The organism is Undibacterium sp. Di26W (genome assembly GCF_049340265.1).
Taxonomy (GTDB): domain Bacteria; phylum Pseudomonadota; class Gammaproteobacteria; order Burkholderiales; family Burkholderiaceae_D; genus Undibacterium.
The window spans coordinates 1-57671 of sequence record NZ_JBMPOR010000010.1; the positions used below are offsets into that span (position 1 = coordinate 1).

At 51.4% G+C, this 57671-nt stretch carries 53 protein-coding genes (1 of these 53 running past the window's edge); 20 read left to right on the forward strand and 33 right to left on the reverse strand.

Annotated features, from left to right (window positions below; translation table 11 throughout):
* Nucleotides 1–532: 532 nt before the first annotated feature.
* The 12 genes from ACO0LM_RS13530 to ACO0LM_RS13585 all read right to left on the reverse strand — a co-directional run bounded on the left by ACO0LM_RS13530 (nucleotide 533) and on the right by ACO0LM_RS13585 (nucleotide 9991).
* Nucleotides 533–778: a hypothetical protein gene (locus ACO0LM_RS13530; RefSeq protein WP_423037815.1), complete on the reverse strand. Its 246-nt coding sequence runs from the start codon at nucleotides 776–778 to the stop codon at nucleotides 533–535.
* Nucleotides 768–1388 (reverse strand): hypothetical protein, encoded by a 621-nt coding sequence (locus ACO0LM_RS13535; protein WP_423037816.1) that lies wholly within the window; start codon nucleotides 1386–1388, stop codon nucleotides 768–770. The genes ACO0LM_RS13530 and ACO0LM_RS13535 overlap by 11 nt, the downstream gene beginning before the upstream one ends.
* A gap of 179 nt (nucleotides 1389–1567) precedes the next feature.
* A complete protein-coding gene (locus ACO0LM_RS13540) occupies nucleotides 1568–2242 on the reverse strand; it encodes a YoaK family protein (protein ID WP_423037817.1) in 675 nt (224 codons plus the stop codon).
* Nucleotides 2243–2264: 22 nt separating this feature from the next.
* Nucleotides 2265–2678 (reverse strand): DoxX family protein, encoded by a 414-nt coding sequence (locus tag ACO0LM_RS13545; RefSeq protein ID WP_423037818.1) that lies wholly within the window; start codon nucleotides 2676–2678, stop codon nucleotides 2265–2267.
* A gap of 38 nt (nucleotides 2679–2716) precedes the next feature.
* Nucleotides 2717–2866, reverse strand: a complete 150-nt coding sequence (locus ACO0LM_RS13550; protein WP_423037819.1) for a DUF1427 family protein — start codon at nucleotides 2864–2866, stop codon at nucleotides 2717–2719.
* 1 nt (nucleotide 2867) lies between these two features.
* Nucleotides 2868–3086 carry a DUF1427 family protein gene (locus tag ACO0LM_RS13555; protein ID WP_423037820.1) on the reverse strand — a complete coding sequence of 73 codons (219 nt, stop codon included), beginning with the start codon at nucleotides 3084–3086 and terminating at the stop codon, nucleotides 2868–2870.
* Nucleotides 3087–3105: 19 nt separating this feature from the next.
* Nucleotides 3106–4971 carry an amidohydrolase gene (locus ACO0LM_RS13560; protein WP_423037821.1) on the reverse strand — a complete coding sequence of 622 codons (1866 nt, stop codon included), beginning with the start codon at nucleotides 4969–4971 and terminating at the stop codon, nucleotides 3106–3108.
* Between the two features lie 212 nt (nucleotides 4972–5183).
* Nucleotides 5184–5837 carry a hydrolase gene (locus ACO0LM_RS13565; RefSeq protein WP_423037822.1) on the reverse strand — a complete coding sequence of 218 codons (654 nt, stop codon included), beginning with the start codon at nucleotides 5835–5837 and terminating at the stop codon, nucleotides 5184–5186.
* A 186-nt stretch (nucleotides 5838–6023) separates the two neighbouring features.
* Nucleotides 6024–7460 (reverse strand): catalase, encoded by a 1437-nt coding sequence (locus ACO0LM_RS13570; protein ID WP_423037823.1) that lies wholly within the window; start codon nucleotides 7458–7460, stop codon nucleotides 6024–6026.
* A gap of 37 nt (nucleotides 7461–7497) precedes the next feature.
* Nucleotides 7498–7875, reverse strand: a complete 378-nt coding sequence (locus ACO0LM_RS13575; protein ID WP_423037824.1) for a hypothetical protein — start codon at nucleotides 7873–7875, stop codon at nucleotides 7498–7500.
* Nucleotides 7876–7977: 102 nt separating this feature from the next.
* Nucleotides 7978–8970 carry an alpha/beta fold hydrolase gene (locus tag ACO0LM_RS13580; protein ID WP_423037825.1) on the reverse strand — a complete coding sequence of 331 codons (993 nt, stop codon included), beginning with the start codon at nucleotides 8968–8970 and terminating at the stop codon, nucleotides 7978–7980.
* 208 nt (nucleotides 8971–9178) lie between these two features.
* A complete protein-coding gene (locus ACO0LM_RS13585; protein ID WP_423037826.1) occupies nucleotides 9179–9991 on the reverse strand; it encodes a sensor histidine kinase in 813 nt (270 codons plus the stop codon).
* 642 nt (nucleotides 9992–10633) lie between these two features.
* On the opposite strand from ACO0LM_RS13585, the gene ACO0LM_RS13590 reads away from it, so the two are divergent.
* Nucleotides 10634–11284: a response regulator gene (locus ACO0LM_RS13590; RefSeq protein WP_423037827.1), complete on the forward strand. Its 651-nt coding sequence runs from the start codon at nucleotides 10634–10636 to the stop codon at nucleotides 11282–11284.
* Between the two features lie 151 nt (nucleotides 11285–11435).
* On the forward strand, nucleotides 11436–14417 hold the full coding sequence (locus ACO0LM_RS13595) for a two-component regulator propeller domain-containing protein (protein WP_423037828.1): 2982 nt from the start codon (nucleotides 11436–11438) through the stop codon (nucleotides 14415–14417).
* A 20-nt stretch (nucleotides 14418–14437) separates the two neighbouring features.
* Here ACO0LM_RS13595 and ACO0LM_RS13600 read toward each other — a convergent pair whose 3' ends face one another.
* Nucleotides 14438–15346, reverse strand: coding sequence for a LysR family transcriptional regulator (locus ACO0LM_RS13600; protein WP_423037829.1), 909 nt, complete (start codon nucleotides 15344–15346; stop codon nucleotides 14438–14440).
* 137 nt (nucleotides 15347–15483) lie between these two features.
* Between ACO0LM_RS13600 and ACO0LM_RS13605 the strand changes: the two genes are divergently transcribed.
* The gene (locus tag ACO0LM_RS13605) at nucleotides 15484–16926 is read left to right on the forward strand and encodes an MFS transporter (protein WP_423037830.1); all 1443 of its coding nucleotides are present in this window, start codon (nucleotides 15484–15486) and stop codon (nucleotides 16924–16926) included.
* A 74-nt stretch (nucleotides 16927–17000) separates the two neighbouring features.
* Here ACO0LM_RS13605 and ACO0LM_RS13610 read toward each other — a convergent pair whose 3' ends face one another.
* The 11 genes from ACO0LM_RS13610 to ACO0LM_RS13660 all read right to left on the reverse strand — a co-directional run bounded on the left by ACO0LM_RS13610 (nucleotide 17001) and on the right by ACO0LM_RS13660 (nucleotide 28535).
* Nucleotides 17001–17492: a rod shape-determining protein MreB gene (locus ACO0LM_RS13610; protein WP_423037831.1), complete on the reverse strand. Its 492-nt coding sequence runs from the start codon at nucleotides 17490–17492 to the stop codon at nucleotides 17001–17003.
* 89 nt (nucleotides 17493–17581) lie between these two features.
* Nucleotides 17582–18106, reverse strand: coding sequence for a hypothetical protein (locus tag ACO0LM_RS13615; protein ID WP_423037832.1), 525 nt, complete (start codon nucleotides 18104–18106; stop codon nucleotides 17582–17584).
* Nucleotides 18099–19139 carry an L-threonylcarbamoyladenylate synthase gene (locus ACO0LM_RS13620; RefSeq protein ID WP_423037833.1) on the reverse strand — a complete coding sequence of 347 codons (1041 nt, stop codon included), beginning with the start codon at nucleotides 19137–19139 and terminating at the stop codon, nucleotides 18099–18101. Before ACO0LM_RS13620 ends, ACO0LM_RS13615 begins: the two co-directional genes overlap by 8 nt.
* A complete protein-coding gene (locus ACO0LM_RS13625; RefSeq protein ID WP_423037834.1) occupies nucleotides 19136–20356 on the reverse strand; it encodes a 5-(carboxyamino)imidazole ribonucleotide synthase in 1221 nt (406 codons plus the stop codon). The genes ACO0LM_RS13620 and ACO0LM_RS13625 overlap by 4 nt, the downstream gene beginning before the upstream one ends.
* A 259-nt stretch (nucleotides 20357–20615) precedes the next feature.
* Nucleotides 20616–21128 (reverse strand): 5-(carboxyamino)imidazole ribonucleotide mutase, encoded by a 513-nt coding sequence (purE, locus tag ACO0LM_RS13630; protein ID WP_423037835.1) that lies wholly within the window; start codon nucleotides 21126–21128, stop codon nucleotides 20616–20618.
* Nucleotides 21128–22024 carry a phosphoribosylaminoimidazolesuccinocarboxamide synthase gene (locus ACO0LM_RS13635; RefSeq protein ID WP_423037836.1) on the reverse strand — a complete coding sequence of 299 codons (897 nt, stop codon included), beginning with the start codon at nucleotides 22022–22024 and terminating at the stop codon, nucleotides 21128–21130. Before ACO0LM_RS13635 ends, purE begins: the two co-directional genes overlap by 1 nt.
* A 288-nt stretch (nucleotides 22025–22312) precedes the next feature.
* A complete protein-coding gene (fba, locus tag ACO0LM_RS13640; protein WP_423037837.1) occupies nucleotides 22313–23377 on the reverse strand; it encodes a class II fructose-bisphosphate aldolase in 1065 nt (354 codons plus the stop codon).
* Between the two features lie 58 nt (nucleotides 23378–23435).
* Nucleotides 23436–24869, reverse strand: coding sequence for a pyruvate kinase (gene pyk / locus ACO0LM_RS13645; RefSeq protein WP_423037838.1), 1434 nt, complete (start codon nucleotides 24867–24869; stop codon nucleotides 23436–23438).
* A 203-nt stretch (nucleotides 24870–25072) separates the two neighbouring features.
* Complete coding sequence (locus ACO0LM_RS13650; RefSeq protein WP_423037839.1) at nucleotides 25073–26266, reverse strand: phosphoglycerate kinase; 1194 nt, start codon at nucleotides 26264–26266, stop codon at nucleotides 25073–25075.
* A gap of 1202 nt (nucleotides 26267–27468) precedes the next feature.
* Nucleotides 27469–27792 (reverse strand): AzlD domain-containing protein, encoded by a 324-nt coding sequence (locus ACO0LM_RS13655; RefSeq protein WP_423037840.1) that lies wholly within the window; start codon nucleotides 27790–27792, stop codon nucleotides 27469–27471.
* Nucleotides 27789–28535, reverse strand: a complete 747-nt coding sequence (locus ACO0LM_RS13660) for an AzlC family ABC transporter permease (RefSeq protein WP_423037841.1) — start codon at nucleotides 28533–28535, stop codon at nucleotides 27789–27791. Before ACO0LM_RS13660 ends, ACO0LM_RS13655 begins: the two co-directional genes overlap by 4 nt.
* A gap of 261 nt (nucleotides 28536–28796) precedes the next feature.
* Here ACO0LM_RS13660 and ACO0LM_RS13665 point away from each other — a divergent pair, with 261 nt between their 5' ends.
* The 4 genes from ACO0LM_RS13665 to ACO0LM_RS13680 are packed head-to-tail and all read left to right on the forward strand — an operon-like array spanning nucleotide 28797 to nucleotide 31069.
* The gene (locus tag ACO0LM_RS13665) at nucleotides 28797–29000 is read left to right on the forward strand and encodes a zinc-finger domain-containing protein (RefSeq protein WP_422986660.1); all 204 of its coding nucleotides are present in this window, start codon (nucleotides 28797–28799) and stop codon (nucleotides 28998–29000) included.
* Nucleotides 29001–29012: 12 nt separating this feature from the next.
* The gene (locus ACO0LM_RS13670; RefSeq protein WP_423037842.1) at nucleotides 29013–29444 is read left to right on the forward strand and encodes a YybH family protein; all 432 of its coding nucleotides are present in this window, start codon (nucleotides 29013–29015) and stop codon (nucleotides 29442–29444) included.
* A gap of 51 nt (nucleotides 29445–29495) precedes the next feature.
* Nucleotides 29496–30452: a YheT family hydrolase gene (locus tag ACO0LM_RS13675; RefSeq protein WP_423037843.1), complete on the forward strand. Its 957-nt coding sequence runs from the start codon at nucleotides 29496–29498 to the stop codon at nucleotides 30450–30452.
* Nucleotides 30452–31069 carry a DUF2946 family protein gene (locus ACO0LM_RS13680; protein WP_423037844.1) on the forward strand — a complete coding sequence of 206 codons (618 nt, stop codon included), beginning with the start codon at nucleotides 30452–30454 and terminating at the stop codon, nucleotides 31067–31069. Before ACO0LM_RS13675 ends, ACO0LM_RS13680 begins: the two co-directional genes overlap by 1 nt.
* A 46-nt stretch (nucleotides 31070–31115) precedes the next feature.
* Here ACO0LM_RS13680 and ACO0LM_RS13685 read toward each other — a convergent pair whose 3' ends face one another.
* The 3 genes from ACO0LM_RS13685 to ACO0LM_RS13695 all read right to left on the reverse strand — a co-directional run bounded on the left by ACO0LM_RS13685 (nucleotide 31116) and on the right by ACO0LM_RS13695 (nucleotide 36065).
* Entirely contained in the window at nucleotides 31116–31442 is a 327-nt protein-coding gene (locus tag ACO0LM_RS13685) for a DUF6794 domain-containing protein (RefSeq protein ID WP_423037845.1), read from the reverse strand.
* Nucleotides 31443–31533: 91 nt separating this feature from the next.
* A complete protein-coding gene (locus tag ACO0LM_RS13690) occupies nucleotides 31534–34185 on the reverse strand; it encodes a hypothetical protein (RefSeq protein WP_423037846.1) in 2652 nt (883 codons plus the stop codon).
* 317 nt (nucleotides 34186–34502) lie between these two features.
* Nucleotides 34503–36065, reverse strand: a complete 1563-nt coding sequence (locus ACO0LM_RS13695; RefSeq protein WP_423037847.1) for a M48 family metalloprotease — start codon at nucleotides 36063–36065, stop codon at nucleotides 34503–34505.
* Between the two features lie 45 nt (nucleotides 36066–36110).
* Between ACO0LM_RS13695 and moaC the strand changes: the two genes are divergently transcribed.
* The gene (moaC, locus tag ACO0LM_RS13700) at nucleotides 36111–36614 is read left to right on the forward strand and encodes a cyclic pyranopterin monophosphate synthase MoaC (RefSeq protein ID WP_423037848.1); all 504 of its coding nucleotides are present in this window, start codon (nucleotides 36111–36113) and stop codon (nucleotides 36612–36614) included.
* A gap of 57 nt (nucleotides 36615–36671) precedes the next feature.
* On the opposite strand, the gene ACO0LM_RS13705 is transcribed toward moaC, so the two are convergent.
* Nucleotides 36672–38378 carry a Wzy polymerase domain-containing protein gene (locus ACO0LM_RS13705; protein WP_423037849.1) on the reverse strand — a complete coding sequence of 569 codons (1707 nt, stop codon included), beginning with the start codon at nucleotides 38376–38378 and terminating at the stop codon, nucleotides 36672–36674.
* Nucleotides 38379–38794: 416 nt separating this feature from the next.
* Between ACO0LM_RS13705 and ACO0LM_RS13710 the strand changes: the two genes are divergently transcribed.
* The 7 genes from ACO0LM_RS13710 (at nucleotide 38795) to ACO0LM_RS13740 (ending at nucleotide 46817) form a co-directional block, all read left to right on the forward strand.
* Nucleotides 38795–39226 carry a pilin gene (locus tag ACO0LM_RS13710; RefSeq protein WP_423037968.1) on the forward strand — a complete coding sequence of 144 codons (432 nt, stop codon included), beginning with the start codon at nucleotides 38795–38797 and terminating at the stop codon, nucleotides 39224–39226.
* Between the two features lie 328 nt (nucleotides 39227–39554).
* Entirely contained in the window at nucleotides 39555–40013 is a 459-nt protein-coding gene (locus ACO0LM_RS13715; protein ID WP_423037850.1) for a pilin, read from the forward strand.
* Nucleotides 40014–41008: 995 nt separating this feature from the next.
* Nucleotides 41009–42841, forward strand: coding sequence for a hypothetical protein (locus ACO0LM_RS13720; RefSeq protein ID WP_423037851.1), 1833 nt, complete (start codon nucleotides 41009–41011; stop codon nucleotides 42839–42841).
* Nucleotides 42831–43736 carry a glycosyltransferase family 2 protein gene (locus ACO0LM_RS13725; protein WP_423037852.1) on the forward strand — a complete coding sequence of 302 codons (906 nt, stop codon included), beginning with the start codon at nucleotides 42831–42833 and terminating at the stop codon, nucleotides 43734–43736. Before ACO0LM_RS13720 ends, ACO0LM_RS13725 begins: the two co-directional genes overlap by 11 nt.
* Nucleotides 43717–44853 carry a glycosyltransferase family 4 protein gene (locus ACO0LM_RS13730; protein ID WP_423037853.1) on the forward strand — a complete coding sequence of 379 codons (1137 nt, stop codon included), beginning with the start codon at nucleotides 43717–43719 and terminating at the stop codon, nucleotides 44851–44853. Before ACO0LM_RS13725 ends, ACO0LM_RS13730 begins: the two co-directional genes overlap by 20 nt.
* A complete protein-coding gene (locus ACO0LM_RS13735) occupies nucleotides 44850–45776 on the forward strand; it encodes an NAD-dependent epimerase/dehydratase family protein (RefSeq protein WP_423037854.1) in 927 nt (308 codons plus the stop codon). The genes ACO0LM_RS13730 and ACO0LM_RS13735 overlap by 4 nt, the downstream gene beginning before the upstream one ends.
* A 6-nt stretch (nucleotides 45777–45782) precedes the next feature.
* Nucleotides 45783–46817: a glycosyltransferase family 2 protein gene (locus ACO0LM_RS13740; RefSeq protein ID WP_423037855.1), complete on the forward strand. Its 1035-nt coding sequence runs from the start codon at nucleotides 45783–45785 to the stop codon at nucleotides 46815–46817.
* 18 nt (nucleotides 46818–46835) lie between these two features.
* On the opposite strand, the gene ACO0LM_RS13745 is transcribed toward ACO0LM_RS13740, so the two are convergent.
* Complete coding sequence (locus ACO0LM_RS13745; protein ID WP_423037856.1) at nucleotides 46836–48572, reverse strand: DUF4214 domain-containing protein; 1737 nt, start codon at nucleotides 48570–48572, stop codon at nucleotides 46836–46838.
* A 349-nt stretch (nucleotides 48573–48921) separates the two neighbouring features.
* Here ACO0LM_RS13745 and ACO0LM_RS13750 point away from each other — a divergent pair, with 349 nt between their 5' ends.
* From ACO0LM_RS13750 to ACO0LM_RS13770, 5 genes are all read left to right on the forward strand, one after another.
* Nucleotides 48922–49524 (forward strand): hypothetical protein, encoded by a 603-nt coding sequence (locus tag ACO0LM_RS13750; protein WP_423037857.1) that lies wholly within the window; start codon nucleotides 48922–48924, stop codon nucleotides 49522–49524.
* Between the two features lie 141 nt (nucleotides 49525–49665).
* On the forward strand, nucleotides 49666–50469 hold the full coding sequence (locus ACO0LM_RS13755; RefSeq protein ID WP_423037858.1) for a hypothetical protein: 804 nt from the start codon (nucleotides 49666–49668) through the stop codon (nucleotides 50467–50469).
* A gap of 203 nt (nucleotides 50470–50672) precedes the next feature.
* Nucleotides 50673–51002, forward strand: a complete 330-nt coding sequence (locus ACO0LM_RS13760) for a DHCW motif cupin fold protein (RefSeq protein WP_423037859.1) — start codon at nucleotides 50673–50675, stop codon at nucleotides 51000–51002.
* A gap of 94 nt (nucleotides 51003–51096) precedes the next feature.
* Nucleotides 51097–51972 (forward strand): helix-turn-helix domain-containing protein, encoded by an 876-nt coding sequence (locus tag ACO0LM_RS13765; protein ID WP_423037860.1) that lies wholly within the window; start codon nucleotides 51097–51099, stop codon nucleotides 51970–51972.
* Nucleotides 51973–52061: 89 nt separating this feature from the next.
* Entirely contained in the window at nucleotides 52062–52973 is a 912-nt protein-coding gene (locus tag ACO0LM_RS13770) for a metal-dependent hydrolase (RefSeq protein ID WP_423037861.1), read from the forward strand.
* A 112-nt stretch (nucleotides 52974–53085) separates the two neighbouring features.
* Here ACO0LM_RS13770 and ACO0LM_RS13775 read toward each other — a convergent pair whose 3' ends face one another.
* The 4 genes in view from ACO0LM_RS13775 to ACO0LM_RS13790 are tightly spaced (at most 42 nt apart) and all read right to left on the reverse strand, a layout consistent with a single transcriptional unit that may run on beyond the window.
* Nucleotides 53086–54411 (reverse strand): TolC family outer membrane protein, encoded by a 1326-nt coding sequence (locus ACO0LM_RS13775; protein ID WP_423037862.1) that lies wholly within the window; start codon nucleotides 54409–54411, stop codon nucleotides 53086–53088.
* 23 nt (nucleotides 54412–54434) lie between these two features.
* The gene (locus tag ACO0LM_RS13780; protein ID WP_422986610.1) at nucleotides 54435–54758 is read right to left on the reverse strand and encodes a rhodanese-like domain-containing protein; all 324 of its coding nucleotides are present in this window, start codon (nucleotides 54756–54758) and stop codon (nucleotides 54435–54437) included.
* Between the two features lie 38 nt (nucleotides 54759–54796).
* A complete protein-coding gene (locus ACO0LM_RS13785; RefSeq protein ID WP_423037863.1) occupies nucleotides 54797–55447 on the reverse strand; it encodes a protein-L-isoaspartate O-methyltransferase family protein in 651 nt (216 codons plus the stop codon).
* Between the two features lie 42 nt (nucleotides 55448–55489).
* On the reverse strand, nucleotides 55490–57671 hold the 3' portion of the coding sequence (locus ACO0LM_RS13790) for an efflux RND transporter permease subunit (RefSeq protein ID WP_423037864.1). Its footprint extends 1019 nt past the window's final position; 2182 of the gene's 3201 nt are visible here — the last part of the coding sequence; its start codon lies beyond the right edge, outside the window; its stop codon occupies nucleotides 55490–55492.

A 57671-nucleotide genomic window follows, 5' to 3' on the forward strand; every position in this document is an offset into this window, starting at 1 on the left:
TGTCACCATACGGACAACTTGCAACTTAAAGCCAATCTCAAATGTTCTTCTTTTTGCTTTCATCTCTTTTCCTCAATAAGTGAATTATCCCACCTATCTCGGTGTCCGTTATTATTAGACCACTACAATGTTCCCCTAAGCGAACTGTAAAAGCTGACCATCAAAGTGCATTGACAAGAGTACCAAAAAATTCAGCCAGCACAAAGCCGGCACCCCGTCCAGACAGACAAAATGTCAATTTTTACAGCAAAAGGATACACCCATGGATGGGCATGAACTGGCATTCAGAGGGAAGTCGTCCACAGGCATATAGAAATAGGGAGTGAATGCATCAAGCTACGCGAGGATAACGATGGCCTGGCAGTCAAAAATGGCGATACCGAACCTGCCCACTTTGCGAGCAGGTAGCAACTCAGAGTCAAAGGCGATTTTATGGGATGGAAGTGCCAGTGGCCGGGTGCCACTACCCCACGTCAAGGCTCATGCAAGCTTGCGCATGAGGATCAACAGCAACGGACATGGATAGCAAGCCTCAAGGCTTGCGTGTGCTTTTTCCCTGTGGGTCAACTGTGGTTTCGACTCCGCGTTCTCCGTGCAGATCGGTATCCACCATGCCTTGCTGTAAATCAAGCAAGGCTTGCTTCATGACTTTGCGGGGACGTGTTCTGTCATCAGCGGTTTCGTCCCTTTCGTGCGGCAGCATGGCTTTGCCTCCCTGCTTGGTCATGTCGGGGTCGCGTGCACTGCGATGCTTTTCAGCTTTGCCTTTATAGTTCACGACCAGTCACTCCCTGCTCTACTGCCTGCTGTTCAACTGTAGCTTGTTCGGCAGGTACAAGGAATTTTGGTGGCTGCAAGGGGTCAAAATCATGCCAATTACCCGCAGTAATCGTGCCTTCACCCGTTTCTATCTGGTCAGCGCCAAGACCCCGTAATACAGCGACGACCTCATCTGCCCGCTCTGGCCCACTAACGCTGACTGCTACCATCATGCCGGAATGTCGCACAGCAGCGGCATTTTCTGCGTCGTCTTCGACCTCCCCTTTTTCCTTCATCTGCGACAAGCCGCCGATCAGCGAGCCGACATGTGCTCCCACCAAGGCTCCCAAGGCAGCGCTGACGGGCCCGGCAACAGGAATACCTATCGCCCCCACTGCTGCACCAATTGCACCACCAGCGGTTGCGCCGCCGACGGCGCCGGTACCGGCCTCTGTGGACCCGGGTGATTCATCACGATCACCACCCAGCTTATACATATCATGCTGGCCAGGCGGATTGAGATAGAAGGAACTGATTTCGTTCTCTGAAAAACCAATCGCCACCAACTGGTGTATGGCCTGCTGCACCTGATCCTGCAGCTGCAATCGTCCGGCAATAATGTGTGCCATGCTATTTCCCTATCCTGATTGGTCGAATCCCTGCATTGTCACAAAAAATGTGTGCGATGAAGAACTGCCTGCAGTCAGAATAGTGGTGCAAATAGAGGATATCTGTGCGTTAGCGTACGCTGGTGGTTTTACTTGTATGTACTGTCAGCATCCTATTTCTTCGTTGGAAGTACAGGATGTCATTTCATTGATGAAGATGAAACGGGTCCAAGCATAAAACCCGCCAATATAAAGATTGGTACCAGCAAACTCCAGAACTGCCAGTACATGCAAGCAAACGCACCGCCGATTGCGCCGGAACCAAAAGCCAGCACAGGCCACAGGAATTTATTGATACGTTGACCGATTGCGCCAGCACTGTCAGCCCGCATATAGTCGAGCAAGTCGATCACCAGTTGCGTCACATTACCAGTCATGACGGTAGTGGGGGCAATGTCAGTAAACACCAAGCGGCTGGCGGCATTTTGCACACCCATTGCGGCCGCTCCGGCAATACCTGCACTCAATGCCGCCCAGGTATCAGCCGCCTGTATCGGCTGCGCAATCCAGCCCAGAATCATGAAAGCCAGCAAAAATGCAATTTGCATTCCCAGGACAGGATTCAGGGTTTTCTTATTTTTTTCTTGCAAGCGAATAACCAGCAGTCGCGTCAATGCTACCGCAGCCACGAAAGCAGGAAAAGCCAGGAATTTGATCAATACCCCGTGGCTGGGATGGGCCAGCTCGCTACCTATCAGCACAAAGTTGCCGGTAACATGGGCCGTAAACAAACCAAATAGCGACACAAAACCGACCGTGTCCACATAGCCAGCCACAAAGCCCAACCCTACACCCAGATATTTGTTTTGTTCCATTGGCCATGCCTCAATCGAAATTTTAAGTTTGCCGCAAAACCGGCAACGAATACCGTCCAGGGCCAGCCAAAGCAATGCTGGAAAAAATGGTCAGCAGCAACCAGCCAAATTGGCCTTCAGCGATGCTCCAGTCAGCATGCACCAACAGCATAGACACCAGCAACAGGAAAAGAATGGGCAGACAAGCCAGGCGCGTAAAAAACCCTGCAGCAATCAGTAGCGGGCACACTACTTCAGCAAAAATCGCCAGCGACAAGGTCAAACCCGCACCCAAATGAAAAGGGTCTTCGATATGCTGCAATTCATTACTGAAGTGTAAAAGCTTGGGGATACCATGAACGTACAACAGCAGAAAAGCACCTGCCAGTCTGAGCAGCAGCAATCCTGCATCGGGTGAAGCCTGTTGCAGCAGACTGAGCGTCTTATTCTTGTTCATCACATTGAATCCTGGTTATGACTATTACCGCAGCAGTATTAAAATAAACCGACAACGACATAGCCAGCGCTCATGGCGACCACCAGCAATGCACCGATGGGTGTCGGTGGTGCCGGTGAAGGAATATCTTGCCAACGACAAAAGGCACCGATGGCGAGCCCCAACAAGGCACCGATAATCAGTTCCATGCTATTTCCTTTCTATTGCGTGACCAGCACACAAACCCTTATTGCGGGCGGCCTGAGAAACGGAATAACGATCAACCAGCCAATAACCGCAGCTCATCATAAAAACCAGCAGTGCCCCGCTCAGCACAGGCGGCGAAGGCACCGGGATATGGGTCAGGCGACAGGCAATACCAACGACAAACGACAGTATTAAGCCAATGGCGATTTTAAGATAAGGCATGATTTTTCCTTGATGGATATCAGAACGCAAAGCAACTGCAGCCGAGTACGCCCCAGAACGAAGTCAGTTCGGATACCGGTACGGATGACTTGCGCGCCACATCATGCGCATGCCCATGTACCGAACAGGTACCGCGACATTGATGCGGCAAGGTTGCCTGGGCTTGCTTGTTGCGTGTATTTTTCTGTTGGGGTCGGTAATGACCACCCGTCCTGGCCACGGGTGACCAGTCAGGCAACACGGGCAGCGGTGGTGGGCCAAGTGAGGATAATTCTGCGGCAGCATAGACGATCTTGCCACCAACAATGGTCAAAACAGATTCTATGGCTTTGATATCATCCTCTGGCACGGCAAAGAAATCAGCAGACAGTATCGCCAGGTCAGCCAGTTGACCCACCTTGATCTGGCCTTTTTTTCCCTGTTCATTTGAAAACCAGCTGCTACCCCGGGTCCACAGTTCCATTGCAGTCTCGCGCGGCAAACGGCCTGAAGAGTCATATAAGCGCATACCACCGACAGTGCGGCCGGATACCAGCCAGTATAGCGCCGTCCAGGGATTGTAACTGGCAACGCGGGTCGCATCGGTGCCCGCGCCAACCGGTACACCCATCTCCAGCATCTTGGCGATGGGTGGTGTGGCGAGGGCAGCATCAGCACCGTAGCGCTCGACAAAATACTCGCCCTGAAATGCCATTCTGTGCTGGATGGCGATGCCGCCGCCAAGCGCCTTGACGCGCTCTATATTGCGTTCGGTGATGGTCTCGGCATGGTCGAATATCCAGTGCAGGCCATCAAAAGGAATATCGCGATTGACTTTCTCAAACACATCCAGCATCCGCGAGATCGATTCATCATACGTCGCATGCAGCCGGAAAGGCCAGCGCTGGCTGACAAGGTGGCGCACCACTTTTTCCAGCTCGGCCTCCATGTTCTCAGGCAGATCGGGTCGCGGCTCAAGAAAATCTTCAAAATCGGCAGCGGAAAATACCAGCATTTCGCCCGCACCATTATGGCGGTAAAAGTCGCTACCATCACCCGGCTTGACCATCTGCGTCCATTGCTGAAAATCATCCAGCTCCTGCCCCTTGCGCTGGGTGAACAGATTGTAAGCAATACGGATAGTCAGATGATCGTCTTTGGCCAATTGGTCGACGACGGCATAGTCTTCAGGATAATTTTGGAATCCGCCACCGGCGTCAATCGCACTGGTCAGCCCCAGGCGGTTCAGCTCGCGCATGAATTGCCGTGTCGAATTCACCTGCAGTTCCAAAGGCAGCCTTGGGCCTTTGGCCAGGGTGGCATACAAAATCATGGCATTGGGGCGTGCAATCAGCAAGCCTGTGGGATTGCCGGCAGCGTCACGCTGTATCTCGCCACCTGGTGGATTGGGCGTATCTTTGGTGTAGCCAACCGCATTCAGTGCCGCACGATTCAACAAGGCACGGTCATACAGGTGCAGGATAAAAACCGGCGTATCCGGTGCCGCCGCATTGATTTCTTCCAGTGTAGGCATGCGCTTTTCAGCGAACTGGAATTCGGTCCAGCCACCAACCACGCGCACCCATTGAGGATGCGGTGTACGTTCAGCCTGCTGTTTGAGCATGCGCAAGGCGTCTGCCAGCGAGGGCACGCCTTCCCAGCGCAACTCCAGGTTATAGTTCAGGCCGCCACGAATCAGGTGTATATGGGAATCGTTGAGCCCCGGGATACCCGTACGCCGTTCCAGGCTGATGATTTGCGTGTCGGCACCACGGTGCTGCATCACATCTTCTGCTTCACCTACCGCCAGGAACTTGCCATCCTTGATGGCAACGGCACTTGCCAGGGGTTGAGTACGATCTACGGTATGGAAACGGCCGTTGTACAAAATCAGGTCGGCATGCATGCGAACTCCTTGGAATGGTTCTAAAAACAGAATGTACAAACACTGCGATGAAAATTATTCTGACAGACAACTGGCGACCCTTTGCTGTGCGCTTAAGCTATTTTTAAATTAGCAGGTTTACACAACTAAGCAGGCCCGGGCAACTGGATAGCCGGGCCTGCTTATTGTCCGATTGTCCAATGATCTGATGATCTGATGATCAGGTCACCGGACTAATGCGCTTCACTGGCATTAAACATGGTTTTGGCATAAATCAGACCAAGGCCATAACCGCCACCGTGCGCGATAGAGGTGGCAACGGTCTGGTTATACGTTTCGCCACGCGCCCAGTCGCGCTGCAACTCAAGCAGGTATTGCAGTGAAGTCATGGGACGCGCACCACCTTGTATCATACGCTCCATGGCGCGCTGATGTGCTTCATCCGATACATCACCGCAAGCATCGGCGATCACATACACTTCAAAACCCTGGTCCAGAGCGGACATCGCCGGGCCAACAATACACACCGCGGTCCAAAGCCCGGCGAGCACGATCTTGCCTTTGCCGATGGCATTGACGCGTTCAGCGATACGGCTATCTTCCCAGGTGTTCATGGTGGTACGGTCAATCACGTTCATATCTGGAAATACCGATTTTATTTCATCAAAAATCGGACCAGAGAAAGATTTTTCTGCCACCGTCGTCAGGATGGTGGACACATTGAATTCCTTGGCAGCCTTGGCAACCAGCGCCGCATTGTTGCGCAGGGAAACTGGATCGATCGATTTGGTGGCAAACGCCATTTGCGACTGATGATCAATCATGATCAGGGTATGGTTGCTAGGATCCAGCAGGGTTTTACCGGGTACGGCTTTGGCGACAGGCATACAATTCTCCTTGATACAGGTCATTAATTAAGGCCGCTGTCTGGCAACAGCCCGCTTGAAATATACATCTATAGGACTTACGCAAAATTGTCCCAGCAAGGCGCGGCGACGAAGACCGTACTTTAGTACGCGGCTCCTAGGAGAGGAGCTGCAATGCAGCTGGGGTGGTTTTGCGTAACTCCTAATCTAATTTTTTAATGCAAGTAGCGCAGCAGCCACCCCCGCGCCATAAGCGTGATCAGCTTTATTGCAATTGTCGATATGGCGTTGCTGTACGGGGCTTGATACCCCCTGCAAAGACCGTGCTGTATTCTCAAACAGCACTTGCTGCTGGGACGGGTTCATCAAACGAAACAGCGCGCCAGGCTGGCTATAATAGTCTTGGTCAAGCCGGTGGTCCCAGTGTGCGGCTGCCCCTTCCAGTGGCAACGCCGGTTCGGCAAATTCTGGCTGCTGTTGCCATTCACCTTTGGAATTCGGTTCATAACCCAAGGTCTTGCCGTAGTTGCCGTCACTGCGCAAGGCACCATCCCGGTGATAGCTGTGAAAAGGACACTTGGGTGCATTCACGGGCACCTGATGATGATTCACACCCAGACGGTAACGTTGCGCATCACCATAAGAAAACAACCTGGATTGCAGCATTTTGTCTGGTGAAAATCCGATACCCGGAACCACATTGGCGGGTGAAAATGCAGCCTGCTCCACATCGGAAAAATAGTTGTCCGGGTTACGATTCAGTTCCATGATGCCAACAGGTATTAATGGATAATCTTTGTGCGGCCAGACCTTGGTCAGATCAAAGGGATTGATATGGTAGCTATTGGCGTCTTTTTCTGGCATGACCTGTACTTGCAATTGCCAGCGTGGGAAATCGCCTTTTTCTATGCTTTCCAACAGATCACGTTGCGCACTTTCCCTATCCCCGGCAATGATGGCTGCGGCCTCAGCGTCGCTCAGGTTTTGTATACCTTGCAAACAGGTGAAATGAAACTTGACCCAATGTCTTTCATTCCTGGCGTTGATCAAGCTAAACGTATGGCTACCAAAACCATGCATGTGACGGTAGCTGGCCGGGATACCGCGTTCACTCATGACGATGGTCACCTGATGCAGCGCCTCAGGCAAGAGCGTCCAGAAATCCCAATTATTTTCAGCACTACGCAAATTGGTATACGGGTCACGCTTGACAGCATGATTCAAATCCGGGAATTTAAGCGGGTCACGCAAGAAAAAGACCGGCGTATTATTGCCCACCAGATCCCAGTTGCCTTCTTCAGTATAAAACTTGATGGCAAAGCCGCGAATATCGCGTTCGGCATCCGCCGCACCGCGCTCACCAGCTACGGTAGAAAAACGGACGAACAGATCCGTCTTCTTGCCCACAGCAGAGAATATTTTCGCCCTGGTGTACTGGCTGATATCATGTGTTACGGTAAATTGACCGAAAGCCCCCGATCCCTTGGCATGCATGCGGCGTTCTGGTATAACTTCGCGGTTGAAATTGGCCAGTTTTTCCAGATGCCAGATATCCTGAATCAGTGCAGGACCACGCGGCCCCGCGGTCTGGATATTCTGGTTATCGACTACCGGTGCGCCGGCAGCAGTTGTAAGTTTTTTCATGACAGGGCTTTCAATTTTGCGGGTCATCAACAGACCATCATTCACTATACAATCCGTCCGGTAGCACAATCACACGTCGTCCGAACAGACGTGCATCCACCGAATAGGCACCCGGCCCTAACAAAGCCAGTGCCAGAGCGGACAGAATCGACGTAGCTGCCGGTATCAATGCAAGATTCCCCATAAACATCAGGACACACGCAAACAGTATCCATAACACTGCGAGGGCCGGGGTCACTACGGCAAGGCAGATCAGGCCCGTCCATACCAACATAACTGTTGCCAGCCAACCTGGCATGCGACTCGCTTCGCAACAGCCGCTATATACCAGCATTTGCAAGCCCATCGCCAAGCGCAGAAAGAGTAAGCCTGTGCCTGGAGCACCGGCAGGAAACATGGAAAACAGTTTTTGCATTTCTTGTACGGCCTATAGCGCTCTTTTGTGTGAAATGATACGGTGCAGGTAAGGGAAATTTACAATCCTGCCCTTGCCTGCATGGTGATCAAAGTGTCACGATCAGGATTTGATGAAGTCCAGCATGTCTTTGTTCAATTGGTCTTTATGTGTATCCGTCAAACCATGTGGTGCACCTTTGTACACCAGCAACTTGGCGTTTTTAACCAGCTTGGCAGAAGCAATACCCGCCACGTTAATGGGCACGATCTGGTCATCATCACCATGCACGATCAGTGTAGGAACAGTGAATTTTTTCAGGTCTTCACGGAAATCAGTTTCTGAAAATGCCTTGATGGAATCATAGGTATTTTTGTGACCAGCCTGCATGCCTTGCGCCCACCAGGAATAAATCAAACCCTGCGAAACCTTGGCACCTGGGCGATTAAAACCGAAGAAAGGGCCGCTGGCGATATTCATGTACAACTGGGCACGATCCGCCAGAGAACCTGCACGGATATCGTCAAACGCCTGTATAGGAACACCATCAGGATTGTCATCTCTCTTGACCATCAGTGGCGGCACGGCAGAAATCAAACCCGCCTTGGCTACGCGCTTGGTGCCGTGACGGCCGATATAACGCGCCACTTCGCCACCGCCGGTAGAGAAGCCAAACAGTACGGCATTTTTTAAATCCAGCAAGTCCATCAGTTGCGCCAGGTCGTCGGCATAATGGTCCATGTCATTGCCACTCCACGGCTGACTGGAACGCCCGTGGCCACGTCGGTCATGGGCGATGCAACGATAACCTTGCGAAGCCAGGAAAATCATTTGTGATTCCCAGCTATCAGAGTTCAGTGGCCAACCGTGGCAAAAAACGATAGGTTGACCAGTGCCCCAGTCTTTGTAATAAATATCAACGCCATCTTTCGTTTTGAATGTACTCACTTTTTTTACTCCAATATGATGTAAAGTTGAAACAGGTTTACTGGCAGCCAGCGCTTGTGCAAAAACACCGCCGGTGGGCAGGCTAAACATTGCTGCGGCGGTCGCTCCCCCAACCAGCAGATGGCGACGCTGTTGATCCACTTCTTGCACGTTCTCTTCAGACTTCATGAATTTTTCTCCCTTTGCATAGAAACAGGTTTAACCTGTGGCATCAGACACAGCTCAATTCAATACCTGCCTGAATGCGCATCATTCGTCCGATTAAAGTGTAGTGTGCATAGGCATGAAAAACATCACCATAAATCTGGGTAGGCGCACTACCCATTCGGGTAGTTTTTGTTCAATGATGTGTATCTTGAAAAAATTTGCCGAAACTTCAGTGCTGCCATCCCAGATGCCGGCGCGCGCAGGCCAGCATAGTGACGAAATAGTTTTTTGATTGTTGTGCGTGTAGTGGTACCTCAAGGCTGACTTCTGTACCCATGCCCTTTGCACTACAGATATACAAGCGGCCACGCAAACGTAAGGCACAATCCCGCATGGTGTTCAGACCGCTTCTGCCCGACCATCCGGATATCGAATGCTGCCCGTCTGGAAAACCAGCTCCGTCGTCGCGTATCTGCAGGCGCAAACCCGAGCAGGCATAGGTCAGTTCTATTTCCACCTTCTGTGCGCCTGCATGCCGGTGGGTATTCGTCAACACCTCTCTGGCGAAGTGATATAAGTCATCGCGCATGGATAAATAGGGCTGTGAATAATCACCAATGACGATCAGAGCGCATTGACAATTCTTTCCGTCGGATAAGACTTGCGCAAGGTCAGCCAGCAATTGCTCAAGATCACAGTCATACTGTGGCAAGAACTGCTGCCCCATCATCTGGTATCGTCCCGGTTCGACTAGTCTTTCCGCATTCTTCAAGATAAGGTCCAATGCGCTTCTGACCGCTTCTTCATCTCTAAAACGAATCGCCATAGCATGCAGTTGCAGCACCAGGCTGTTGACATTTTGCAGCAGACTGTCGTGTGCAGACCTGGTCGTCTGGTTGTTTTCTGTCAAACGCATGACCAAGCGTGATCTGCCCTTACCGCGCTGACAAAGGATGTAGACGATTGCCAGCGAGAGACTGAGAAGGATTAAGCCTGCATGCAACATGAGTGGCCCCGTCAATCCCATGCTGGTGCCAATCATAGCAATGGAATATCCGGGTTTGAACTCCGGTCCCTGATCTTGCTCCCTCTTTACATCAGGGTCTTTTTTCCCTCCCTGACTGCAAGAAAAGACAGGAGCTTTTTCGGGCAGTACACCTCCATAGTTAAGCGCACGCAGTGTGGGCCGCAAATGTGTTTGTGGTCGCGGTATGTTCCTGAACATGGAAATACCGTTTGAGAATACTTCAGCAGTACACCACATCAGCAAACCGGCAAACCATATTTTCATTAAAATCCTATTTCATGAGTCAGAGTGAAATGTCTTGTTTCATAACATGACCCGGCATGGGTCTGGCCGTAGCTGATACTGCATCCCGAACCAGCGTTTTTGCGCTCACCCCTACTGATGAGAAAGTCAGCATGTCATTCAAAAGTCGCGTGTGAAGCATGACAAAGCAGTGTCGTTTCAAATAAAAACCTGCTTCTGTTCTGGCATTCTGCTCGGTTTTTTCTAAAAGTGACAATACCCTTTAGGGTGATTGATAAAGACAAATTTGTAGCAGGACGTAAGCCTGGCAAACCAAATCTTGGAAATAAGTTACTATTCAATTCTCAAATGCAATTTTTTGCATTTACCTGTAACAATTATCATGAAATTCCGCATTTAGCTGGAGAAGCAAACATGGATTCCAGTGCCGCTACGCCCATCAATATCTTGTCGGTAGATGACCATCCGGTTTTTCTGCAGGGGATAGCCAGTTTGATCGAAACACAGCCCGATATGCGGGTGATCGCCCAAGCCAGCAATGGGCAAGAAGCCATTGATTGCTACCGCAGACTGCGTCCTGCCGTTACGCTGATGGATATTCAAATGCCCGTCAAATGCGGCATAGAAGCCACGCGTGAGATCAAGGCGGAATTTCCACAGGCTCGCATCATCGTTCTTACCACTTACGAAGGTGATGCCCGCACTTTAAAAGCCATCAAAGCGGGGGCCGCAGGTTACCTGCTGAAAAGCATGCTGGGGAAAGACTTGCTGGGCACCATTCGCACTATCAATCAGGGGTATAACTGCATCCCATCCAAAATGGCGGCACTCATGGGTTCATCGTCCTCAAACAATACCTTAAGCAAAAGAGAGACCGAAGTTCTGGAACATATCGCCACTGGTAATTCCAACAAGCGCATTGCGATTACCTTGTCCATTTCTGAAGACACCGTCAAAGCACATGTAAAAAACATCCTGTCGAAATTGATGGCCAATGACAGAGCGCATGCGGCAATGATTGCGGTTGAACGCGGCATCATCGACTTAAAAACAGTTGCGCACTAAGAGCCCTGAAGCAGTGCAAGCGCGCCTCCAGTCAACCGGCATTCCCCGGTATAGCCTAATGCAAGTGTTACAGGTCGCACGGGTATATGATCTGACGGGAAAATTCAACAAAACAAGTTGTGAATTATTCTTGCATTTAAATGCGGGGAAAATGCTGATCGTCATCTTGCTCAATCTGATGATGGCGATCGCTCCCATGTCGGTAAGCGCCAGCAATCCAGCTGCATCACCTGCCGTTGCAGCACGCGCCAGACAAGCCAACCCACTGGATATGCACCACACCCGCTGGACGACGAAAGATGGCGCGCCGCCCAATATTATCGCTATGAGCCAGGGCAAAGACGGATGGTTATGGCTGGCATCAACCGATGGCCTGTTCCGCTTTGATGGCGTCAGGTTTGAGCGTTTTCGTCCGGCAGGAACGCAACAGATTTCCACCAATGTCTGGGGCATGCATCAGCTTAAGTCAGGGGCACTCTGGATAGGTTACCGGACAGGTGGGGCAAGCCTGATCGAAAATGGCACAGTACGTAATTTTGGGAATGAAGACGGATTTCCGGACGCAACGGTTTATGATTTTGCAGAAGACCTCATTGGCAGAATTTGGGTAGCAACAAGCCGCGGGCTACGTGTTTTTGACGGTAAAAAGTGGACCATTCCAGCGGACCATTTTCATGCGCCGACAGTAGATTGCACCTTCCTGACTACGGAAAACTCGAGTGTCTGGGCACAATGCGCAACAGGTAGCTTCAAACTAGATCTGGCCAGGGCATCATTCACTCAGGTGCCTGGCCCGGTGGGCATGGGCCGCCTGGTTCAGGATCTAAAGCAGACTATTTGGAGCGTTGGCGGCCCTCAAGGTGAGATTGTCGCTTTGAACAACGATGGTATGGCGGACAAGAAAAAGAATTGGCCCAAACCACGACTCAGCGGAGGAACTATGTTATTCGACCGCGATAGTGAACATTTATGGATTACCCGTGATGACGGCTTAATCAGAACCGATAGTAAAGGAAAGAATGAAGCTTTTGGTGTAGCACAGGGACTAAGTGGTGCCATGCCGAATTACCTGTTGCAAGATAGAGAAGGCAATATTTGGGTAGGTACTGAAAACGGCTTGGACAGATTCAGGCGTAACGCTATTTCTGGCGTCGCGCTACCCCAGATATTCCTTGATAGACCGGCCATTGCTGCCGGTGAAAATGGTGGATTGTGGTTAAGAAAAACACTGCTACTCAAACCAGATCTTGAATCCTTTGCAAATATTCCGACTGAGACAGAGAAAGAAACGGTCGCTTCAATTTGGCGTGAGCGTCCAGATAGCGTCTGGTATGCCACCAGGACTGGATTAACTCATCAGCGGGGCACAATCAGCGAAAAAATTGATCTGCCGCCAGAAATACAATCGCCCGATATTCGCAGCATTGCTATCGATTCCGAGAGTTCATTATGGATATCTTCACGCGGTGTCGGGACATTTCGGCTGAAAGATGGCAAATGGGAAGTTGGAGGAGGCTTTCCAGACCTGAAAAAAAGCACCTATTGTATCTACCGAGACAAGACAGGAAGGCTTTGGTTTAGTTTTATGGGCAGGCGCATGGCCATGCTCAATAAAGGTAAATTGCAATTATATGGTGCCCAAGACGGTTTGAAGGTAGGGAATGTAACGCAGTTTTACGGACATGGCGACGACATGTGGGCAGGTGGTGAAAATGGCTTGTTTCATTTTGACGGCAATACATTCAACCCTGTGATAGGCGATGGTGATGAAAGCTTCCTCGGTATATCAGGCATGTTTGAGCATCAGGGATCACTCTGGCTAAATGGCATGGCAGGTATCACCACTATCGATATGGCTGAGCTTAAAATGGCGTCAAAATACCCACAATACCACGTGCAATTCAAGCGCCTTGATCATCGGGATGGCTTATTAGGAAGTGCCAATCAAAGCTACCCTGTACCCTCAGCGATTGCAGGCACAGATGGGACTCTATGGTTCACCACCACTGCCGGGGTATTCTGGCTGAATGGGGCTCAGGTTAGCAAGAACACCTTGCCGCCACCAGTATCCATACGCAGCATTACCACACCAAACTCAAGCATGCCTTTCATTGAGAATGCGCTGCTTCGTCTGGCCCCACGCCCTTCCCGTCTGGAAATTGCCTACACCGCCTTGAGCCTGACCATGCCAGAGCGCATGCGTTTTCGCTATCAATTGGAAAACGTCGACAGTGACTGGCAAGACGCAGGTAGCAGCCGGACCGCAACGTATACCGACCTTGGCCCTGGTGAATACCGTTTCAAAGTGATTGCTGCAAACAATGATGGTGTCTGGAATACAGAAGGTGCTGCCGTACGGTTCTATATAGAGCCCGCTTTTTATCAAACCTACTGGTTCAGAACATTGATTACCATCATTATATTGGCGGCACTGTTTGGTTTATACAAATGGCGTCGTGCGCAAATTGCCAGCCAGATCTACTCGCGCATAGAAGAACGATTGATGGAACGCGAAAGAATTTCACGCGAATTGCACGACACCATACTGCAAACGGTGCATGCACTGGTCCTGCAAATGCATGTGGCGACACAAAAACTGCCTGCCGCAGAACCTGGGCGGGAAGCCATGGAACGCGCGCTTGATCTGGCCACCAACACGATCAGCGAAGGGCGGGACCGTATCCGCGGCTTGCGATCACGCACAGAAGATCAGCTTGATCTGCTGGCTGTATTGCGTGAAAAAGTGAATGCAGAACAGCTTGGCACCGCAGAACTGGCCACTCAAAATTCTGGCGAGATACGTCGCCTGCATCCTGTCATCTTTGAGGAAGTACTGGCCATCATTTGCGAAGCAATACGCAACGCCTATCAACATTCAGGCGCAAGCCAGATCGAAGTACAAATGAATTATGGCCCGGACGGGATCACCGTCATTGTGCAGGACAATGGCCGGGGCATCCCGCAAGAAATCGCTAATGCAGGCCATCGCGCTGGCCACTGGGGCATGATAGGCATGCAGGAAAGAGCCAAACGCATAGGTGGCGAACTGAGTCTGAAAAGCTCGGGAACAGCGGGCACACGATGGATCTTTTCATTGTGTCCAGAACTTGCTTACGATGGGTATGTTTCTTGATTTTTTTTGCATTAAGGATATCAATCAGCTACAGCATCTTGTCCAGCACACACCTCAAACACACAGGTACGCAACCAGCGATGCGCCGGGTCGGCATCCATGCGCGGATGCCACAGCATGGACACCGTGATGCCATCAGTGGGAAATGGCAGAGCGAAACTAACCATGCCTGCACGCAGATTGCCGGTATGCCGTTCCGGCACAGTCGCTATCAGATCCGATGCACGTGCCAACGCCAGCGCCGCAGAAAAGCCACCAACAGTGGTGACCACATCCCGTTCCAGTCCATATGGTTTCAAGACTTCTGCCATGGGCCCTTTGCTTTGGGCACGCCGAGAAACCAGGACATGTTTGCCGGAAGCGTACATTTCCGGAGTCATCTCAAGCTGACTCAATGGGTGCCCGCTACGCACGACGCCGATGAAGCGATCACGGAACAAGGCACGTGTGCGCACTTCTGGACTGGTCGCATCACCGATCACACCGGTCTCCAGGTCAACGCTGCCATCGCGCAGCAAATTACTGTCTTTATTTAATTTGGGCATGAAGCACAGGCGTACGCCTGGTGCTTCTACACTGATACGGGCGATCAAAGACGGGCCAAAATTTTCTACAAAACCATCGCTGGTACGCAAGGTAAAAGTGTGATGCAACTGACTGAGATTGAGTTTTTCAGCCGGACGCAGTAGCGCTTGCGCATCCTGCACCAGTTGAGCAACTTGCACGCGCAACTCCAGCGCCCGTGGTGTCGGCACCAGGCCGCGCCCTGCCCTGACCAGCAAAGGGTCGCCCGTTGTTTCTCGCAAGCGTGCCAGCGCCCGGCTCATGGCAGAAGGGCTCAAGCTTAACCTTGTAGCCGCACGCGCCACGCTACCCTCTGCGAGTACTGCATCCAGGGTAATCAGCAAGTTCAGATCGGGGGTAAGCATACCGGGATTCTAGCGTGCTTTGATATGACATGGCGTCAAACGCATGAATAAAGTGCAAACCATGCGCCTTCCGCCCTATAAGACGAAAGCTTATGATCAAACCATCATAATGTACGGCTTGGCCAGGAATGACATTCATGTTGAAATCTACTCATACCGCAGACAGTGACACTGCTACAGGCTCGCCCTCAGCACGCTGGGTGCTGGTCAGTCTGTCCCTGTCGATGTTACTTTCTTCGCTGGGTACCAGCATCGCCAATGTGGGCTTACCCACCTTGACCCAGGTTTTCAACGCCTCTTTCCAACAAGTGCAATGGGTGGTACTTGCCTACCTGCTTGCCATCACTACCCTGATCGTCAGTGTCGGCCGCCTGGGTGACCTGATAGGCCGCAGACGCTTGCTGCTGGCTGGCATTGCCCTATTCACCTGCGCCTCTGCCCTGTGCGGCGCGGCCCCCACACTGAGTCTGTTAATCACTGCCCGTGCAGTGCAGGGCCTGGGTGCAGCCATCATGATGGCGCTGACCATGGCCTTTGTCGGTGAAACCGTCAGCAAAAAAAAAACCGGCAGCGCCATGGGCTTGCTGGGTACCATGTCTGCCGTTGGCACAGCCCTTGGCCCATCACTGGGTGGCGTGTTAATCGCAGGACTCAACTGGCGCGCCATTTTCTTTGTCAATGTGCCACTGGGTATAGTAAGTTTCATGCTCGCCCAGCGTTATCTGCCGCCTGATCGCCAGCAACAAAGCAAAACAGGTGCGCGTTTTGACTATATCGGCACACTATTGCTGGCGCTGACGCTATCGGCCTATGCACTTGCCGTGACGCTGGGGCGTGGTCACTTCGGCGTACTGAACCTGGCGCTGTTATTGGCTGCCGTCCTGGGCATGGCCCTGTTTGTGCTGACCGAAGCAAAAGTCAGCTCACCACTGCTACGCATAAGCATGTTCCGTGATCCTGTATTGAGTAGCAGCCTGGGCATGAATGCACTCGTCTCAACGGTGATGATGGCAACGCTGGTGGTAGGGCCTTTCTACCTGACGAGATCGCTAGGTCTCAGCGATGTCATGGTGGGCTTGCTGATGTCGGTTGGTCCCGTCATCTCTGCTTGCAGCGGCATCGTCGCTGGCCGCATTGTTGACCGCATCGGTGCGCAACGCATGGTCATCGCCGGACTGATCGCCATGACCACCGGCGCATTCGCCCTGGCCCTGCTGCCGTCCCTGTTCGGCATAGCTGGTTACGTCGCAGCCATCACCATCCTGACACCCGGCTACCAACTATTCCAGGCCGCCAACAATACCGCCGTCATGCTGGACATACGCCCGGAACAACGCGGCCTCGTCTCCGGCATGCTGAACCTGTCACGCAATCTTGGCCTGATCACCGGCGCATCGTTCATGGGTGCAGTATTTGCGTTTGCGTCGGCAAGTAGCGATATCAGGATGGCTGCGCCTGATGCGATTGCAGATGGTATGCGGGTTACGTTTATGGTGGCGGGGGTGATGGTTGTGGGTGCGCTGGTGATTGCCGGGATTGGGCGCGTGCTTGCGAGACGAGGTTTGGATTCGGGGAATTGACAGGTAATCAAGGGAGCGATCGGGTCAAACTAACGGGATTGCGCCCGTTAGTTTGACCCGATCGCATGCCAATGTCATTCAATGATCCGCCCATGTGACGGAAATTGATGCGATAGTATTTCTTGATCAGTAAGGATGTCACCGTACCAGAGCGTGACTTTCGCAGCACCTACCCCCATGCCCAGTTCACGAAACGCCCTGCCTTCTACCTGGGTAAAGCCGCCTTCAGGATTGCCCAGTGGGTGGATAATGATAGTTGGCGACATGGCCAGACGTGATCCACCCACAAGGCGAGATACAAATGCTTTGATGAGTTGTTGGCCCGCAGTAAAATCAGATACCAGCGAACGGGGATGGGCGAACGGGTTAACAACAAGGGCACCGATTTGGCTTGTCGCAGCAGAGCGCGCCGCCGCACCAACACCTAAAATTTTCTGATCCGGTGCAGCAGTGATTGCCAACTCTGGCACTTCTGAAATGGATTCGCCCGATTTAACATCCCTGACACTTAACTGCTCAGGGGAAATTTGGACGTAGAGAATAGTTGGTTTGATGAAGTCAAACATAATGATTTATTGATGGAGTGAGCTACAAATACCCAGTACAAACTATAAGTTCATAGGCACGCTTAAGTTTACCTTATTGCATTTTCTTGTTAGACATTTTCTTCAGAAAACATGACATTTAAATTTTTCGTTAATTGCTCAGCCTTTGCCAATGATGGCGCATACTTGATCGCCAATTGTGCCGCATCTTTTGCATCTGCAAACCTGCGCAATGCGTGCAGGATGTGAGCATGTGCTACGCAGTTCAACCAATGAACAGGAGCAGCTTGCAATGAAGGCTGTAGCACATCTAAAGCTTCGCTTGCGAGACTCATTTCCAGCAAATGCATTGCCAGAAAATGTCTACATACGATGACGGTAATACCTCCGTCAGCCTCACCACCCTGTAATTGAAGAAATAGCGCTTTCTCGTAATGGCCTCGGGCCTTATCATTTTCACCCGCTTGTGCATGGATGCCTGCCAGTTGTCCATGATAATCGGCCACCATCCAATGATTTGGTTCCGCAAGGACGATAGCTTCATTTGTTTTTTGCAAAGCCAGTTCCAGTTCGGCTTCTTCCCAATGGGCCAAACCCTCCTGGGCTAACCGGCTTGCTTTTGCCTTATCAGCCATTCTCAAGCAAGCCTTTCAACACATCCCGCGAATCAAACGCCGCCCTGCGCAGACGATCATTCACACCTTGCCAGTCCTTGTCTTGCGGCAGTGCTTCAACCAAAATCAGGTCAGCATGTGCATGATCCAGTTCACGCAGGCCAGCATACAGGTCGTGCGCGTAGCCTGCCGGATCGGCGGGCAGGTGGTGCCAGGCTTCGGCCTGGATGGCGGGGTGGGCCTGGTAGCTCATGAGGGCGAGTTTTTTGTTTTTGGCGTGCAGGCGGTTGACGGTGTCGTCCAGTTCTGCAGCTTCAATCAAAATCACTGGTGTATGTGGTGCATAGTGGGCGTCCAGCGTGCCGGATGCGCGTGGGGCTGCAGCGTCCGGGGCGCTGGGCGTTGTGCCTAACACGGTGGCCATTTGGGCGACGGTGATGTGGCCGGGGCGCAGCAGTACCGGGCCGTGGGTGGCCAGGCGGCTGAGGTCAACAATAGTCGATTCTATGCCGACTTCGCTTTGGCCACCGTCGAGTATGCTGGCGATGAGGCCACCGGGTAAAATTTCTTGCTCGAATTCTTCTTCAACGTGAGCAGCCATGGTAGGGCTGACGTGGCCGAATTTATTGGCTGATGGGGCAGCAACGCCGCCCTTACCCGCTTTGAAAGCGCGCAAGAGTTCTTGTGCTACCGGGTGTGATGGGCAGCGTATGCCGACGGTGTCTTGTCCACCAGAGACGGCATCGGGGATATGGTCGGCACGTTTCAAGATCAAGGTCAGCGGACCGGGCCAGAAGGCGGCGATGAGCTGGTATGCCTCTGCGGGGATGTCTTTGGCCCAGTAGCTGATGTCGGCACCGGGGGCGACGTGGACGATGACGGGGTGATTCGACGGGCGGCCTTTGGCGGCGTAGATGTTGGCTACGGCAGTTGGGTTTTCTGCATCCGCACCGAGACCATACACAGTCTCGGTCGGGAAGGCGACCAGTTGGCCGCCTTCCAGTGCTTGCGCTGCTTGCAGAATTACAGCGGGTGTACAAGCCTGGGATTTCATGCCCACTCCGGTGCTGCTATGCCAAGGATGGCGCAGGCTTTACCCAGATTGTCCTGTGCTTCTGCCATGCTGAGTGCGACAAAGGTGATGTGCCCCATCTTGCGAGCGCGGCGGGCTTCTGCCTTGCCGTACAGGTGCAGGTGGGCGCCAGGCAATGCCAGTACGCGATCCCACGCTGGTTCACGCATATTGTCTGTATCACCTTCATACCAGACATCACCCAGGATATTGAGCATGGCGGCGGGTGAATGCTGACGGGTATCGCCCAGTGGCAATTGGGCCAGCGCCCTGACCTGTTGCTGGAACTGGCTGGTGATGCAGGCATCTATCGTGTAATGGCCGCTATTGTGTGGGCGCGGTGCCATTTCATTGACGACCAGGTCGCCATCCTTGAGCACAAAAAATTCTATGCACAGCACACCGACATAAGCCATCTCGGCAATGATGTGCAGGGCGGCAGCTTGAGCCTTGCTGGCGACATCTGCTGACACATGGGTGCTGGGGGCAACGGTGGTGAACAGGATGCCGTCACGGTGGACGTTTTCTGCAATTGGATACACCACTGCTTCGCCATCGACACCACGGGCGACGAGGACGGAAACTTCATATGCCAGCGGCAGCATTTTTTCCAACACGCAGGCCTGGCCGTTCATGCCGGCGAAGGCAGCAGCCAGTTCGGCACGGTCACGCACACGTACCTGGCCTTTGCCGTCGTAACCCATGCGTACCGTCTTCAGGATACCGGGCAAGAGTTCGTCCTTGACACTGGCAACATCATTTTGATTCGCAATGCCCCAGTGCGGTGCCGGATAAACATGCGTAGTCGCGCCACAACGGGTGAAGAAATGTTTTTCTGCGAGACGATCTTGTGCGATGGAAACGCAGGCTGCGGCGGGTGCAACAAAGCTGCTTTGCGCCAGCAGGCTAAGGCTGTCTGCCGGGACGTTTTCAAATTCGGTGGTGACGGCTTTGCTTAACTTGGCCAGTGCCGTCAGACCGGGATGGTTTTCATAGCCAGCCTGGATATGCTGGTCTGCCACTTGCGCAGCTGGGCAGCCTGCTTCGGGTTCCAGCACGACCACCTGGTAACCCATGGCTTGCGCCGCCTGGGCAAACATGCGACCCAATTGACCACCACCCATGATGCCGAGGCAACTGTTTGGGGTATTGGGTAACAAGGGTTGGCGTGGTTGTACGGACTGTGGATGATTGGTCATGGTCGTGAATGTTTTCAAACTTGGCTTGTTTTTGCTGGATGGGACAAAGCAAGGTGGTGCGGGTGTTATGCAAATCGAAGCTTGTTTGTTGCGTTCGTTGGCTGGTCGTGCGCGTAGGTTGGGCTAGACCGTAGGTTGGGCCGGGCCTCAACGAACGTATAGTGTTGGGCTGATAAGGCGTAGCCCAACCTACGAAGTTAATCCAACCTACGAGGGCAGCCCAATATGCGAAATTACCCCAACCGACAACAACTTACACTCAAACAGGCAACACCATATCGCGTGCGACTTGCGTTTGCTTTTCTCGGAACTCGATCAACCTGGAAGCCAGGGCATCATCGGTCGTTGCCAAGATCGCAATCGCGGCCAGTGCGGCATTGGCTGCACCTGCCTCACCTATCGCGAATGTCGCTACCGGTATACCCTTGGGCATTTGCACGATAGACAGCAACGAGTCTTCACCACGCAGGTATTTGGATGGCACGGGCACACCCAATACTGGAACTATGGTTTTGGCGGCGATCATGCCTGGCAGGTGGGCTGCGCCGCCAGCACCGGCGATGATGGCGCGCAGGCCACGGTCGCGCGCGGTTTCTGCATAGGCGAACATTTCATCTGGCATGCGGTGTGCAGAGACGACTTTGGCTTCAAAGCCTATGCCAAATTCCTTGAGGATGGCGACGGCGTTTTGCATCACGTCCCAGTCAGAGGATGAACCCATGACGACGCCGACGACGACTTTGTTTGCTGCGCTGTTTGCAGTGCTCATCATCAATCCTTCAGGCTTTCGCCAGTCAGCCGTTCCAGCGCTTCGCGGTATTTGGCGGCAGTTTTTTGCACGACATCACCCGGCAAGGCTGGGGCTGGTGCAGTTTTTTTCCAACTGGTGATGGTTTCCAGATAATCACGCACGAATTGTTTGTCAAAAGACGGTGGTGAAATGCCGGTGGCATAAGAGTCAGCGGGCCAGAAACGGGAAGAATCGGCAGTCAGTACTTCATCCATCAAGTGCAGGACACCATTGTCATCGAGGCCAAATTCAAACTTGGTGTCAGCAATGATGATGCCACGGGTGGCGGCGTATTCGGCGGCTTCAGTATACAGTTGTATGCTGATATCACGGATCCTGGCGGCCAGCTCTGCACCTATGCGTTGTTCGGTTTCTGCATAGCTGATGTTTTCATCATGCTCGCCCATTTCTGCCTTGGCAGCCGGGGTGAAAATAGGCGCTGGCAACTTGGCTGCCTGTGGCAGGCCTGCTGGCAATTGTATGCCGCAGATGGCGCCAGTATCCTGATAATCTTTCCAGCCTGAACCGATGATATAGCCACGGACCACGGCTTCTACCATAATGGGTTTCAGGCGTTTTGCGACAACGGCACGGCCTTTGACCTGGGCCACTTCATCCGCCGCAACAACGGATTCTGGTGCAATGCCTGTCAGGTGATTTGGTACGATGTGGCCAAGCTTTTCAAACCAGAAATTCGCCATCTGGTTCAGCACGCGACCTTTGTCAGGAATGGGCTCATTCATGATGACGTCGAATGCAGACAGACGGTCACTGGTGACGATAAGCAGCTTGTCTTCACCGACAGCATAATTATCACGGACCTTGCCACGGCCCAGCAAAGGCAGGGAATGAAGAGTGGAGTTGATTTGCGTAGTCATGAGGGATTTCTTTATTTCGATCTGGATAGGGTTTACACAAAATTGTTGTTGGTGGTGGTTTTAGCTTTAGCCCCTTCCCCTTCAAGGGGAAGGTTGGGATGGGGATGGGGTTCTGTCGCAATTTTCTTAACGGTCAATCAACCGAAACCCATCCCCACCCTAGCCCTCTCCCTTGAAGGGGAGGGAAAATCACGGCAATTTGCCGGACGCACATAACAATTTTGTCTAAATCCTGCACTTCGCTTCCTCATCCAGGCTCTCACCGGGATGAGGAAGCAAACTTATTTCTTATTTTACGATCTGCGCCAAAGCGCCTTTCTTGTATTGCTCTGCCACTTTTTCCAAAGGCAAAGGCTTGATCTTGCCTGCCTGGCCTTCGCAACCAAAAGACAGATAGCGTGCCTTGCACACCAGTTTGGCGGCTTCGCGGGCTGGCTTCAAATAATCGCGCGGATCAAACTTGGATGGATTTTCAAACATATAGCGACGGATCGCACCTGTCATGGCCAGACGGATGTCGGTGTCGATGTTGATCTTGCGTACGCCATTCTGGATACCGATGACGATTTCTTCCACCGGCACGCCATAGGTTTCTTTCATGTCGCCACCGAACTGACGGATTTCGTCCAGCAGTTCTTGCGGTACGGATGAAGAACCATGCATCACCAGATGGGTGTTAGGAATGCGCTGATGGATTTCTTTGATGCGGTCTATCGCCAGGATGTCACCAGTAGGCTTGCGCGAGAATTTGTAGGCACCGTGGGAAGTACCAATCGCAATTGCCAATGCGTCACACTGTGTTTGCTTGACGAAATCAGCAGCCTGCTGCACGTCCGTCAGCAATTGTTCACGTGTCATTTTGCCGTCGGCACCGTGACCATCTTCTTTATCGCCCATCATGGTTTCCAGAGAACCGAGCACACCCAGTTCTGCTTCTACCGTGACGCCGATGGAGTGAGAAAACTTGACCACTTCACGCGATACCTCGACATTGTATTCATAGCTGGCGACGCTCTTGCCGTCTTCCATCAGGGAACCATCCATCATCACCGAAGTGAAGCCGGATTTGATGGCTGCCATGCAGACTGCTGGCGACTGGCCATGGTCCTGGTGCATGACGACGGGTATGTGCGGGTAAGCTTCTACCGCCGCTTCGATCAGGTGACGCAAGAATGCTTCACCTGCATATTTGCGCGCACCGGCAGAAGCTTGCATGATGACAGGCGCACCGACTTCATCGGCGGCCTGCATGATGGCGGTGACCTGCTCCAGGTTGTTGACGTTGAAAGCTGGCAGACCGTAGCCGTTTTCGGCGGCGTGGTCCAGCAATTGACGCATGGATACGAGAGGCATAATTAACTCCAGATTGCTATAAAAAAATCTTTGCCCTTATAACACGGGCTTAACACGCTTAATTCTCGCCGACCCTGACAATTTTCATTGCGTTGGTGCCACCAACCTGCCCCATGGGCTCACCCCAGGTCACCACGATCATGTCACCTTTGACGACAACGTGGTTTTTCAGCAAGACAGTTTCGGCGGACTTCAACACCACTTCCCTATCAGAGGAATAAGGCAGGTTGAAAGTCTGGACATTGCGATACAAGGCTGCCTTGCGCTGGGTTGCCACACTTGGGGTCAGTGCAAACAGCGGCACGTCCACGCTATGGCGACTCATCCACAAAGCAGTGGAACCCGATTCGGTCAGGGCCACGATGGCTTTCACACCCAGATGATGGGCAGTGAACAATGCACCATACGCGATGGACTGGTCGATACGGGTAAAGGTCATGTTGAGGAAATCAGCGTCGAGTTTGTTTTCCTGGAATTTTTCGGCTTCCAGACAAATCTGCGACATCTGCTCCACAGTTTCTATCGGATATTTGCCAGACGCCGTTTCTGCCGACGTCATGACGGCATCGGTACCATCCAGCACGGCATTGGCCACGTCTGACACTTCAGCCCGGGTAGGTACGGCGTTGACGATCATGGATTCCATCATCTGGGTGGCAGTAATCGCCACCTTGTTGGAAGCACGCGCCATCTTGATCATGCGCTTTTGCAAGGCCGGTACGGCCGCATTGCCAACTTCCACCGCCAGATCACCACGGGCAACCATGATGCCATCAGATGCATCCAGAATTTCTTGCAGCAGGGGGATCGCTTCGGCCCGTTCTATCTTGGCGATCATCATGGGTTTATGGTTATAAGGTTCACCGGCAATGTTCGAAAGCTGCCTCGCCATTTCCATGTCAGTCGCATTTTTGGGGAAAGAGACAGCGACATAATCTGCCTGGAAAGACATGGCGGTCTTGATGTCTTCCATGTCTTTGCCTGTCAGTGCTGGCGCTGTCAGGCCGCCGCCCTGGCGGTTGATACCCTTGTTGTTGGATAACTCGCCACCAATCTTGGTGATGGTATGAATTTCATTGCCAACGACTTTTTCAACGATCAGCACGATCAGGCCATCGTTCAGCAACAGCAAATCGCCATTTCTGACATCACGTGGCAGGGCTTTGTAATCAAGGCCCACACGCTCCTGATCACCCATGGCGCAATCAGCATCAAGGATGAACTTGTCACCGTTTTCCAGATGGATGCGAGAATTTTCAAACTTGCCAATACGGATTTTTGGCCCCTGCAAATCGGCCATGATGGCGATTTCACGGCCACACTCTGCTGCTGCCTGGCGCACCATGGTGGCCCGGTCTATATGATCCTGCGCCTTACCATGCGAAAAATTCAGCCTCACCACATTCACCCCGGCTTGTATCATACGCTTGAGCGTAGGTAAGTCATTGGAAGCTGGGCCTATGGTGGCAACAATCTTGGTGGCACGTGACATCTGATCTCCTGAAAATTTTTATATGTTGATTACATAGAACCTGAAAGCTGATGAAGACCGAAAAGCTCACCACAGAGACACAGAGGGTGCACAGAGGGCCACAGAGAAAAGCAAGTAGGTGCCACCTTCATCCTCTCTAAAGATTTTCTCTGTGCTGTCTCTGTGCCTCCGTGCCTCTGTGGTTAATGGTCTTGACCTTGAATTTACTTTACCGCACGTTGCAACAAAATTTCTACTGCTGGCAAGGTTTTGCCTTCCAAAAATTCCAGGAAAGCACCGCCGCCTGTCGAGATATAACCGACCTTGTCCGCGATGTTGTACTTGGCAATCGCAGCCAAAGTGTCGCCACCGCCAGCGATGGAGAAACCATCGGAATCTGCAATCGCCTGCGCCAGCACCTTGGTGCCGTTGCCGAACTGGTCAAATTCAAATACGCCTACCGGACCATTCCAGACTATCGTGCCAGCTTTCTTGATCTGCTCGGCCAGCAGTGCTGCCGTCGTCGGGCCTATGTCCAGGATCATGTCATCGTCCTGCACGTCTGCCACTGCCTTAACAGTTGCTACTGCCGTTGGCGAGAATTCTTTGGCGCAAACCACGTCAGTAGGAATAGGCACCGATGCACCGCGCCTGGCCATCATGTCAATGATGGCTTTGGCTTCTTCCACCAGATCAGCTTCTGCCAGTGACTTGCCGATTTTCAGGCCAGACGCCAGCATGAAAGTATTCGCAATGCCGCCGCCAACGATGAGCTTATCCACCTTGTCTGCCAACGATTTCAAAATAGTGAGTTTGCTGGATACCTTGGAACCGGCAACGATCGCCACCAGCGGGCGGGCCGGATGACCCAGCGCCTTGCCCAATGCATCCAGCTCTGCCGACAACAGCGGTCCAGCGCAGGCGATAGCGGCAAACTTGGCGATGCCGTGGGTAGTTGCTTCTGCACGGTGGGCAGTGCCAAAGGCATCATTCACATACACGTCACACAGAGCAGCCATCTTTTGCGCCAATGCATCGCCATTTTTCTTTTCGCCTTTGTTGACGCGGCAGTTTTCCAGCAAGACCACCTGGCCCGGCGCTACATCGACGCCATCGACCCAGTTTTGCTTCAGTTCTACGGTCACGCCCAGCAATTCGGACAAACGCCTGGCGACAGGTGCCAATGTATCTTCTGCCTTGAATTCACCTTCAGTTGGACGGCCCAGATGAGAGGTCACCATCACCGCTGCACCTGCCTGCAAAGCCTGCTGTATCGCTGGTACAGAGGCGCGGATACGGGTATCTTCGGTAATATTGCCGTTATCGTCCTGAGGAACGTTCAAATCGGCGCGGATGAAAACACGTTTGCCCTGAAGCTTGTTAGCTGCGATCAGGTCACTGAGTCGGTTGAATTGCATCGTGATATGGAATTGGCAAGGTTGAAGGGTGGCGATCCTGTCTGTGCCAGTCGGGACAATGACATGACGCCAAGATAAGTATTGCAAAAGTCCTCAGCCTTCTATTTTACCAAAGGCAGGTTGCAGACCATACCGTTTTGAGTGGGTTTTACCAGTTTAATGCAGAGTTTGATAATAAATTGATATTTATTGTGCAAAATTATTATTCAGGGGTGTTGAGTGGGTGGTATTACTTCCACCAGAAGGATCGCTTGAACGTGCAAGAGCACGTGCGTGCTCTTATTGATTTATCAAGTGGTGCTGGCGTGTTAAATTGAAATGCCTGCCGGTTTGATTTCTGCAAGATGCGGCAATCAGGGCCGCGCATCCTTCCACCAGCGAAGGCTGGAGGTTACCGAGCTGGCGCTCCGGTGGCGTTCGTTGTCTGCTTGAGTTGTTATTAAAACGATTGCCCTTCGTGGAACCAAGCCGGGTCTCGGCCCGGCGGCCGAATTCCTTTCTTTGCTTCGCCAAAGAACGGAATCAAAGAAAGGCGACCGCAGACTCGCCCTACGGGTGCTTACGCTGCGCTTCAGCATAATTTGTGCATCACAAAAAATGGGAAGATCCGCAACTCGCCTTCGGCTCAGACATCGGCTCTTCTGATTCCATTTTCTGTGAAGCACAAATTACATCGTCCCAAGCGGATTAAGATCAACGGCAACGGCAAAGTCAAAACCAACGTCAACACAACCATATTCACATTTATTTGAATGCCATCGATCAACCATGGTGTTGGGGTTGTAGTTGTTTTTGATGTTGGGGTTGTTGCTGTTGCTGTTGACTCTACTCCGCTGGGGACGAAGCCATTTGTGTAGTGCAGAAAATGGAAAAAGAAGGGCCGATGTCTGAGCGAAGCGAGTTTCGGACCTTCCCATTTTTTGCACTACACAAATGGGCACTCCCGAAGGGAGCGAGTCTGCGGTCGCCTTTCTTTGATTCCGTTCTTTGGCGAAGCAAAGAAAGGAATTCGGCTGCCGGGCCGAGATCCGGCTTGGTTCCACGAAGGGTAATCGTTTTAATAAAGACTCAAGTATGCAACGAACGTCACTAGGCTCCAGCCTGCGCTGGAGTGACGTAGCTAACGGTACCGCCATATTGCAAATCCGGGCGTCAATAAAACCCGCTATGCGCTTAACTTTACACCAAGCCAAGCCCCCGCCTCACAAGCCCAATCGAATATAAGTAAACACCGCCATCCCAAAAAATATCGTCTGCAGCATATTCCGCCGTACCAAAAAGAAAGCCGTAGCCAGCAAGCCTGCCAGCAGGCGTGGATTGTTCAAGCCGATTTCCACATGACCACTGGTCAATAATAAATCCGGCACGATGATGGCGGCCAAGGCACAGCCTGGCGCGTAACGCAACGCCTCCTGTACCCGTTTTGGCAAACTGATGTGATGCCCGACCAGCCAAAAACCGCTGCGGGCAATCAAGGTGGCCAGAGTCAACAGGACGATGACCAGCCATACTTCCCAATCGTTCATGTTGGCTCCTCACCGGTTTCTTTATTGGCCTGATCATGGCCGGCCTTCTTGCCTTCCAAAAACTCTTCCAGCATCATGGCGGTCCCCATGCCGAGCAAGACTGCCAGCAACAGGCCCAGCTTGTAGGGCAAATTCACCGCCAGCAAGGCACAAATACCGGCCACCACCACCCCAGCAAAGGCCGCGCGATTAATGATCAGTGGCAGCATGATGCAGAGTATGGCCAGCGTACCGGCAAAACCCAGCCCCCAGCTACCCGGCACCTGGCTGCCCAGCAAGATACCGACAATGGAACCCGTTTGCCAGGATGCCCAGTTAGGGAAAACCAGGGCTTTCAGGTAGGCAAGCTTGCCCTTGTGCTCGCCAAATTCGGGGTAACGCTGCATGAACAAGCCAACCGCAATGTCGCCGGTCATGAATCCCAGCCAGGCGCGGGTACGCCATGGCAGGTGCGAAAAATGGGGTGCCAGGATGGCGGAAAAAATCAGGAAACGCAGGTTGACCACCAACGCAGTTGCAAAAATCACCCAGGCAGGGGCATGCGCTGCCAGCAGGGGCAATGAAGCCAGTTGGGCTGATCCGGCAAATACCAGCAGGCTCATGCCCAGTGCCTGCGGCAAGGTCAGGCCAGCCTTGATCATGGCAATCCCGACCACCAGACCCCAGGCTGCAATACCAAACCAGGTTGGTGCGCCCACTCTCAAACCTTCCTTGAATGCAGCCTTGTCGGTATCGAATGACATGTGAGAGAGGAGAAAATGCGGAAAAGTCCATTATTGTAACGGTGAAACTAAAAGCTTGCCCAGGACACCCTGCCCTGCCCCATTTGCCAACATTTATTCTCAATTTGACAAATCGCAAATTCAAACCCGCTCGCCACGCATTCTCACTCTGCAAGGCCAGAATCCGTTAAAATCGCGGTGGCAATTTCTATTTTGGGAAAGCAAGCTGCCTGACAGCAGGCCCGGCGGCTTCCCGCATCATCATTATTTACCGGAGTCACCATGTCCACACCAGCCAGCACCACCAGTAACATCGTCGAATTGCAAGCCAAGGATCTGCCGGCACACTGCCCTAATCCTGCCATGCCGTTGTGGTCATCTCACCCGCGCGTATTCCTGGATTTGTCGCATGGTGGTAGCGCGACCTGCTCTTATTGCGGCACGCAATACAAACTGGCGCCGGGCGTTGTGCTCAAGGCGCATTGATTCTTTACGATCATGTCCGCAAAAAAGCAAATGAATGGCAGTGCAGATGAGGTCGAAGCTGCCTTTTATGATGCCCTTAGCCGTGCCGATCTGGATGGCATGATGGCCCTGTGGGCTGAGGATGAAGAAATCGTCTGCATCCATCCAGGTGCAGGCAGGCTGATCGGCCATGCTGCCATACGCAGCTCGTGGGAAAGTATCTTTGAACGTGGCAATGTCAATATTCGGCCCTTGCAACTGCATGCCACCCACAATATGCTGACTGCGGTACATAGCATCATAGAAGAATTTCAGCGTCCCGGTGACAGCAAGCAGGACGTCCACGTGCTTGCCACCAATGTCTATGTCAAGACCCCGCATGGCTGGCGTATCACCATGCACCATGCCTCTGTCGCATCGGGCAAGGCACCACGGGATATGTTCAAGGCCAACATCCTGCATTAAACCGCCATGGCATACGCTCCAATGGAACAGAGTCACATGAAATAGGTTTACATGAAATACCTGTCACCACGCTGGTTACCCGGCGGTCATTTGCAAACAATTTACCCGGCCGTGTTTATCAACAAACCCGTCACGCCCTTGCGACGTGAACGCTGGACCACGCCGGACAACGATTTTGTGGATGTTGATTTTCTGGATGGCGAACCAGGCAAGCCCTTTGTGGTGATGTTTCATGGTCTGGAAGGTTCCAGCGACAGCCATTATGCGCGTGCCATGATGGCAGCCCTGCGTGAGCGTGGCTGGTCGGGTGCCATACCGCATTTTCGTGGCTGTTCTGGCGAACTGAACCAGGCCCCACGTTTTTATCATTCTGGCGATGCGCAAGAGATAGGCTGGATCATACAAACTCTGTATCAGCAATTTCACCAGCGACATGCCGACGGTAAATTTTATGCGGCCGGCGTCTCACTAGGCGGCAATGCCCTGTTGCGCTGGCTGGGCGAATCGCAACACCATGCCGATATCGTCAGTGCAGCCTGCGCCGTGTCTGCCCCACTGGATCTGGCCCAAGGCGGCGCTTCACTGTCCAGCGGTTTCAACATGATCTACACGCGCATGTTCTTGAAGACGCTCAAACCCAAGTGCCTGCAAAAGCTCGATCAGTTCCCCGGCCTGTTCAATAAAGATGCCATGCTCAACGCCAGGGACCTGTATGAGTTCGATAATGTCGTTACCGCTCCCCTGCATGGTTATCTGGATACCGATGATTACTGGCATCGCGCCAGTGCCAAGCATATACTCAAGGACATCACCGTACCGACGCTGGTGCTGAACGCGAAGAATGACCCCTTCCTGCCCGGCCAGCATTTACCCGCGCAGGCAGCAAACTGTGTCACACTGGAATACCCCGAACATGGCGGCCATGTCGGCTTTGCCGCAGGAAATGTGCCAGGCCATTTGAACTGGCTGCCACAAAAGATACTGCACTTCTTTGAGGCGAATAGCTGATGGATGACATCGTCAAGGCAGCACTGGCAAAATGGCCGAATGTACCCCATTGCTATGGCTGGCTGGCCCTTGACGCACGTGGCAACTGGCGCATGCGCGACGACCGCTGCCAGGCCCTGAACCTGCCTGGTGACGTCATCCGCCACCCCACCCTGCTAGCCTTCATCGTGCGCAATTATCTTTGCAATGCAGATGGCTGCTGGTATTTCCAGAATGGCCCGCAACGCGTGTATGTAGACCTGGAAGCCACACCCTTCATCGCCACCACCACCGCCCAGGGCAGTTTTGCCCTGCAACACGGTGAACAGGCTTTCACACCCGAACTGGCCTTCCTTGATCCACAAGGCAGATTGCAACTCAGCAGCGGTACCACCCTGGCGCAACTGGATGACCGCGATCTGGCCACCTGCCTGCCCTGGTTCACCCTCGATCAACACCCAGTCAGTGATGAAGCATTGCTGGAATGGCTGGAAGACACTCAACAAGGACAATTGCAACTGCGCCCACCCGGCATGAACGGGTTATACCTTGACGTGCAAGGCTGCGAAGAACATCAACTGATGCGGCAGTTTGGGTTTGTGCAGAGGCCTAGGCAGGAAAATATCACAGGCAATTAGCCTTCAACAAACAGATGGTGTCTCAATGCAGCTTTTTCCATATCTCTTAAATAATGAGCATGCAAATTTCATCAGGGTGGCGACTGACATCCTTGCGCGCAGCCATGCAGGAATCAGTCAGCGCCACATTGCCGCGCCATAAGCCAATGCTATTCCGTATGCCCGTGCCCCATCCCATGTAAAACTGGATCAAGCCTTCGTAGCTTGAATCTTTGGCGCGCTGCTTGCTGGCATCATCCAGTTTGTCCAGTATCTGCGTAGCTGCCGTCTGACTGGCGCTTCCTGCATTGACTGCAGAAGCAGGTGCATCTTGCGCACTTGTCGTACTGACACTTGTAGCCGCGGCTACTATGGCACCACGTAGGCAAAGCAAACGCCCGACACTATTTTCTTCATCACTGACCTGTTTTTAATATCAAAAAAACTCATACATGAAGCGATATTTACTACGCATTATCTGGAAATTATTCTTCTGACCAGAGGCCATCATCCCACCAGCATTGGGCCAGGACGGTGGCTACGTCATAGCTGCTGTCTTCTTTTTCGCGATAGAGTTCCAGCCCTAGCAAATCCGCCAATTCCTGATCATAGGCTTTGAACGCGGCCCGCATGGCTGGTGAGCATTGATAGGGGTACACTGCACAACAAAACAACCTGTCTTTTTCATCAATCGCCACTAGTTGTCTGGCGATAACCACGCCTTTTTCATTACGGGCATAAATGACTTGCTTGTTAGCATCGAGCAGACAGGCGACGGCAGAATAATTGCAAAACCCACCGACAGACAAACAAGAACCGACATAAGTTCCCAGTTTGAGAATTTCAAACGGATCTCGCTCAAACGCCAGTTGTACAGATGCGCCATCAACTATTGTCGTTTTTTGCAGACCAGTCTGCCATTGCGCTTTGTTGACGCGTGGATGCGCAGCATACCAATCCAGGTTAAGCGGGTGATCAAGATAACTTAAGGGCTTGCCTGCTTTTGTATTTTGCAAAAACCTGCGCAACCCTTTACGATTACTACTGGGGCGGCTATCTAGACCGGCCAGCAGTTGCAATGCATGATGGGCAGACGGAGATTGCTCGCGCAACTGAAAAGATTTATCCATGTCATGCCAGATAGCCTGCTCAAGTGCACGCAGGCGCAATGCTGGCAAGCGTGCCAACGTGAGGCGGCAATGCCTTTGCACCTGCATGTCTGTGAGTGTAATCTCACCTTCAAAATGCAAACGCAGACGACGCGGCAAGGGGCTATCGAGCTTACTCATTTTGCTCAAGGCCAGCATTTTCCGGTTTGCTGTCTGTAAGTCTAAAGCTGCCCAATCGCAAGCGAACCAGTCAGTCTGCATTTGTTCACGCATGAATTGCAATCTGCGTTCATACTCCAAACTACCCAATAGCCGTAATGTATGAAACAAGCGCGGCGCTGCACTTTGTAAACCTTGCCACAACAAAGCAGGGCTCAATTCCGCCATTCCGGCAATACCAAAAGCAAGTAGACGCGTATCATTTTCACGACGGCAGGCACGTTCAAACAAGTACCAGAAGTGCCTGCCCAGATCAGGTAAGGCGCGACGCAGGTGAACGGGCAAATAGGTGATCAAATTCGGTAAGGCATAGCCATAGTCGATATTGTTAGAATACGGTGGCTGAGCGAGCATTTGCATCAAGGGTAAGGCATCCTCAACCGTAGCGCAGATTTCAGCGTTATCATTCAATCCATCAATGAGCTGATACCAAAGCAAAACGAGCTTTTCTTGGACTTCACCTGTAAGTTGAATGAGTGCTGTATGAAAGCGCGGATAAACCTGAAGGTAAGCTCCCCACTTGGCAAGTCTATTTGCATCGTCATCCAACCACCTAAATTGAAAGATAACATTGATCAGGTTATCCGCTGTTTGTGCAGTCAACTTCCCCCAACAGGTTTCACGCAACAGCTGTGCAAGACCAGGCAATTCGCCACAAGCGCGCCAAAGTGTTGAGTGCATGCGTATACGTGCGCAGCCACAAGCTTGCATGATGATATCGATGAGTTCTTCCTTGCAGTCATGCATTGCGACCAGTCTGAAACTACTCAGGTCAATCTCACCACTCATTTCAAATAGCAAACAACCAGCAAGGCTATATTCCACACTCACCTGCCAGCTCAGATTGCGCAAGACATTACCCAGATAATATTCAAAACGCGCGCCATCTTCCGTCAGTTCATGCAACCGCATAAGCTGCTCAGGATTCATCTGTTGCACAGACAATCGCCCTTGTACCTCAAGTATTAGCAAACGCAGGAAAATATTCTGGCGATTTACCGGTAACAACTGCGCCAGTTCCGCGCCATGGCATTGGGTAACGTCCAGTGCGCACATATGTGCCAGCAGGTACAGATTTTCTGAACGCCATTCGTCATCTGCCTGCATACTGTTGTGACTATGCCATATCTGTAACCAGGCCAATTGTTGATCCGTGCTTGATGTCCGCAGTTGCCAAAGAAAGTAGCGGCGAAAACCATCAGAGAAAACCGGCAATCCTTGCACTGGCATTTTCCAGTGGCCGAAAAACAATGCTGCACTACTGGGTACCTGATCAGCCGCCAGCGAAATAAGCTGCCCTTGCGCATCCAGTACAGGCGAGTTCACGAAATCATGTCTGGCAAAGAAAGCGTCCAGCAGTCGCTGGTCAGCCAGCCAAGTACAGAGATCGAAGTCAGGCTGAGCAGGCTTGGGTGGTTGGTATTTGGTGCCACGAAAAGCCCGGGGGTTTGCCGCAGTGGCGACAGGTTTCTTCACTGTTTCGACTTGTGGTGTAGTTGCCGCGACCACATTTGCAGGATCAGGTATAGTCATCCAGAACACGCGCCAGAATGCAGGCCAGACATTGGAAAGTTCACCTGCGTTTTGCAAGCTAACCCAGTCTGCAAGCAAACTTGCGGCGTGGGGGAACAATCGGGTATCCAGCTCGGATAAACTGATCGGACGAAAACCTGGCTGCAACACGCCATCTATTTCATCGCTGAGTATGGCGACGATTTGTCCTGGTTGACGCAACAGGCTGATTAAAACAGATTTGACAACAGTAGACTTAGCCACTGTCTTGACTTTGACAGAGTGAGTTTTTTGCATGTGAACACAGTATGAAAATCAGAAATGAAAAGACATCGGCCCATAGGCAGATAGCAGATAAGCAGCAGCGCGCTACGGCGCTTCTCACTGGTCATTGCCATGTCTTCATTGAGGTAGAGCCTGTTGGATGTACCAGACTCAGATTTTCATCGTGGAATCACATGTGGGGAATTGACTAATCTAATTGATCGAGCCTCATTATAGCGGCATTTGAACATAGATGAACATAGGGAAAAGCTCGTTTCCCATGCATAAAGACAAAAAAATCACTCGAAGTATCTGCAAATAGAGGGCAACGAATACCTTATTTCAAACCATCAACGCCGCTTCTTCTCATCCGCCATCTGATCCTTGTGCTTCTCTTTCCATTCACGCTCACGCGCATCAATGACGGACAATTCAAAATACTGGGCGTCCTTGTCACGACGGGCGATTTCCAGCTGTTGCAGAGCAGCGTCCCAATTACTTTGTATGCCATAGGCTTCGGCCAGGGCCAGATGCTGGGCGGCTTGTTTGCCCTGGGCGTCGTAGACCTTGGCTAACAGGTTATACAGTTGCGGCTCTTGCCGGTACAAGACGATCTGGTCGCGTAAAAATGCGGCGGACTGTTCTTCTTTTTTATCTGCCAACAAGGCTTCTGCATATTGCAAGGCTACGCCGCGTGACAGAGGTAGCTCACGCATGGCTTTTTCTGCTTCTTTGACGGCGGCCCCGGTTTGCTGGCTACCGATCAGGATGTCGATCGACAGGTCTGCAAACATATTGCTTTGCGTTAGCAGGTCTTTATATCTGGCATCCTTTTCAACCATCTTCTGCGCCTGGTCCAGCAGTGTTCTTGCTTCCTTGTAATCCAGCCGTTTATAGGCAACAAAAGCATGGCCGTATTTGGCGGTGATCTGGTCTTCCAGCTTGCCGGATTTGGCCTGTACGTCAAAGTAGGTGATGGCATCTATCAGACCCTGGATGGTACTGTCCTGCAAGACACGCACTCTGACTTTGGCCAGCAAGAATTCCAGGCTGTCGGCGTGCTGGCGATAGCGCTGGTCGACCAGACGCGACTGGATATCGGCAATGCGTTCACTGGTCAGCGGATGGCTGCGCAGGTAAGGCGGCACATTGTCGGTATAATTTCGCGTCGAATTTTGCAGGCGCCCGAAAAAACTCACCATACCGGATGGATCAAAACCGGAATCACGCAAAATCTGGAAACCAACGCGATCAGCCTCGCGCTCTGCGTCGCGACCAAAATTCAATTGCTTTTGTATCGCCAAGCCCTGCCCACCCGCCGCCAGCGCCATGGCGGCATCCGGGCTGGAGCGTGCAGCCAGCACGGCCAGTGCCAATGCCGCCAGCGGAATGAGTGCATCCCCCTTCTGACTGGTCAGCATGCGGGCGATATGGCGCTGGGCCACGTGACCAATTTCATGCCCCATGACCGAAGCCAGTTCTGATTCAGATTGTGCTGCCAGGATCAAACCAGAATGAAAACCGATAAAACCACCGGGGAAAGCAAAGGCATTCAGCACGGGATCGCGGACGGCAAAGAATTCGAAATTGAACGATGTTTCACCACGCGCATCGGGACGGGTTTCCAGCATTTTATTGCCGAGGCGGTTCAGGTATTCTGACACCGGGGCATCATCCATGAAATCCGGGTCGCGGCGTACCACGCTCATGATCTGTTCACCCAGCTTGCGTTCCGCCAGTGGCGACAGTTCTTCGCGTGAGGTATCGCCCAGTGTAGGCAGGTTTTGCGCATGAGCCAGTTTGGGCACCATGCTGAGATTACCCATACCACCAATCAGCAAGATGGCGGCGCACAAAGAAGTGCGGCGAAATGTGCTACGGACCGTATTCGCAATGCTATGATGCCTGGACACTGAATTGCTTCCTTTTTTTTTCACTTTTTGCCTGTTATCACAATAATGAGTAATGATTCAACAAACCAGGGCCTCAGCCATTTTGATGCCAGTGGGCAAGCACATATGGTCGATGTCGCCAGCAAGAATGACAGCCACCGTAGCGCCATTGCCCTTGGTAAAATCCGCATGAAGCCGGAAACCCTGGCCATTATCCAGCAAGGCAATGCCAAAAAAGGGGATGTCCTTGGTATCGCCCGCATTGCAGCCATTATGGCGGCCAAACGCACCAGCGACTTGATTCCACTCTGCCATCCTCTTGCCCTGACCAGGGTCGCCGTTGATTTTAGCATTGATGAAGGCACAGCCACGATCAGTTGCCAGGCCCAGGTTGAAACAGTTGGTAAAACCGGCGTTGAAATGGAAGCACTGACTGCCGTCCAGGTCGGGCTGCTGACCATTTACGACATGTGCAAGGCGGTTGACCGCGGCATGGTGATGACCGACGTGCGGGTGCTGGAAAAACATGGCGGCAAATCCGGGGACTGGGTCAGCCTGATTGATGCATAACAAGATCAGGCAATACAATAAAGAATGCCACCAACACAGTAGCGCGTTTTCCCGGGCTTATGGCGCATCACGTGGCGGCATCTTGATAAAAATGGCCTTGTAGCGTTCGTCCTGGCCCGACTTGGCTTTCCAGTAATCCCAATATTCCGTGTAGACCGTTGGATGCAGTCTTTGCAAGCTCAGCATGGCGCGTTCAGCTTTCCTGGGCTGTCCATTCAATACATAGGCTTCGGCCAACTTGTTGATGATATGCACAAAACCGAATCGCGCTCCCCATTTTTCCAGATAGGCAATTTCGTCTGCTGACATACCTTCATGGGGATTGATTCTGGTCAGAGTGAAATAGTCAAAGAATTGCGGAAAGAAAGTAAACACTGGCTTTTGCATGGGGGCCTGCGGCGCTTTGTAGCCAGACTGCTCGGACCGTAAAGCCTGGAAACCGGCAACCACCCGTTGATAATCCAGGCTGATCAGGGCCATCAGCAACAGCGATACTGCCACCAATACAGACAAGGCGGCTGGCGCCACCCGCACGCCGTCTGCCGGCCAGCGCATCTGGTGCACCATACCCATAAGAACGCCGATTGGTATCAACACATAGGCATACCATAAAGGGAATTCAACCATGCTGTGCACCATCACAGCGACAAAACACAAACGGGTAAACTGAATCGCCAGATGCGTCGAAGGCTGGACGCAGGTTTGGACAAACCACCACGCCAGTGTCAACATAAACACCAGGGTATACGGCCAACCCAGCTCAGCTGCAAAATTCAAGATCAGATTGTGCGCATGTTCAGCATAGGTACCCGAGCCCAGATCTGCCGCTATCCTGACCTGTTCAGCGCCAAAGCCAAACCAGCCGACACCAAACCACGGGTGTTCTGCCGCCATGCGCCAGGCCTGCGACCATAAGACCATGCGCTCGGAACGTCCGCCCACGTGTTCAGCAATTGTGCCGCCACTAAACCCGAATACGTCGCCCAATGAAGGCAAGGCCGCTACCATACCGGCATACAACAAGGCCATGGCAATACAAAATACCAGGCTGACCCGTGGTTCAATTGCGTTACCACTGACTGTAGAGCGTCCCAGGCCACACATCAAGACAAATGCCGGAACAATCACCCAGCCTATGCGCGAGTGAGTCAACGTCAAGCCCCAGAGAAGGAAAACCAACGCCACTGTGACCAACCATGCCGGCATCTTGCGTGCCCTATATAGATAGAAGCTCGAAGCGAGGGCAAAGCAGAGCAACAAAGCCAGTTGATTCGGTTGTGCCACATTGGCAAACGGACGCACGAAAGGCTGTGTATTGGTGGCGATATACATGACGAACGGCCAGGCATATAAGCCCGATAACTGTATACACTGCAAAACCACCGACAACAAACCGGCAAGCAAGTGGGCAACCGCCAGGGCCTGACACAGCAATGTCACGCCACCCTCTTTCGCCGCCCAGGTTGCCCCTATCATGATGGCAGCTATCAATGCAGCTATATAGATAATGGGTAAGCTGACGTCAGCCGCGTTTTCAAGATGACCAGTAATAAACTGCATGCCCATCCATAACAGTAAGCCCGCGAACAGGTAGATGATGGCTGGCACTCGTAGCCGTGGCACTGTCTCAGCCGCGAGAAATGCAAAGGCCAGTACCAAACCCAGGATACTCAGGACGTCATGATAATAAGTACGATAGGGGTGGATATGAAAAGGATGGGCGTAAGAACAAATTAACAAAAAAGCAAAAACAGCAATCGCCATTGTTGATTTTTCTCTCATAAATACGCTGGGAACCATGTAGCAGTCTGCTTTTCATATTGACGACAAGTAAATTATCGCACGGCAGTGAACACAATACTGCCGAAAGCAGGCAACAAAAATCGTCAATTAACAAATTCTGTCACTGCCATTTCCTGCATTGACAAAAAATGGCCGTGCAATGGCCGTGCAATGGCCGTGCAAGTAAGCATATGTAAAAAAATCGGCTACTTGTGTTGTACCCGTGTGAGAATATGGCTGGCAAGCAACTTGCTTGTTGTAGATCAGCTTCTGAACTATTCCTATTTTGATCAGAAGTTTCTCGTTTAAAAAAGCTGGCACATATCATGCTTATAGGTGAGTGCAGCACTTAATATAGTCTTGTTTCACTTCAATTTTAAGGATTTATCATGAAAACTATGCAAAAGGGTTTTACCCTCATCGAATTGATGATCGTTGTTGCGATTATCGGTATTCTGGCTGCTGTTGCTATTCCTGCTTACCAGGATTACACAGTTAAGTCCAAAGTATCTGAAGTTGGTAGCCTGATCGCTCCAGCATTGGCACAAGCTGGTGTTATGTGCTCTGGTGGTACTCTGGCATCTGCTGTAGACAACTCATCGATGGGCATACCAACTGCTAATCTCATAGCGGGTAAATACGTTGACTCAGTCACTGCTAGTGGCGGTACTGCTAGTTCAATTGTGATCACTGCACAGATGAACACCTCTTTAGTAGAATTGGGCACTGCGATGAACAAAACCGTCACTTACACTGGTGCGTGTGGTGTTGGTTCTTTGCGCTGGACTGTCAGTGGCACTGTTCCAGCTAAATATCTGCCTAAAGCTTAATGGTTAGAATTTAATTGTCAAAAAATAGGAAGATTTAAACGTCTTCCTATTTTTTTGGTACTTCAGATTTTTGTCGAAAAAGTCAATCAATTTAAGGATACAGCTCGAATTGATCGTCTGAATATCGCGTCCAGCTTGCTCTGCAAACCACCAACTACTTCAGGTGTTGCGCGTCGTTGGTTTGTCTTGATGATCAGGACTGTTTAAGCTCTGTACCCACAGAAAACCCCGATGCACAATTTTTAAGTTATAGATAAATTGTGACAATGATTCATAAATATTGCTCGAGGCTTTTTAGAATGTCCATAATAAGTTAAAGAGGTAATGTATGAGAGTCCAATTAAAAAAACAATATGTACAACGCGGCTTTACATTAATAGAATTAATGATAGTTGTTGCGATCATTGGCATTCTGGCAGCTGTGGCAATACCTGCCTATCAAGACTACACGATCAAGTCAAAAGTTTCCGAAGTGGGAAATTTAATTAGTCCCGCGCTACAGGTTGCTGGTGTAATGTGCTCTGTTGGTAATCTGGCATCTGCTACAGACAACACATCGATGGGTATTCCAGTTGCAACAGCCATATCGGGTAAATACGTTGACTCAGTAACTGCCGGACCAGCTAGCGCTACATCAATTGTAATTACCGCACAGTTAAACCCCACTTTAGTGGAATTAGGCACTGCGATGAACAAAAGCGTCATTTACACTGGTGCGTGCGGAGTTGGCTCTTTGCGCTGGACCGTCAGCGGCACTGTTCCAGCTAAATATCTACCTAAAGCTTAAATGCTTTAAATTACTCTTTATTCATCAAGCTGAACCAAGGAAGTAATTACTTTCTCGCAACAATAGCAATGTTCAATTTAATAAGACATACGCGAATTTGTCCAGCCAAAGCTAAAATTGTCCTCACGCAATTAACAATCGCCCATGTAATTTTTAATCTTATTATGATCCATTAGCAATTAAATAACCCAGATGAAAGCGCAAACGAAATTAAGAAATGGCAAGTAGTTGAAAGCCCGCTTTTCATAGAATATTGCAACCCCTTGAAATTGTTTGATCCGGTAAAAAAGTTCTAAAAAATTGCGATCTATATGCAAATAATGATCATAACTACGTTGCATAATACAGTTTCTTTTGGGAAAATGAAGGCCTTCGCTCCCGCAGCTTCAATACAATCGATCAGTGTATCGGCATGGCAGCCGTTGTCAGCCAGTACCTCGTCGGGCTTCAAGCCATAAGGCGTGTAATATCTGCGACTTCTCCGCCACACAAGCGGCCCTTGGGGACTTTCAGTTTTGGGTGCCCGCCGCATGCTGTACCTTCAAAGCAAAGCTCATGAGCAGAAAGAGTAAATAACTTTAAATCCATCATTCTGATCGTGGAATTCAGTATTGTTTCTGCCATTCCCAGAATACCCCCTCAAAGCGCCATATCACTTCCGCCATGACATACGGTTACGGCCGCTACCAGGATATGCTTTGACACAGTGTATCAGTGGTATTTTAAAGAATGAATTTCTACTCTTAACTCAAAAACTTTAAATAAGCTCGCCAGATGATCAGGTAATCTATCGTCATTTACAAAACAAACGGCCTCATTTGGAACTTCTTTACAAAACGTGCGGTGCATCAAACGTTTTGGCAATATTTTCGGCTATCAGCCTATTTTAGGACTGGACATCAACAATGATAAAAAATCGCTTTCCTGCATTCGCCCTGTTCCTGGTTCTGATAATCACATTTTTCGTTTACCAGCCCGGATTGAGTGGCTATTTCATGTTTGACGATAACCTCAATATCCTTGGCAACAATAAACTCCGTATCACAAGTGTGGATTGGTCAAGCCTGAAACAGGCAGCTTTTTCCGGAACCACAGGTCTGCTGGGCCGGCCCATCAGTATGTTGAGTTTTGCACTGGATTATCTGGTTGCAGAATATAATCCCCGCCAGTTCAAACTTACCAATCTGCTTATTCACTTGCTAAATGGTATTTGTGTTTATTTTCTTGCCCTACTGCTCTTAAAGGCCCATCGTGCAAAATTTGCCGCCAGTATACCGCTTTCCAGTGCAGGTTGGGTCAGCGTCTGTATCGCGGCAGCCTGGTTGTTACATCCACTAAACCTGTCCAGTGTCTTGTATGTAGTACAGCGCATGACCAGTCTGAGCAGCCTATTTTGCTTTCTTGGCCTGATTTGTTATGTCCATGGCCGCTTGTTGATGGCAAGCAATAGCAAGGGCTGGTTATACGTATTCACCGCCGTCTTTGTATTGACCCCGCTAGCCATGTTTAGCAAGGAAAATGGTGCCTTGCTGCCGCTCTTCCTTTTTTTAACAGAATGTATTTTCTTTGGCTTTACTGCCCCCGTTCTATCCAGGAAATTACTCAAAACCTTATACCTCTGCACCTTGGCCATACCGCTGCTGGTGATATCTATTTTTCTGGTCTTGCATCCTGAATGGATGGGCAGTACTTACAAGATACGTGACTTTACCCTGGCCGAGCGCCTGCTGACAGAGGCACGCATCGTCTGGTTTTACATACGCCTGGTATTTGTGCCGGATATCAATGTGCTGGGATTGTTTCATGACGATATCTCCTTGTCCAAAGACTGGCTGGAACCCTTCACCACCTTGCCCGCCTGCCTGGGCATATTGGGACTGGGATTAGCTGGTATTGTTGGCTATAAGCGCATGCCCATTGCCGCCTATGGCATACTGTTTTTCCTGGTCGGCCACAGCATGGAATCAAGTTTCATCCCCCTGGAATTAATCCATGAACACAGGAACTATTTACCGTCTTTCGGCCTGATTTTTTCCCTTATGTTTTACCTGTTTGTGCCTGGCAAGCAAAATGAAAGCATGAAAATCCGTAGTTTACTGGCCGTTTTCATTCTAATCATGTTGGGCAGCATCAGTTATCTGAGAGCAGTTCAATGGGGTGATGCGGTAGAAATGAAACTGAAGGAAGTCGCACACCATCCTGAGTCAACCAGGGCCAATATAGACATCGCGGCATTTTATGCAGCAATGCCGGCAATAAATCAAGAAGAAGAGGACGACTACTATAAGCAGGCTTACCAGTTTTATGCCAAGGCAGCCGAATTGTCCGCTTCGGACACGCTGGGCTTAATGGGTTTGATCTCATTGAATGCCAATAGAACGATGCCTGTTGAAGATGTATGGGTAAACACGCTGACACAACGCTTGACTAAGTTTCCGTTTGCAACCAATACTGGAAACTTTTTATCAAGATTAAACCAGTGCACGATAGCCAAAAACTGCCAGGGTATTGACAACACCGTCGGGCAATTATTTGAGGCGGCATTCAAAAATCCGACTTTGGCAGGCGGAACAAAAACGCAATTACTATTTGCGTGGAGTGAGTATTTGCTGCAAATCCGGCAAGATTCGACGGCGGCCTTGCGAGCCGCTCGTGACGCTGCAGCCTCGGCACCCAATGATATTGATGCACAAATGAATACCGCCATCATCCTCGTGAAGTTGAAATTGAATGAAGAAGCAAAAAAACAAATTGCCGTAGTTCGCCAGCTTGATCATTTGCAAACGCATACCAGCTCACTGGCCGAGCTGGAAAAGCTTGTCAAGTAAAAACAACAAGACCATCATTATGTCCCCTACCCTGTCCATCATCCTTCCTGCCAAGAACGAAGCTGCTTCCTTGCAGAGTCTGTTGCCCAAACTGCGAGAATATGCAGGCGAGGCAGAAATCATCGTCGTTGACGATGGTTCTACCGATAACACGGTAGAGATATGCCAGCAAAATCAGGTGAAAGTCATCTCTCATCCTTACAGCATAGGTAATGGCGGTGCCATCAAATCTGGCGCTAGGGCGGCCAAGGGTGAAACGCTATTGTTCATGGATGCTGATGGCCAGCACAAACCGGAAGATATTCCACGCCTGTTGGCGAAACTGGGTGAAAAATACGACATGGTAGTTGGTGCGCGCGACCGCGCATCGCAAGCTGGCGCCCACCGCGCTGTCGCCAATGGTTTTTACAATCACCTGTCGAGCTGGATGGTGGGGCAAAAGATACATGACCTGACATCCGGCTTCCGTGCAGTGAATGCCAAAAAGTTTCGCAAATTCCTGTACCTGCTACCGAATACCTTTTCCTACCCTACCACAATTACCATGAGTTTCTTTCGTGCCGGCTATGCCATAGCCTATGTGCCGATCGAAGCGCCAAAACGCATCGGTAAAAGCCATGTGCATGTGATCAAGGATGGTTTCCGGTTCTTGCTGATCATTATCAAGATCGGCACACTGTATTCGCCACAAAAATTGTTCTTGCCGATCAGCCTGTCATTCTTTACGACAGGACTGGCCTATTATCTGTATACGTTTATCACGACACACCGCTTCACCAATATGAGTGCGCTGATGTTTATCTCGGCCATACTCACCTTCCTGATCGGGATAGTATCGGAACAGGTATCTGCCTTGCACTACAAGGATAGCGACAATGAGCCATCCGGCCAGTAAGGCTAGCCTGGATGTCTTGCTGGTCAGCACCTCGTACCCGAAAAATGCAAAAGACTGGCAGGGGCGATTTATTGCTGACATGTTGCAGTCCCTGTCCGAAAAAACATCGCTGACGCTCAGCCTGTGGGCACCTTCTGGCGACATACCTGCCAATGTCCGCAACAGTCTGACGGGCGAAGATGCGCTATGGCTGGATGGCATGCTGGCAGAAGGTGGTATCGCCCATATCGTGCGCAGCAAGGGAATAAAAGGTGCGTTTTATGTACTCAAGCTATTAAACCTGCTGCGACGCACTTATCGTGGGCCACATCAGCCTGACGTTGCCCATGTCAACTGGCTGCAAAATGCCCTGCCTTTATGGGGAAGCACCACACCCGCATTGATTACCGTCCTCGGTACCGATTTCGCCTTGCTACGGCTACCCGGCATGAAAGCAGCACTGCGTCATGTCATGGCACAGCGTCCCTGCATCATTGCCCCCAATGCAGAATGGATGCAGCCAACATTGCAACACGCCTTTGGCGATGTGGCAGAAATCCGTGTCATTCCTTTTGGAGTGGAAAAGAAATGGTTTGCCATACAGCGACACACTCCGGCACCGGCGATCAAGAAATGGCTGGTGATTACCCGCATCACAAAAAACAAGCTGGGCACCTTGCTGGAATGGGCTAAAAATCTGGTGCATGAGCAACGCGAAATACACCTTTTCGGCCCCATGCAGGAGCAGATAGAACTACCGGACTGGTTGCATTACCATGGCCCCACCAATCCCACCGCTCTGGTCGGCGAATGGTTTCCGCAGGCAACCGGTGTACTCACACTCAGCCAGCATGATGAGGGCCGTCCACAGGTTTTGCTGGAAGCCATGGCGGCTGGCCTGCCAGTGATCGTCTCTGACATCCCTGGACATACCAGCCTGGTTCAGGACAAAAAAACCGGCTGGATTTGCGATAGCCAGTCCAAACTGCAACAGGCGCTGGATTTCCTTGACGATCCAGAGAATAATGAACTCACAGGCAAAGCAGCACAAACCTGGATAAAAACAAAAATCGGTACCTGGGACGAATGCGCAAGTCGTTATGAATCAGCTTATTTTGATTTGATGGCAAAAAAATGAACAGCGATGGCATCCTGATTATTGGTGGCACTGGCTTCATGGGATCAGCCATTGCCCGTGGCCTGCAACATGACCCGGATTGCCGGCAACGCCCCATCCATATTCTGGCAAGGCATGCAGAACCAGCGTTGCCGTCAGATATACAAGTACACCGCGGCAGCATGGATAATAGCGATCTTTTGCGTAGCCTGTTACCTGGCTGCTCTACGATTATCCATGCGGCTTCGTCGACTACACCAGGCGTTTCGGCAAAACAGCCAACACTGGAAGCAAGCCAGAATATACTGCCGACCTTGCGCTTTATTGAATTGCTCAATGAATGCGGGCCAAAACAACTGCTGTTCTTTTCTTCTGGCGGCACTTTTTATGGCAATCCGGATAGTTCACCAGTATCTGAAAATACCCCTTTCTCGCCACGTTCGTATTACGGTGCTGGCAAGGTCGCCATAGAAGCCTTTTTGCAGGTCTACCAAGTGCAGACTGGCAGCAAGGTCACCATATTGCGCCCCTCTAACGTGTACGGCTGCGGCCAGGCTTTCCGTCCGGGCTTTGGTGTAATCCGTACCATGCTGGAACATGTATTGCGCGACACCACCATAGATATCTGGGGTGACGGCGAAACCATACGTGATTTTTTGTATATCGATGATCTGGTGAATGCCTGTCTGACCCTTATCCGGCAGGGTGATGTCAGCGGCAGCTACAATATCGGTTATGGCGTCGGCCACAGCCTGAATGAGGTCATACGCAGTATGGAAACCATGTGCGGGCGTAAGCTGAAAGTGAATTACCAGCCGGCACGCCAGGTGGATGTGGCACGCATCGTACTCAATAACGACAAGCTCGCCCGGCAATTGAACTGGCAACCCCAGGTTTCACTCGACCAGGGAATAACACTGACCTGGCAAAGTCTGCAAGGATAGAGCCCGATGACCTCTGCATCACCACCGGACAAAGCCCCCGTCTGCAGCGTCTGCATTGCCAATTACAATGGACTCAAGCTGATTGATGCCTGCCTGCAATCCGTCTTGCAGCAGCAATTTTCCGGCACAATTGAAATCATCGTCCATGACGATGCTTCAACCGATGGTTCAGCCGACTATATCCGTACCCACTACCCTCAGGTCCAGCTGATTGCCAGCAATGACAATGTCGGTTTTTGCATATCGAATAACCGCATGGCAGACATTGCACGGGGTGAATACTTACTCTTGCTGAACAATGATGCAGAATTGTTTGATGATGCCATTGCCACGCTCTACGCGCATGCGCAAAATTTGCAGCAACCCGCCATACTGGGCCTGCCGCAATATGATGCGGCTACCGGCAAGCTGATCGACATCGGCAGCAGTTTTGATCTATTCCTCAATCCAGTTCCCAATCTGAATCCGGAAAAGCAAGAGGCAGGCATGATCATCGGTGCCTGCTTGTGGATGCCACGAACATTGTGGATGGAAATTGGTGGTTTTCCGGACTGGTTTGGCTCGCTTGCAGAAGACATGTATGTCTGCTGCGTAGCGCGCTTGTACGCCTATCCAGTGCTAGCCCTGGGGACATCCGGTTTTCGTCACTGGGTCGGACAAAGCCTGGGTGGCGGCAAGGTGCTTGAAAACAAACTCAGCACCAAACTGACACGACGCGTGGTATCTGAACGTAACAAAACCTATGTCATGATCATGACAAGTCCTGCGCCATTGATTTATCTTCTTTTACCGCTGCATCTGTGCATGCTGTTATTGGAAGGCCTGGTACTTGCAGCGTTAAAACAACGCTGGACATTGTTTAGCCAAATCTACTGGGGCTGCTTGAAATCACAGTGGCAGGAAAAAAAACGGCTGGCTGCCTGGCGCCGTCAAATACAAAGCAAGCGCGCTGTCAGTCAGTCTGACTACCTCAAAGTATTCTCTTTGGTCCCGTATAAACTGCGCATGCTTTTCAGACATGGATTACCCGAAGTTAAATAAAATCCGCAGCTAGATGCATCACAAAAAGTTCGTCACATCAAACCCCACCAGACTCAGGTTATTGATATTCTTGAGCGTGCCGACCAGTGTAATTTCATCCGGCGTAATATTCGCAACATCATTCTGGTTAATCACAAACCAGATACTGGCATCGCCAATGATGTCCGCAGTGATCAACACCATCTTGGTAGCTACTGTCGGTGCAGCGAAAGCCTTGCCGGCACCAAATAAGGCAGCCAGTTTTGTCGGGTCCAGGGCATTGCCCTGAACTGTCAGTACATCACCATTTGCCCAGGCCTTGGGCACGGCGCTGGCAGCATTCACGGCAGCAATCTTGGTGGTACCTGTTTTATTCAGGAAGGATGAAAAATTCAATACATCCCCACCCTTGCCTATCGCGAAATTGGTGATCAGGTCATTGCCATTTTCCTGAGGTGTAATGCCAAACGAATACGTGTCGATAGCAGCACCACCTTGCAGGGTGTCATTCCCTTTGCCACCGTTAAAAAAATTCGGGTAGGCAGAACCTGTCAGTATGTTATTGCCATCATCGCCCTTGAGGGTAGTCGTCACGGTAACTTTGCTGCCACCTGTGGTTGTGGTGCTAGCTGCAGCCAGGCTGCTGAGATCAACATTATTGACCTGTTGTATGCTGCCACTGAGTAAATCCAGGTTCTTACCGTCCAGCAAAAGTTTGTCCAGCAACAAGTCCACTGACAGCGGTGTCGTCAATGCCCCCTTGCCACTCAACAAATGATTGGTTTCATTCAGTGGAATATCGATGAAATTGATTTGCAGATCAGACTTGACGGCATTGATGATATTCACCACCTTGCCACCAGTGAATGCGGCATTGTCCAGCGTCACGGTCAAATTACTGACATTATTAACACTATTGTTACTGGTAGCAAAACCCGTCAGTGTCAAGGTTGCCGTGGTATCGGTGGTCTTGGTCAGGCTGGCCGTCAGGCCGGCAGGCACATTCGATACTTTACCCAGGCTGGCACCGACATTGCCCTTAAAGGTATCACCGGTCAGGATAAGCGTGACGGTATTGACGATGCTGCCGTCATTGAGCTGTTTTTCATTAAATACCGTGGAAGAATAGCTAATACTGCCTATGGTCGGTGTCACTTCAGAAGCTTGCGCTACCTTCAGCACCAGTTGCTCAACATTGGCAGGAGCAGCAGCAGCCTCTGCTGCGGTAGGCATACGTCCCAGCAGCGTGGTGTACACCACGCTGGCATACACCTTGGTTGCCGCCGAGGTTTGAAATTCTGATGACTGCGCAAACTGGTTCAGAATTTCACCACGCAACATACCACCCGCCATTTGCTGCAGCCAGTAATCACGGCCTGCGACATCGGCATTACGCCCCAGCACGTTTTGGTAGATCAGGTCCAGATACTGGGTATTCGATATATTGCTACCGTATTTGGCAACAAATTCTTCCGATTGCGCAAAGGTCTGGGCAATTTGCAGATTACTGCCACCGTTTCTTTGCACGCCCATCCAGAACAAAAAACCGTCATAGTCAGGAATGCGATTAAAGGCGGCAAAATAAAGACGCACTATCTGTTCCGCTTCCGGGCTGTAATCAGTTGCGGTCAAGAAATTGTATTCAACACCAGCCCGTGTCAGCAGGCCGGAATCCAGGCGTGCCGCATACAAATCAACCGTGGCCTGATCAGCCGGTTTATTCCACAACACCTGATACAGGCCCGTGACAAATTCTTTATTGGTTTTGGCCATCATTGCACCTGAACGATTTACAGCAAAGGAAAGAAAAACAATATGACAGACCTTACCCGCAAGCAAATCCGTCTCTAGCTCTATAACGGCAGAATTCTGGATAATTTCAGCATAGCTATTTTTCCGTAGGGCAAAAACACTATTTTCGCCAAGTATAGTGGATAAGTTTCATGCTCAATTCAAACAACAACTATTGAAAAGCAGGGCAATTCGCCATGTACCGCACACAGGTCCATACCAAAAAGCAAGGAAGTTGTACTTTTATTGATGCCAGCAGTTCAATGCGATAATCTATAGGCAAGAAAGAACCTGCGGCAACCATACCGGAAGTTTACTGATTTGTAAGAAAACCATGAAAATCACCGTCCTGTTCCCCACCCAGACCGAAGCCAGCCAGTTCCAGCGTGACGATGTCAGCACCATCATCTCTGGCGTCGGCCTGAGCGCCACGGCACATGCCACGACCAAACTGATCTGTCAGCAAAAACCGGACATGCTGATCATGGCAGGCATAGCTGGTGCCTACCCCCATTCTGGCCTGAAGATCGGTGACGTCTGCCTGGTCGCCGCAGAGGTGGAAGGTGACCTGGGATTCTTTACCCCCGCCGGGTTTGTGCATCTCGCCCATTTACCGATAGACATGGAATTCGAACGTCGCCACACCCTGGCCTGTCCACATCTGCCCGTCAACTCACTCTTCCCGCTGGCCCGCAGCATGTCATTGAATGCGGCCATGGCACCGTTTGTGAATACCAGCGAAGTCGACCTGGAAAACATGGAAGGTGCGGCTTTTTTTCATACCTGTCTGCAAGAAAATCAGGCCTTCCTGGAATTGCGCGCCATCTCGAATTTTGTCAATATTCATAGTGATGAATGGGATATGCAAGGTTCGGTCAAAGCCATGACCGCCGGTCTGCATCGATTGATTGACTCGCTATTGCAATCTACGCAATAGAAAAAATGGAGCCACAGTTTTGCCATGCTAAGGTACAACTTACAACGCAGCTTTTTATTTATTCTGAAAGCAGCATTCGCGCTGGTTACCGGTGTTGTCAGCGTTGCCAGCGCTGCTGAGTCTGGGCCGCTGATCATTCCCATGACCTGGAACGCACAAACGTCGTTATTTACGGTTGACGTTAACATCGGCAATGCAAGCTTGAAATTGATAGTCGATTCAGGCTCAAGCAATCAAGTGATCATTGACAGCACGGCCAAACTATTAGGAATCGATACGAGTAAGCTTCCTGAAGCAGGTAAAGGCAAAGACCATGCGGGCAATCCGGTACCCATAAAGATACTGGCTATGCTCAATGCAAGCATGGCCTCGCGTGAAGTCACATTAAACAATGTCGTCATTATTCCCGATAATCCGGATATGACCAAATTGGGCATTGCCGGCGTGATCTCACCGCAGCTCTTGTTTGACAACCCGATTAAACTCGACTTTGCCCGCCAGGAATGGTTGGTCAATCCAAAAGCAACGCCCTTCGTTCTGGAAAAAACCAGCAAAGCCTACTGGTACAAAAAGAATAAAATCTTTACTGAAATTGCAGCTGAAGCACATACGCCCGTGCTGGCCATGCTGGATACGGGCTCAGGCACCACTAAATTTGAAGCAGACTATCTGGGCAGGAATCTAAAGGAAACGGATTGCGCGGTTCGTGGTGTGGCGGGTTGCGGCAAGGGTCAGAGAGATGACACACCAACCAGGATATCCTTCGCAGGAAAGGAATTGACACTCGCCAGCGTCGTACTTCAAAAGGAAATACGTCATAGCGACAAGACCGACGAACGAGCGTTGATAGGTATGAGCATCTTGCGTTTTTGCAGCATTACCATCAACCACAGACTGGATGAGCAAATTGGTATTGCATGCATGAATGAACTGCCGAAAAATTGAGATACACAAAAACGCAAGAGCAGACTTGGCGCATCTATCTCATCACCGCGGCGGATATCGCTGTTTTACAAGCCTGCGCCTGACGGCACAACTGAACTCCACTACAGAATGCCGACAAAATAAGCTGTAATTGTTACCTGTGCTGTTGCACCGACTGGTCTACAGTTGTAGCTGTGTTGACACAGCTACGATCAAGGATAGCAATGAAAATCACGGACATCCCCTTTGGCACCACAGGCTGGAATTCGATAGCAACGACCGCCCATCCGGGGGTGACCGGCACCGCCTATTGGCGCACCTGCCACTTCGGTGACATACGCGTGCGCATGGTCGAATATACGCCCGGTTATCTGGCCGACCACTGGTGCAGCAAAGGCCATATCTTGCTATGCCTGGAAGGCGAACTGCACACGGAACTGGACGATGGCCGCATAGTGAGCTTGCGGGCAGGCATGAGCTACCAGGTAGCAGATGATGCAGAAGCCCATCGCTCATCGACCTCTACCGGTGCCAAGCTGTTTATTGTTGATTAAAAGCTCAGACCAAGCAGTTGAGATAGCGGCCCGCATCAGCGTAAACCCAGTAAAATGGCCAGGTTGAATTTATGCACATGCTACTCACCATATCTTGAACCAGCCCAGTTCCATTACCTATCCAGTCAGACACCAGGTCTTCCCCGTGCACCCCAAGCTGGTGACCCTGCTCATGCATGTACTGGTGGTGGAGCTGGATGACTGCAAGGCATCCTTACCCGCGACGCTATGTCCAGCCATCATGCTGTTCGTGCGAGGTGGTGGCCACATAGAAAATGCAGACCAAAGCCGCACGGAATCACCACGCTTTTTCTTGCGCGGGCCGACCATGACGCCCACGCATGTACACTACCCGGCAAATACCTTGGCGCTCTCGGTCTGCCTGCGGCCCGGCATGCTGCATCAGGCTACCGGCCTGAACGCCAACCATATCGCTGATGGCTACATCACGATGGACAGACTGGTGGGCAAAGAAAAACTCAGCGCATTTTTTCGCTCTTTGGACAGTGAGATTGAGATCAGCCGCATCGTCAGCCTGTTTCAGGATTTTTTGCTGGATATACTCGATCATCAAAAAAAGGGCAGTGTCGGCGCCGCATTTCTGGCAGCACATAAGAAAATCTTCTTTCCCCTGCTGGACCTGTCCGCCTATTTTGGGATAGGGCAAAGGCAGCTTGAACGCCGGGTACGTGATGCATTTGGTGTCACGCTACGCGATGTCCGGCGTATCGTACGCTTTGGCCAATCCCTGCCCGCCCTGATCAAACCGGATGTAGCCTGGGGTGACCTGACCCAGATTGCGCAAGACACCGGCTATTACGACCAGGCCCATATGCACAGGGAATATCTGGAACTGGCGGGCATTGCCCCGGCCCAGCTAAGGCAAAAAATCAATAGCCAGGACCCGGCTTACTGGATTTACCGCATCGCTACGCAAGATTTCTATGATCTGTTTTTATCGGTCGAATGACGGGTCGGTACAAATTTGACGCTTTGATACAAGTGCGCGGCAAACATATTGTTTAGACTGTTTTCCATGATTAAACATGAGGAAGCAAGATGAGTGCGACTGAAAACAACACAGTAGCGGGCGCCGTAGCGGGCACCGTATCGGGTGCCGTATCGGGTGCCGTAGCAGGTAGGTCAAATGCAACGTTGCAGGTCAGGCACCTGCATATCGATTTCTCTCAGGGCTTTGCTCGCCACTGGCTGGGCAACGATGCATTTCGTTCGCAGTTATTCAATGCTCAGTCCTTCAGCTTTCCTCTGGGAGAGCAGTATTTCATCGACAGTGTACGCGCTGCCCTGCCGCTACTGACAAATGAAAAACTGAAAGCCGATGTCAAGGGTTTCATCGCTCAGGAATCTACCCACCGCCATATCCATGAACAATACAACCGGCAACTGAATGCCCAGGGCCTGAGTTATTTCATCGAGCCTTTTGTAGCCTGGCGCATACGCACGGCAGCCGGACTGAGTGTCAAAAACAACCTGGCAATCACCATGGCGTATGAGCATTTCACAGCAATTTTTGCCGACGGTGTCTTGAGTGAAGCAAAATGGGTGGAGGATGCTGTAGAGCCGATGAAACGTTTATGGACCTGGCATTCGATAGAAGAAACCGAACACAAATCCGTGGTCTTTGATGTCTATCAAGCCCTGGGAGGTGGTTATTGGCGGCGCGTCGCCTGGTTGCTCTATGTGACGATACTGTTCAGCTTTGACACCGCAGTACAGACCGCCCATTGTCTGTATCGCGATGGCGAATTATTCAAAGCTAAAACGCTATGGCAAGGATTGAAATTCTATTTTGGTCGCCGTGGCCTGACATGGTTTTCATTGCCGCAATACCTGGCTTACTTCAAGCCGGGCTTTCAGCCATGGGAACACGACAATCTCCACCTCGCCCAGCAATGGTTGCAGGAACATAGTGAAGCCTATCATGAAATCGGCAAGCAAGTCGAGGTCTGAACCAGCATCAATCATTACGTACATCATCGTCGTGTTTGAATGAAAAAAGCTCGCTTGAAGCGAGCTTTTTTACTGCCTGTCTGAACCTGAAATCAATGTGAATGAATGCGAATCAATGCTGCAGCAAGGCATTCACTTCTGCCAGGTCTTCTTCTTTCAGCGTACCAGCAGCAGACTTCAGGCGCAGGCCGTTAAGGACGGTGTCATAACGCGCTTTTGCCAAAGTTTGACGGGTTGTGTACAACTGTTGCTGCGCATTCAGCACGTCGATATTGATACGCACACCAACCTGATAACCGAGTTTATTTGAATCCAGAGCAGACTGGCTGGAGATTTCTGCAGCTTCATACGCCTTCACCTGGGCCAACCCGGAAGTCACGCCAACAAAAGCCTGACGTGCACCCTGAGCCGCTGTACGGCGCGCGTTTTCATAATCACTGCGTGCCTTGTCTTCCAGTGCAATCGATTCCTTGACGCGGCTGTTAACAGCAAAACCAGAGAACAGTGGGATATTCCATTGTATGCCTATGGTAGTAGGCTTGATGACGCCGCTTGAAGGCGGGTTGGTCGCGCCACCCGTGGTCTGGCGACCGGTCGTCGCTACCAGGTCAACTGTGGGGTAATGACCGGCACGGCTTTTTTCGATATCGCGTTTGGCAATTTCCACCGCAACTTGCGAAGCGACCACACTGTAGTTTTGCTTTTCTGCCGAACCAACCCAGTCATCAATCACTGCCGGTTGTGGCGCATTCAGTTTGACGCCAGGCCGCAGTGGCGCCAATTCACCGGCTTCTTTGGCAATAATTTGCTGCAAGGCTGCGCGCTTGATTTCCAAATCACTCTGGCCTGCATATTCCTGTGCCGTCACCAGGTCATAACGTGCTTGTGCTTCATGCGTGTCAGTGATGGTGGAAGTACCTACTTCAAAATTGCGTTTGGCAGAAGCTAATTGTTCAGAGATGGCGCTCTTTTGTGCACGCAGGGTTTCCAGTGTGTCCAGCGCTGCCAGTACATCGAAATAAGCTTGCGCTACCCGCACGATCAGGTCTTGTCTGGACTGGGCAAACTGCGCTTCGGTGACCAGCAGCAAGAGTTTGCTTTGTTCATATTGCTGCCAGTTGGTCCAGTTGAACAAGGGCTGTGACAGCGCCAGCGTCCAGGCATTGGATGTGCCTTTCACGGTGCGCGAACCAGGAAAGGCATCGACTTCAGCGTCGGTGCTGGATTTAGTGTCCGATCCTCTCAAAGCGACACCTGGCAACAGGCCGGCACGGCCCTGTATTGGTTTTTCCTGTCCAGCCGTCAACGATGCCCGGGCACTCGCATACTGCGCATCATTTGCCAAAGCATCCTTGTAGATTTGCAGCAAATCTGTGGCGTTTGCATTCAGCGAAAGGAAGGCACTGGCAAGCAGTGTGGCAAGAATAGGATTACGCATGTAACGCTCCGAAAAAAAGTAAATTAATAGGTAGGCATTGCTGGGTCGACTTGCTGCGCCCATGCATGCACCCCACCCGTCAGGTTAATTGTCTGGGTATAACCCTGACGCTCTAAAAAATTTGCTACCTGCATACTGCGTCCACCGTGATGACAGATGCAGACAATCACGTCATCCGGTTCCAGTTCATGAAAACTCGTTGGTACCGTTTGCATGGGCATCAGTTGCACACCGGGGATATGACAAGTCTGATGCTCCCAAGGTTCCCGTACATCGAGTAAAACAGGTGGATTTCTACTGCTATCGTTCAACCATTGCGCAAGTTCGGTGGCAGTGATGTGTTGCATGATTTTTTTCCAGTTTGTTCTAGCGTATCGGTTTCAAATTACAAGCTGAAATGAGAAACCGGTGCGGCACCAACAGCAGGGGCCACCACGGTTTCAAACAAATTGCGTGTCGATACATCAGTGCCAGAAGTACGGGTCTGCAACTGCGCAGTCAGGGTCGGCAGTTGACCAACAAACGCCAACAAACGACCACCGGCATTCAACTGCTTTTGCAATTGCTCTGGCACTTGTTCCAGGCCACCGGCGATGACGATGGCGTCATAAGTGCCGGTATCTTTGAAACTGAATGCATCTGCCAATACGACATCCACATTACTCACATGGTTGTTGGCCAGATTAGCAACCGCCAGGTCACGCAGGCCTGGGGATGATTCCAGTACCGTGACATGACGCGCGCGGTAGGCCAGCAGTGCTGCCAGGTAGCCGTTACCAGCGCCGATCAGCAATACTGTTTCCTGCTTCTTCAGGGCCAGTTCTTCCAGGATGCGGGCTTCCAGTTTTGGCGTCATGGCCTTGCTGCCATCTGGCAACGGCAATTCGGTGTCAAAAAAAGCCAGGCTTTTTTGTTCTGCCGGGAAATAATCCTCACGCTTGACAACGATCAGCATGTCCAGCACTTCCTGGTTCAAGACATTCCATGGACGGATTTGTTGCTCTATCATGTTGAAGCGGGCTTTTTCGATGTTCATTTCTTTACTCGATTGCAAAATTAATAGGGAACCGGCATTTTATCAAAGCACTTGGGCAGTTTGACGATTACCTCGCCATTTTTGCGTAATCCATAGACCAAGATCATCCAGATAGGTATAAATCACGGGCACAACCACCAAAGTCAGCAATGATGAAGTGATAATCCCACCTATCACAGCCTGCCCCATCGGCGCACGCTGCTCGGAACCTTCTGACAGGGCAAATGCCAATGGCACCATGCCAAATACCATTGCCAGCGTCGTCATCAGGATGGGGCGCAAGCGCACATGTGCTGCCTCCAGCAAGGCTTCCATACGATTCATGCCATCTTTTCTTGCCTGATTGGCAAAATCTACCAGCAAAATGGCATTCTTGGTAACCAATCCCATGAGCATGATGAAACCGATGATGGAAAACATGTTCAGCGTAGAGCGGAAGAACATCAAAGCCAGGAACACGCCTATCAAAGTCATGGGCAGGGCCGACATGATGGCAATCGGCTGCAAGAAGCTGGCAAACTGTGACGCCAGGATCATGTAGATGAAGATCACCGCCAGGGCCAGGGCCGACAGCGCATAGCCAAAGGATTCGGTCATGTTCTTGGTCGCGCCGCCCATCTTGTAGCGATAACCAGGTTGCCATTGCATGCCTTCCAGCACTTTTTTTACTTCAGCACTGACTTCGCCGGCCGAACGGCCAACCACATTGGCCGACAATTCGACTTCACGGTTCAAATCACGGCGATTGATCTGGTTGGCACCGGTCGATGGCTTGATATCAGCCACCTGGCGCAAGGGCACCATTTTCGGTGAGCCATCGGCATTCGTCTGTGAACTGGTCAGCATCAGGCGCGACAGGTCATCGGCATTATTCCTGTCATTGGGTGACAGACGCACCGTGACATCATAGTTTTCATCATCCGGCGCACGCCAGGTGGTGGCGATTTCACCCGCCAGCAAAGGCCGCAGGGCACCGCCTATCTGCGCCACACCGACACCCAGGTCAGCACCAATATCACGGCGCGGCTGTACCGAGATGGTCGGTTTTTGCGCCTTCAGGCTGGAATCCAGATCGACCAGGCCAGGAATGCTGCGCAATTTTACCTGCACCTGTTCGGACAATTTACCCAGTTCCACCAGGTCACTGCCTTGCAGGCTGAAGCGCAGGTTCTTGTTATCACCGCCCACGCCATCGAGTGCGCCGATATGGGTGACGGTGATACCGGCAATCTGGCTCAAACGGGCGCGCAACGGTATCGACATCTGCACCGTGGTTCTGGCCCTGTCCTTGCGTGGCACCAGGCGGATAAAGGTGGTCACATAATTCTTGCCCTGGGCCGAACCGGTATTCACCGTACTGTAGGTATCCAGTACTTCCGGAAATTCCTTGACCACGGCTTCCACCTGATGCACCTTGGTTTCTGTCAGTTCCAGCGATGAACCTACTGGTGTGTAATAGGTGACACCGGTTTCAGAGTAATCCGCCTGCGGCACAAATTCGGACCCGATCAGGCCTGTGCCGGGTATCGCCAAACCCAGGAAAAAAGTCAGGGCAGCGATCAGCAGGGTTTTGATGCGGTGCTTGAGCGACCAGCGCAACATGACTTGATAGCCGCGTGAAAACCACTGCACGCCACGTTCGAACTGTTCGAGTACCCGGCCTATGCTGTTTGCATACCAGCCCTTGCGGATCGACTTGCCGTTTTCATCTACCGTAGGATGACCATGGGCATCGGGGTCGGGCCAGATGGATGACAACATCGGGTCCAGCGTGAAGGATACAAACATGGAAATCAGCACGGCAGCCGTGACGGTAATGCCAAACTGATGGAAGAAACGGCCAATGATGCCGCCCATGAAACCCACAGGCAAAAACACCGCGACGATGGAGAAGGTCGTTGCCAGCACGGCCAGGCCGATTTCTGCCGTACCTTCCAGCGCTGCCGTATGGTGATCCTTGAACTTGCCATTCACTTTCATGCCGGCATGGCGCACGATGTTTTCGCGCACCACGATGGCATCATCAATCAGCAAGCCCACACACAATGACAGGGCCATCAGGGTGATCATGTTGATGGTGAAACCAAACATGTCCATGAACAAAAAGGTACCTATCAGTGCCACCGGCAAGGTCAGGCCGGTGATGACGGTAGAACGCCAGGAATTCAGGAACAGAAAGACAATCAACACCGTCAGTGCAGCCCCTTCTATCAGGGTACGGCGG

Excerpts from the sequence above, each read along its gene's own strand:
- ACO0LM_RS13535 (WP_423037816.1), bottom strand. The coding sequence starts at position 1,388 with ATGGCACACATTATTGCCGGACGATTGCAGCTGCAGGATCAGGTGCAG.
- ACO0LM_RS13540 (WP_423037817.1), bottom strand. The coding sequence starts at position 2,242 with ATGGAACAAAACAAATATCTGGGTGTAGGGTTGGGCTTTGTGGCTGGC.
- ACO0LM_RS13545 (WP_423037818.1), bottom strand. The coding sequence starts at position 2,678 with ATGAACAAGAATAAGACGCTCAGTCTGCTGCAACAGGCTTCACCCGAT.
- ACO0LM_RS13550 (WP_423037819.1), bottom strand. The coding sequence starts at position 2,866 with ATGGAACTGATTATCGGTGCCTTGTTGGGGCTCGCCATCGGTGCCTTT.
- ACO0LM_RS13555 (WP_423037820.1), bottom strand. The coding sequence starts at position 3,086 with ATGCCTTATCTTAAAATCGCCATTGGCTTAATACTGTCGTTTGTCGTT.
- ACO0LM_RS13560 (WP_423037821.1), bottom strand. The coding sequence starts at position 4,971 with ATGCATGCCGACCTGATTTTGTACAACGGCCGTTTCCATACCGTAGAT.
- ACO0LM_RS13565 (WP_423037822.1), bottom strand. The coding sequence starts at position 5,837 with ATGCCTGTCGCCAAAGCCGTACCCGGTAAAACCCTGCTGGATCCTAGC.
- ACO0LM_RS13570 (WP_423037823.1), bottom strand. The coding sequence starts at position 7,460 with ATGAAAAAACTTACAACTGCTGCCGGCGCACCGGTAGTCGATAACCAG.
- ACO0LM_RS13575 (WP_423037824.1), bottom strand. The coding sequence starts at position 7,875 with ATGCAAAAACTGTTTTCCATGTTTCCTGCCGGTGCTCCAGGCACAGGC.
- ACO0LM_RS13580 (WP_423037825.1), bottom strand. The coding sequence starts at position 8,970 with ATGAAGTCTGAAGAGAACGTGCAAGAAGTGGATCAACAGCGTCGCCAT.
- ACO0LM_RS13585 (WP_423037826.1), bottom strand. The coding sequence starts at position 9,991 with ATGATTGGCACCAGCATGGGATTGACGGGGCCACTCATGTTGCATGCA.
- ACO0LM_RS13590 (WP_423037827.1), top strand. The coding sequence starts at position 10,634 with ATGGATTCCAGTGCCGCTACGCCCATCAATATCTTGTCGGTAGATGAC.
- ACO0LM_RS13595 (WP_423037828.1), top strand. The coding sequence starts at position 11,436 with ATGCTGATCGTCATCTTGCTCAATCTGATGATGGCGATCGCTCCCATG.
- ACO0LM_RS13600 (WP_423037829.1), bottom strand. The coding sequence starts at position 15,346 with ATGCTTACCCCCGATCTGAACTTGCTGATTACCCTGGATGCAGTACTC.
- ACO0LM_RS13605 (WP_423037830.1), top strand. The coding sequence starts at position 15,484 with ATGTTGAAATCTACTCATACCGCAGACAGTGACACTGCTACAGGCTCG.
- ACO0LM_RS13610 (WP_423037831.1), bottom strand. The coding sequence starts at position 17,492 with ATGTTTGACTTCATCAAACCAACTATTCTCTACGTCCAAATTTCCCCT.
- ACO0LM_RS13615 (WP_423037832.1), bottom strand. The coding sequence starts at position 18,106 with ATGGCTGATAAGGCAAAAGCAAGCCGGTTAGCCCAGGAGGGTTTGGCC.
- ACO0LM_RS13620 (WP_423037833.1), bottom strand. The coding sequence starts at position 19,139 with ATGAAATCCCAGGCTTGTACACCCGCTGTAATTCTGCAAGCAGCGCAA.
- ACO0LM_RS13625 (WP_423037834.1), bottom strand. The coding sequence starts at position 20,356 with ATGACCAATCATCCACAGTCCGTACAACCACGCCAACCCTTGTTACCC.
- purE (WP_423037835.1), bottom strand. The coding sequence starts at position 21,128 with ATGATGAGCACTGCAAACAGCGCAGCAAACAAAGTCGTCGTCGGCGTC.
- ACO0LM_RS13635 (WP_423037836.1), bottom strand. The coding sequence starts at position 22,024 with ATGACTACGCAAATCAACTCCACTCTTCATTCCCTGCCTTTGCTGGGC.
- fba (WP_423037837.1), bottom strand. The coding sequence starts at position 23,377 with ATGCCTCTCGTATCCATGCGTCAATTGCTGGACCACGCCGCCGAAAAC.
- pyk (WP_423037838.1), bottom strand. The coding sequence starts at position 24,869 with ATGTCACGTGCCACCAAGATTGTTGCCACCATAGGCCCAGCTTCCAAT.
- ACO0LM_RS13650 (WP_423037839.1), bottom strand. The coding sequence starts at position 26,266 with ATGCAATTCAACCGACTCAGTGACCTGATCGCAGCTAACAAGCTTCAG.
- ACO0LM_RS13655 (WP_423037840.1), bottom strand. The coding sequence starts at position 27,792 with ATGAACGATTGGGAAGTATGGCTGGTCATCGTCCTGTTGACTCTGGCC.
- ACO0LM_RS13660 (WP_423037841.1), bottom strand. The coding sequence starts at position 28,535 with ATGTCATTCGATACCGACAAGGCTGCATTCAAGGAAGGTTTGAGAGTG.
- ACO0LM_RS13665 (WP_422986660.1), top strand. The coding sequence starts at position 28,797 with ATGTCCACACCAGCCAGCACCACCAGTAACATCGTCGAATTGCAAGCC.
- ACO0LM_RS13670 (WP_423037842.1), top strand. The coding sequence starts at position 29,013 with ATGTCCGCAAAAAAGCAAATGAATGGCAGTGCAGATGAGGTCGAAGCT.
- ACO0LM_RS13675 (WP_423037843.1), top strand. The coding sequence starts at position 29,496 with ATGAAATACCTGTCACCACGCTGGTTACCCGGCGGTCATTTGCAAACA.
- ACO0LM_RS13680 (WP_423037844.1), top strand. The coding sequence starts at position 30,452 with ATGGATGACATCGTCAAGGCAGCACTGGCAAAATGGCCGAATGTACCC.
- ACO0LM_RS13690 (WP_423037846.1), bottom strand. The coding sequence starts at position 34,185 with ATGCAAAAAACTCACTCTGTCAAAGTCAAGACAGTGGCTAAGTCTACT.
- moaC (WP_423037848.1), top strand. The coding sequence starts at position 36,111 with ATGAGTAATGATTCAACAAACCAGGGCCTCAGCCATTTTGATGCCAGT.
- ACO0LM_RS13705 (WP_423037849.1), bottom strand. The coding sequence starts at position 38,378 with ATGGCGATTGCTGTTTTTGCTTTTTTGTTAATTTGTTCTTACGCCCAT.
- ACO0LM_RS13710 (WP_423037968.1), top strand. The coding sequence starts at position 38,795 with ATGCAAAAGGGTTTTACCCTCATCGAATTGATGATCGTTGTTGCGATT.
- ACO0LM_RS13715 (WP_423037850.1), top strand. The coding sequence starts at position 39,555 with ATGAGAGTCCAATTAAAAAAACAATATGTACAACGCGGCTTTACATTA.
- ACO0LM_RS13720 (WP_423037851.1), top strand. The coding sequence starts at position 41,009 with ATGTTTGACGATAACCTCAATATCCTTGGCAACAATAAACTCCGTATC.
- ACO0LM_RS13730 (WP_423037853.1), top strand. The coding sequence starts at position 43,717 with ATGAGCCATCCGGCCAGTAAGGCTAGCCTGGATGTCTTGCTGGTCAGC.
- ACO0LM_RS13735 (WP_423037854.1), top strand. The coding sequence starts at position 44,850 with ATGAACAGCGATGGCATCCTGATTATTGGTGGCACTGGCTTCATGGGA.
- ACO0LM_RS13740 (WP_423037855.1), top strand. The coding sequence starts at position 45,783 with ATGACCTCTGCATCACCACCGGACAAAGCCCCCGTCTGCAGCGTCTGC.
- ACO0LM_RS13745 (WP_423037856.1), bottom strand. The coding sequence starts at position 48,572 with ATGATGGCCAAAACCAATAAAGAATTTGTCACGGGCCTGTATCAGGTG.
- ACO0LM_RS13750 (WP_423037857.1), top strand. The coding sequence starts at position 48,922 with ATGAAAATCACCGTCCTGTTCCCCACCCAGACCGAAGCCAGCCAGTTC.
- ACO0LM_RS13755 (WP_423037858.1), top strand. The coding sequence starts at position 49,666 with ATGACCTGGAACGCACAAACGTCGTTATTTACGGTTGACGTTAACATC.
- ACO0LM_RS13760 (WP_423037859.1), top strand. The coding sequence starts at position 50,673 with ATGAAAATCACGGACATCCCCTTTGGCACCACAGGCTGGAATTCGATA.
- ACO0LM_RS13770 (WP_423037861.1), top strand. The coding sequence starts at position 52,062 with ATGAGTGCGACTGAAAACAACACAGTAGCGGGCGCCGTAGCGGGCACC.
- ACO0LM_RS13775 (WP_423037862.1), bottom strand. The coding sequence starts at position 54,411 with ATGCGTAATCCTATTCTTGCCACACTGCTTGCCAGTGCCTTCCTTTCG.
- ACO0LM_RS13780 (WP_422986610.1), bottom strand. The coding sequence starts at position 54,758 with ATGCAACACATCACTGCCACCGAACTTGCGCAATGGTTGAACGATAGC.
- ACO0LM_RS13785 (WP_423037863.1), bottom strand. The coding sequence starts at position 55,447 with ATGAACATCGAAAAAGCCCGCTTCAACATGATAGAGCAACAAATCCGT.